Raw genomic sequence first — 56,835 nt, 5'->3', positions numbered from 1 at the left:
GCTCCTCCAGCGGTCGGGTGACCGGCGGGATCAGCGGGGTGGCCAGGGTCTGCGGGCCGACGGCCACCCGGACCACCGCGAAGTCCGGGTCGCCCGGGCGACGTTCCCAGACCCGGTGGCTGTCCACGGTCGACCACAGCCGGGTGGGGTCGGGGTGCCGGTAGTGCAGGCCGGCCCGCTGCTCGCCGGCGGTCTGCCGGACCCGGCGGCGCAGTGTGGTGAGGTGGCGCAGGTACTCCCGCCGGGCGGCCATCATCTCCGACTTCTTCGGGGTGCCGGAGGCGCTGCCCCAGGAGGTCACCAGCATGGCCACCGAGGAGAGCCCGAACATGCCGCCCACCACGTACGAGTAGGCGCCGCCCCCCCGGCCGAACATCATCGCCATGGCCACCGTGCCGCCCAGCATGGGCAGCACCATCAGCGCCTGCTGCCAGCGGCCACCGGCGACGGCGGGGATCTCCGGTGGCCCCTCGACGGGCAGCTCACCGACCGGGATCTCCGGCGCCGGTCGGCGCGGCGGCCGCTTGATGACGACAGTGGACACTGACCCTCCCCATGGCGCTCGGTAACCCGAGCCTGGCTCATGGTAGGTAAAGTCCTCTCGTTCGTCAGCCACCGCTCCCTATCGATATGGAGATCAGTCGATGACCACCGGTCTGGCCCGGGTCACGATCAGCGCGCCGCAGCGGCGGGTGGACGTGGCGCTGCCGGAGCAGGTCCCGCTGGCCGAGCTGCTGCCCGAGGTGCTCCGGCACGCCGGTGAGGGGCTCGCCGACGACGGCGAGCGGCACGGCGGTTGGGTGCTGCGGCGCACCGACGGCGCGGTGCTGGCCACCGCCCAGGCGCTGCTGCCGCAGGGGGTGCGCGACGGCGAGGTGCTGCACCTGGTGCCGGCCCACGACCAGTGGCCCGAGCTGGAGTACGACGACGTGGTCGAGGCGATCGCCGACGGCGCCCGGCGCCGGGGTGTCGCCTGGTCGGCCCGGGCCACCCGGGTGGCGGCGCTGGCCGGCGCCGCCGTACCGCTGGGGGTCGGGCTGCTCGCGGTGCTGGCCGCCGGGCCGGGCGCGGGCGGCGGCTGGCCCGTCGCGGTCGCGGTGGCGCTGCTGCTCGCGCTGGCCGGCACGGTCGCCTCCCGGGCGTACGGGGACGGCCCGGCCGGCGCCACCCTGGGCGGGTACGCCCTGCCGTACGCCTTCGCCGGCGGCGCGCTCGCGGTCAGCTCCGGCGACCCGGTCGGCCCGCTGCGGCCGCTGCCCTGGCTGGGCGCCCCCGAGCTGCTCACCGGCGCGGTGGCGCTGCTGCTGGTGGCCGTCCTCGGGCTGCTCGGCGCCGCCACCCGGGCCCGGGTCTTCGTGGCCGGGGCGACGGTCGGCGCGGTGGGCGCCGCGGCCGCGGTCGGCGGGCTGCTGCTCGATCCGGCCGGCACGGCGGCTGTACTGCTCAGCGTGTCGATCTTCGCGATCGGCGCGCTGCCGCTGCTGGCGATCCGGCTGGGCAAGGTGCCGCTGCCGCCGATCACCCTGCCCGCCGGGCCGACCGGCGGCCCGGACGGCGTCCGGGACCTGCCCGACCGGGCGCTGGTGCACGCCGCGGTGGCCCGGACCGAGGAGATGCTCACCGGCATGCTGCTCGGCCACGCGGTGCTGGCGGTCACCGCGTTCCTGGTGCTCGGGCTCACCGGCGGGGTGCCCGGGCGGCTGCTGGTGGCGGTCGGCGCGGCGGTGCTGCTGCTGCGCTCCCGGCTCTTCGTGGCCGTCCGGCACCGGGTGCCGCCGGTGACGGCCGGGCTGGCCGGGTTCGCGATCCTCGGCGGGGTGCTCGCCGGCCGGGCCGGGTCGACCGGGCTGTTCGCGCTGGCCGCGGGCGGGCTGCTGGTCGCCCTGGTCACCGTGGCGGCCGGCACCACGTACGCCCGGCGGCCGGTGTCGCCGTACCTGGGGCGGGTGGCCGACCTGACCGACACCGCGCTGGTGGTCTCGGTGGTGCCGGTGGCCTGCGCGGTGCTCGGCCTCTACGACGCCGCCCAGGGCCTGCTGGGCTGAACGGCCTACGGAAGAAGCCCGGGCCGACGTGGCCCGGGCTTCTCGACGTACGTGTCCGGGGTCAGTGCCCGGCGCCGCCCGCGGCCTCGGCGTCCCGGGCCCGCTGGTACGACGCGCGCACCTCGGCCTCGGCCTCGACCCGGCCCACCCAGGTGGCGCCCTCGACCGACTTGCCCGGCTCCAGGTCCTTGTAGACCTCGAAGAAGTGCTGGATCTCCAGCCGGTCGAACTCGCCCAGGTGGTGGATGTCGCGCAGGTGCTCCTGGCGCGGGTCCTCGTAGGGCACGCAGAGGACCTTGTCGTCGCCGCCCTTCTCGTCCGTCATCCGGAACATGCCGATCGTGCGGCAGCGGATCAGGCAGCCCGGGAAGGTCGGCTCGGGGACGAGCACCAGGGCGTCCAGCGGGTCGCCGTCCTCGCCCAGGGTGCCTTCGATGAACCCGTAGTCGGCCGGGTACTGGGTCGACGTGAAGAGGGTGCGGTCCAGCCGGATCCGGCCGGTCGCGTGGTCAACCTCGTACTTGTTCCGGTGACCCTTCGGGATCTCAACCGTGACGTCGAAATCCATCTTCCACGCTCCCTCGTCTGCCCACGCTGGCTCAACGGCACCACCGACGCCCCCGGGCCGGGTGAATGGCCACCCACCGGTTCCGGACGCCGCATAGTCTTCGGACCGAAGTAGTGTCACCCAGGCGAGTTCGGGATGCGGGAGGAGGGGGTCGTGGGGAGGGAAGATTCACACTACCGCCCACCGGGGGGCGACCGGGCCGGGTCCGGCCGATCCGCCGCCGGTGGGGTGAGCGGCCGCGTCCACGTGCCCGGGGTGCACCCGGGCAACCGCCCGTCCGGGTACGGTTCGGCGCCAGTCTCGCCCGCGTCCGGCTCCGCGCCGGTCCCGTCCGCGTCCGGCTCCGCGCCGGTCCCGCCGTACGCTCCGCCGCCGGCCGGGTCCGACCGCCCGTCGGCGCCGCGTCCGCGTCGCCGGCTGCTGCCGGTGGCCGTGCTGGCCGGCGTGCTGCTGCTGGTGCTCGCCGGGGTGGTGGTGGTCCGTCCCGGCCCGGTCGACCGCTGGCTGGGCGGCGCGGACGAGACGCCCGCCGCCGTCGCCGGCCCGCCCGAGCCCGACCCGGCCCCGGTGCTCGCCGGCCCCGACGGCAACGCGCCGGAGCCCACCCCCGCCGGGGTGCGCGCCGCGCTGGAGCCGCTGCTCGCCGCCCGGGAGCTGGGCAGCCGGGTGAACCTGTCGGTGGCCGACGTGACCACCGGCACCTCGCTCTACGCCCGGGGCGGCGGCGACGCCACGGTGCCCGCCTCGGTGACCAAGCTGGCCACCGCGGTGACCGTGCTGGAGGCCCGCGGCCCCGCGCACCGGATCCCCACCCGGGCGGTGGCCGGCCCGAACCCGGGCGAGGTGGTGCTGGTCGGCGGCGGCGACCCCACCCTGGCGGTCGACCGGAACGGCTTCTACCCCGGCGCGGCCCGCCTCGACGACCTGGCGAAGCAGGTGAAGCAGGCGCTCGGCGGCACCGCGCCCACCAGGGTGATCGTCGACTCGACGCTCTTTCCCGGCCCGGTGCACGCTGCCGGCTGGGACGACGACATCCCGACCGGCGGCTTCGGCGCGTCGATCACCGCCCTGATGACCGACGGCGCCCGGGTCGACCCGGTGGGGGCGCGCAAGAGCTTCGACGACAGCCACGGCATGGCCGAGCGGGCCGCCCAGCCGGATCTCGCGGCCGGCCGGTCGTTCGCCCGGCTGCTCGGGGTGGACGCCGAGGTGACCAGGGGCAACGCCCCGGCCGCCGGCGCCGCCGCCCCGGCACCCGGCGCCGAGCTGGGCAAGGTCGAGTCGCTTCCGGTGATCCGGCTGGTCGACATCATGATCAGCGACAGCGACAACGTGATCGCCGAGGCGCTGGCCCGGCAGGTCGCGCTGGCGAAGGGAAAACCCGCCTCGTTCGTCGGCGGGGCCGCCGCCACCGACCAGGTGATCGGCGAGCTGGGCCTGCCGGCCGGCGAGATCAGCCTGGCCGACGGCAGCGGGCTGTCCCGCTCGAACCGGATCAGCCCGACGCTGCTCACCGACCTGATCACGCTGGCCGGCAACGGCAGCCACCCGGAGCTGGGCGCGATCTTCGGCGGCCTGCCGGTGGCCGCCTGGTCGGGCACGCTGAGCGACCGCTACCTGCTCTCGGCCACCGCGGCGGGCGCCGGGGTGGTGCGCGCCAAGACCGGCACGCTCACCGGGGTGCATGCGATCGCCGGGCTGGTCACCACCGCCGACGGGCGGCTGCTCACCTTCGCCGTGCTCACCGACCAGGCTCCGGCCGGCGACCCGGACATCCCCCGCCGCGCCCTGGACCGGATCGCCGGCGCCCTGGCCGGCTGCGGCTGCCGCTGACCCCGGCCGCCCGTGGGCGGTGCCGATCGCGGACGCGAGCCCGGGCCGGGGTGTTCCGGCGCGGGTACGGTGGGGTGCATGGCGCAGTTCGTGGACTGGGATCTGGCCGCCGCCACCGCGGGGGCCTTGAGCAAGTCGGGGCCCCGGGTGTCGTACGCGGAGGCCACCGAGGTGGTCGGCGAGCTGCGGCGACTCACCGAGGAGGCGGCCGGGCACGTCGCCGAGTACACCGGGCTGCGTTCGCAGGTGACCCACCCGCCGGTGCGGGTGGTGGACCGGCGGGACTGGGCCGCCGCGAACATCGCCGGGCTGCGCGAGGTGATCACCCCGCTGGTCGACCGGCTCTCCGGCGACAAGCGTCCCGGCCCGCTCACCGAGGCGGTCGGCTCCCGGCTCACCGGGGTGCAGGCCGGCACCGTGCTGGCGTACCTCTCCGGCCGGGTGCTCGGGCAGTACGAGGTCTTCTCCGCGGACCCGGGCCAGCTGCTGCTGGTCGCGCCGAACATCGTCGAGGTGGAGCGCAAGCTGCAGGCCGACCCGCGCGACTTCCGGCTCTGGGTGTGCCTGCACGAGGTCACCCACCGCACCCAGTTCACCGCCGTGCCGTGGATGCGGGCGTACTTCCTGGGTGAGGTGCAGGCGTTCGTGGACGCCTCGCAGGGCAGCGAGCACGTGCTGGAGCGGCTGCGCCGCGGGGTGGCCACCCTGTCGGACGCGGTGAAGGACCCGGAGAGCCGCACCAGCGTGCTGGACATCGTGCAGACCCCCGCCCAGCGCGCCGTGCTGGACCGGCTCACCGCGCTGATGACCCTGCTGGAGGGGCACGCCGAGTTCGTGATGGACGGGGTCGGCCCGCAGGTGATCCCGAGCGTGGAGCGGATCCGGGCGTCGTTCAACCGGCGCCGCGAGGCGGGCAACCCGCTGGAGAAGGCGATCCGCCGGCTGCTCGGCGTGGACGTCAAGATGCGCCAGTACGCAGAGGGTCGCAAGTTCGTGCACGGCGTCGTGGAGCGGGTCGGCATGGCCGGCTTCAACAAGATCTTCGGCTCCCCGCTGACCCTGCCCCGCCTCGACGAGCTGGGCGACCCGGACGCCTGGGTGGCCCGGGTGCACGGGCCGGCCGCCGCCGCGCCGACCGCCGGCTGACCGACCCCCGGTGCGGACGAGGAACGAGCCGACCGTGCCGCCCGACCTGACCGGGCCTTCGGGGCCGGCCGGGACGGGGGGCCGTGCCGCGGCCGGTCTCGCCCCGCCGGTGGCCGCGATCCGGGTCGCGGTCCGCCGCGCGCTGGCCGGGCTGCCGCCCGGGCCGGTGCTGGTGGCCTGCTCCGGTGGTGCGGACTCACTGGCCCTCGCCGCCGCCACCGCCTTCGTGGCGCCCCGGCTGGGCCGCCCCGCCGGCCTGGTGACCGTCGACCACGGGCTGCAGCCCGGCTCGGCCGAGCGCGCCGCCGCGGTGGCCCGCTGGGCCGGCGAGGTGGGGCTGAGCCCGGCCGAGGCCGTGCCGGTGACCGTGGCCGGCCGACCGGGTGGGCCCGAGGCGGCCGCCCGGGAGGCCCGCTACCAGGCGCTGGTGGCCGCCGCCCGGCGGCACGGGGCGGCCGCGGTGCTCACCGGGCACACCCGCGACGACCAGGCCGAGACGGTGCTGCTGGCGCTGGCCCGGGGCGCCGGCCCGCGCGGGCTGGCCGGCATGCCGCAACGCCGCGAGCTGGACGGCGTGCCGCTGCTGCGCCCGCTGCTCGACGTCACCCGGGAGCAGACCCGCCGGGCGTGCGCCGCGCTCGGGCTGACCCCGTGGGAGGACCCGCACAACACCGACCCGTCGTACGCCCGCGCGCGGGTGCGCGCGGACGTGCTGCCGGTGCTGCTCCGCGCGCTCGGCGAGGGGGTACGGGACAACCTGGCCCGGACGGCCGCACTGGTCGCCGCGGACACCGCCGCCCTGGACGACCTCGCCCGCGCCGCCCTCGCCGCCCCGGCCGCCAGCGCCGGGCCCGCCGAGAACGCCGCCCCGGCCGCCAGCGCCCGGCCAGCCCAGGTTGCCGGGACCGGCGGGGTACGCGTGGAGGGCGGCTTGTCGGTCGCCGCGCTGGCCGGGATGCCCGCGGCGGTGCGTACCCGGGTGCTGCACGCCTGGGCGCGGGAGCTGGGGGCACCGCCGTCCGCCCTGTCGCACCGGCACGTCGAGGCGCTGGACGCGCTGGTCACCGGGTGGCACGGGCAGGGCCCGGCGCACCTGCCGGGGGCGATCCGGGTGGTCCGCCGGGCGGGCGAACTGCGGCCCGCCGACCCGCCGCGCTGACCGCCGCCCCGCCCCACCGCCGCGCACCGGGTCCGGTGGGTCGAGTGGGTGGGTGCGATCCGATCACGACGGTTCACCGCGAACGGCTTCTCGTCGGGAGCCGCCGGAGGCGGTAGACATGGCGGATGGCGTACCCCCGGATGCCGCTGTTCGCCCCGCACGGCGCCGTCACGACCAGCCAGCCGCTCGCGGCGGCCGCGGGCCTGGCCGTGCTGCGGCGCGGCGGCACCGCGGTCGACGCCGCGGTGGCCACCGCGGTCGCGCTGACCGTGCTGCAGCCGCCCTCGAACGACATCGGCGGCGACCTGTTCGCGATCGTCTGGGACGGTGAGCGGCTGCACGGGCTGAACGCCTCCGGTCGCTCCCCGGCCGGGCTCACCCGCGAGGTGGTGCTCGCCGCGACCGGGCGGCGGCCGGCGGCGGCGGTGGACGCGCTCGGCGGGGCGCAGGCGTGCGGCCCGGCCATGCCGGCCCGGGGTTGGCTGCCGGTGACCGTGCCGGGCGCCCCGGCCGGCTGGCGGGACCTGCACGAGCGGTTCGGCCGGCTGCCCTTCGCCGAGCTGTTCACCGACGCGATCGGGTACGCCGAGCGCGGTTACCCGGTGGCCGCCGGCACCGCCGCCGGATGGGCCCGCGCGGTGGCCGGGCACGCCGGGCTGGCCGGTGCGGAGTTCACCGAGTTCGACCGGGTCTTCACCCTCGACGGACGGGCGCCGCGGGCGGGGGAGCGGTGGCGCAACCCCGACGCGGCCCGCACCCTGCGCCGGATCGCTGCCAGCGGCGCGGCGGACTTCTACACCGGGTCGATCGCCGCCGCGCTGGACGCGCACGCCGCCCGCACCGGCGGCCTGCTCACCGGGGACGACCTGGCCCGGCACGCCTCGACCTGGGTGGACCCGGTGAGCGTGCGGTACCGCGGGCACGAGGTCTGGGAGCTGCCGCCGCCCGGGCAGGGGATCGCCGCGCTGCTCGCGCTCGGCGTCCTGGCCGGCCTCGACCCGGCCGACGCGGACGCCGGGCTGCTGCTGCACCGGCGGATCGAGGCGGTGAAGCTCGGCTTCGCCGACGCGCACGCCCACGTGGCCGACCCCGACCGGGTGCGGGTGCCCACCACCGGGCTGCTCGACCCCGGTTACCTGGCGGGCCGCCGGGCCCTGCTCACCGACCGGGCCGCCGACCCGGTGGCCGGTGACCCGGAGCGCGGCGGGACGGTCTATCTCTGCGCGGCCGACGCCGACGGCATGATGGTCAGCCTGATCCAGTCCACCTACCTGGCATTCGGCTCGCACGTGGTGCTGCCGGGGTACGGTTTCGCGCTGCAGAACCGGGGCCTCGGCTTCCGCCTCGACCCGGGGCACCCGAACGTGGTGGCGCCGGCCAAGCGGCCGTTCCACACCATCGTCCCGGGCTTCCTCACCCGCGACGGCGCGCCGGTCGGCCCGTTCGGGGTGATGGGTGGGCACATGCAGCCGCAGGGGCACCTGCAGCTGATCACCGCCGCGCTGGACGCCGGCCCGGACCCGGACGGCGGGCTCGATCCGCAGGCCGCGCTGGACGCTCCGCGCTGGTACTGGCACACCGGCCGGAGCCTGCTGGTCGAGCCGGCGCTGGCCGCGGTGCCCGGCCTGGTCGCGGGGCTGCGCGCCCGCGGGCACCGGGTGGCCGTGGCCGACGAGCCGTCGGTCTTCGGGTACGGCCAGGCGATCTGGCGGCTGCCGGCCGGTGGGTACGCGGCGGGCACCGAGACCCGGGTGGACGGGGCGGCGGTCGGCTGGTGACCGGGTCCGCCCCCGGCGGTCACTGGCCGAACGTGTGACGAGGGTAACCCGGTGGTCGCCGTCGCCGGAGTTCCCGCACCTGCTGGGGCGATTGGTGGACGGATGGTGAAAATTCTTCCGCCGGGACCGCCGCGAAAGGGGCGGCCCCGCCGACGGGGGGCATCCGGCGTACGGCAGGCTAGGAGGCATGGCTGAGGGCTCCTGGTACGACGCCGACATCGACCACGTGATCATTTCCGAGGCGCAGATCCGCGAGAAGACCGCGGAGCTGGCCAAGCAGGTCTCGGCGGACTACGCGCACGTCGAGGACGGACTGCTGCTCGTCTGCGTGCTCAAGGGCGCGGTCATGTTCATGGCCGACTTCGCCCGGGCGCTGGGCCGCAACGGCCCGCCGGCCGAGCTCGACTTCATGGCCATCTCCTCGTACGGCCAGGGCACCACCTCCTCCGGCGTGGTGCGCATCCTCAAGGACCTGGACCGGGACATCGCCGGCCGGCACGTGGTGGTGGTCGAGGACATCGTCGACTCCGGCCTGACGCTGTCCTGGCTGCTGCGCTACCTGGAGTCCCGCTCGGCGGCGAGCGTCGACGTGGTGGCCCTGTTCCGCAAGCCGGACGCGGTGAAGGTGCCGGTCCCGGTGAAGTACGTCGGCTTCGACATCCCCACCGAGTTCGTGGTCGGCTACGGCCTCGACTTCGGCGAGCGCTACCGCGAGCTGCCGTACGTCGGGGTGCTCAAGCCCGAGGTGTACGCCCGCGCCTGAGCGGCCCCGACACCGCTCGTATCGGTGGCCGTCGAGCGGACGTTCAGCGGGCTCTCAGCGAATCCGACTACGGTAGGTGTCGGTGGCGTGGAGGTTCCCTCCGCGTCCGGCCCTCGACCCGCGTGACCGGGCGGTCGGGTGGCCGGTCGGGAGCTCCCCGCCAACGCCGGCCGAGACCGCCGGTTCGCCGTCCGCGTAACAGCTGGGCTCACAAGCTCATCCCTCGCCCGCACGGTGTACCGTCGAATGACCGTGGCGCGGCAGTTCGCGCGCCCCGGGGTCGAGGTCGGCCCGCACGGCGGCCCCGGCGCCGCCGCAGGCGGTGACACCATTCAGACGGTCAGGACGTCGATCAGGAGGATGCGGGCGTCTCGGCGCTCGACAACAGCATGGAACGTACGCGTTTCTTCCGCCGACCGGTGGTCTGGATCATCCTGGTCATCCTCGGCGCCGTCGTGCTCAGTCAGCTTTTCACCGCTGGTCCCAGCTACCACCGCGTGGACACGTCCGTGGCGCTCGACCAGCTCCACACCGGCACGCCCAAAATCAACAAGGTCGTCTTCCAGGACAAGGAGCAGACGCTCCAGCTCGACCTGGCCGAGAAGGTCAAGTTCGGCGACACCACGACCGACAAGATCGAGGCGCAGTTCCCGTACGAGATCGGCGGCGAGGTCTGGAACGAGGTCCTCGCGGCCAAGGCGGCCAACCGGGTCACCGGCCCGGCCGACGCCAAGGTCTCGTCGGACAGCCTCTGGACGAGCCTGCTGATCAACCTGCTGCCGATCGTGCTGCTGGTGCTCCTGCTGCTGTTCTTCATGTCGCAGATGCAGGGTGGCGGCTCCCGGGTGCTCAACTTCGGCAAGTCCAAGGCGAAGATGATCACCAAGGACACGCCGAAGACCACCTTCGCGGACGTGGCCGGGGCGGACGAGGCCGTCGAGGAGCTGCACGAGATCAAGGACTTCCTGCAGAACCCGGCGAAGTACCAGGCCCTGGGCGCCAAGATCCCGAAGGGCGTGCTGCTCTTCGGCCCGCCCGGTACCGGTAAGACGCTGCTCGCCCGGGCGGTCGCCGGCGAGGCCGGGGTGCCGTTCTACTCGATCTCCGGCTCCGACTTCGTGGAGATGTTCGTCGGTGTCGGCGCCAGCCGGGTCCGCGACCTGTTCGAGCAGGCCAAGGCGAACGCCCCGGCGATCGTCTTCGTCGACGAGATCGACGCGGTCGGCCGACACCGTGGCGCCGGCATGGGCGGCGGCCACGACGAGCGCGAGCAGACCCTCAACCAGCTGCTGGTCGAGATGGACGGCTTCGACACCAAGGGCGGCGTCATCCTGATCGCCGCCACCAACCGGCCGGACATCCTCGACCCGGCGCTGCTGCGCCCGGGCCGGTTCGACCGGCAGATCCCGGTGGACGCTCCCGACATGGAGGGCCGCAAGGCGATCCTGCGGGTGCACGCCAAGGGCAAGCCGTTCGCCCCCGACGTCGACCTCGACGCGGTGGCCCGCCGGACGCCGGGCTTCTCCGGCGCCGACCTGGCCAACGTGATCAACGAGTCCGCGTTGCTCACCGCCCGCAAGGACCAGCGGGCGATCAGCAACGACTCGCTCGAGGAGTCGATCGACCGGGTGATCGCCGGCCCGCAGCGCCGGACCCGGGTGATGGGCGACCAGGAGAAGAAGATCACCGCGTACCACGAGGGTGGGCACGCGCTGGTCGCCTGGGCGCTCCCGCACGCCGCCCCGGTGCACAAGGTGACGATCCTGTCCCGTGGCCGCTCGCTGGGCCACACCCTGGTGCTGCCGACCGAGGACAAGTACACCCAGACCCGGGCCGAGATGATCGACACCCTGGCGTACGCGCTGGGCGGCCGGGCGGCCGAGGAGCTGGTCTTCCACGAGCCCACCACCGGTGCCGGCAACGACATCGAGAAGGCCACCCAGCTCGCCCGGGCGATGATCACCCAGTACGGCATGAGCTCCAAGCTCGGTGCGATCAAGTACGGCACCAGCGGCGACGAGCCGTTCCTCGGCCGCAACATGGGCCACGAGCGGGACTACTCCGACTCGGTGGCCGCCGAGATCGACGGCGAGATGCGCGCGCTGATCGAGCTGGCCCACGACGAGGCGTGGGAGATCCTGGTCGAGTACCGGGACGTGCTGGACAACATGGTCCTCGAGCTGATGGAGAAGGAGACCCTCTCCACCGCCGACATGGCCCGGATCGCCGCCCGGGTGGTGAAGCGCCCGCCGATGGCCCCCTACAACGGCTTCGGCAAGCGCCTGCCGTCCACCGAGCCGCCGGTGCTCACGCCGGCCGAGCAGGAGAAGCTCCGGGCTCAGGCGACGGCCGACGGCATCTCCGTCGGTGGCTCCTCGAACAACTCGGACGGTACGCACTGAACAGCGACGCCGCGGCCAGCCCCGATCCGGGGCTGGCCGCCTCGTCGACCGAGCCCGGCGACGAGCTTGACTACGTCGCCGCCCGGTTGATCAGCGGCAAGCTCACCGGCCGCCCGGTCGAGGAGGCGATCGACCTCGGCCGGATCGAGAAGGCCGTCCGGGAGATCCTGATCGCGGTGGGCGAGGACCCCGACCGGGACGGTCTCCAGCAGACCCCGGCCCGGGTGGCCCGGGCGTACGCGGAGCTCTTCGCCGGCCTCCGGGTCGACCCGGCCCAGGTGCTCCGCACCACCTTCGAGGCCAACCACGAGGAGCTGGTGCTCGTCCGGGACATCGACGTGATGAGCCTCTGCGAGCACCACCTGCTGCCGTTCCGGGGCAGCGCCCACATCGGCTACATCCCCGGGCCGGACGGCCGGATCACCGGCCTGTCCAAGCTGGCCCGGCTGGTCGAGGTGTTCGCCCGCCGGCCGCAGGTGCAGGAGCGGCTCACCTCGCAGATCGCCGACCTGCTGATGAGCACGCTCCAGCCGCGGGGCGTGATCGTGATACTCGAGTGCGAGCACATGTGCATGGCGATGCGCGGCATCCAGAAGAGCGGCGCCAAGACCATCACCTCCGCCGTCCGCGGCGGGCTGCAGCACGACGCGAAGTCCCGGGCCGAGGCGATGGCCCTGATCATGCCCCGCTGAGCAGGGCCAGCAGGATGCCGCCGGCGGTCGCCACCGCCGGCACCAGGCAGGCCAGCACGCCCAGCCGCGGCGTACGGTCCAGCCGTTGCCCGGGCGGCGCCCCGAACAGCCGACCCACCGCCACCCAGCCGGCCAGGAACGCCACCGCCGGCAACGGCAGCCCGAGCAGCAGCGCGGCCACGGTCGCCGGGCCGGTCCCGGTGAGCAGCAGCACGAGCAGCTGGATCACCGGTACGACCAGCGCCAGCGGGGCGTACACCAGGAGATTGCGGACCCGGGGCGGCCAGCCGGCCGGCCGCAGCGGGCCGCGCGCCGCGAGCACTCCGTCGGCGGCGTCCGCCCAGCCGCCCGCGGCGCGCACCGCGGCCAGCACCGCGGTCGGCCCGCCCACCATCGTCCGGGCCGCCTCGGTCAGCTCCGGCGGCGTCGGGGTCAGCGAGATCGCCGGTACGCCCAGCTCCCGCAGGCGGGCCTGCTGCGGCGCCAGCCGGGCGTGCACCCCGGTCAGCTCGCCCCGGGCCGCCTCCACCACCCGGGCCTGCTCGGCGGCGGCGGTGGTCGCGCCCCGGCGTACCCCGTCGAGCTGGCGCGCGGCGGCCAGGTAGTCGGTCCAGGCGGCGACCACTGGCGGGATCGACTCCTCGCCCGCCCGTTGCCGCACCGGCGCCACGGTGGACACCTCGTCGACGCTCACCGTCGCCTCCCCCTCCACCGGCCGACGTCTTGCCGTCGGGTGCTCATGCCGCCGCCTGGCCGGCGGCGGGTGCCGTCGCCGGGGTCTCGTCCGCGAACGGAACCAGCACGGTGCCGCGGTCGCCCGGGCCGTCCCACAGCACCGCCCGGCCGGCCCGGGGGCGCCACTGCACCGGGCGGCCGAACACCGCCGTCAGCTGGGCGCCCGGCGTGTCCACCACCGCGACCGCGGCCAGCTTGCCGACCTCGTCGTCCGGGCCCAGCAGGGCCGCGAACGGGGGCACCGTCCGCCACCAGCCCAGCAGGTGCCGACCGGCGAGCGGGCCCTCGCGCAGCAGCGCGCGCAGCCGGTCGGCCGGCAGCTGGTCTGCCGGCGGGGTGTCCACCCCGAACACCACCAGGTACGCCGGGTCGTCGCCATCCAGCGCGGTCAGCAGCCCCGGGGCGTCCACCGTCTCCACAAGTTGGCGCTCACCCAGCTCGGCGGCGAGCGCGGCGGCCAGCGGCGCGGAGCCGGCCACCAGGGGCGCCAGCACGAATCGGGCCGTACCGGGCGGGTGGTGGGCCGCCGTGCTGCGGGCGGCGGTGGCCAGCACTCCGGCCGCCTCCCCGCCCGGGCCGAGCACGGCGAGGTTGCGCCCCGCCGACGAGCCCAGCGGCACCGCCACCGTCGTCCGGGACACGTCCACCGCCCGGCCGAGCAGCGCGGCCGGGCCACCCGCCCGGCCGGCGAGCGCCGCCCGCAGCCGGGGATCGTTGCGCAGCAGCGGGCGGGCCCAGCCGGCGAACACCACCGGCGGCGCCGAGCCCTCGGGGCGCGCCTCCCAGAGCCGGTGCCGCAGCCGTTCGACCGTCTCCGGCTCGTCCAGCGGATCCGGGAAGCGGACCAACCGCTCGTGGCCTCGGGTGGCACCGCGCGGGCCGCCCAGCCCGCCGGCCGTGTTGACCACCGCGCTGCCCACCGACAGGCCGGCGGCGGCGTCGTTCGTCGACATCAGCACCGGGCCGCCGCCGGAGAGCGCCACCCGCACCGGGAACTGCCCGAGCACCGAGTCCCGCGGCGCCGAGCCGGCACCGATGCCCAGGTCACCGGCCCCGGCCAGGACCAGGTGGATGCCGTACGCCCGGCCGGCGCGGGCCAGCCCGTCCAGCCCGGCCAGCACCTCGGCGGCGGCCGGATCGCGGTCGCCCAGTAGCAGCGGGAAGTTGTCGATCACGCAGACGATCCGGGGCAGCGGCTGGTGCTCACGCAGCTCGGCGAAGCGCTGACCGCCGGCCCGGGCACCCGCCTCCTCGCGCCGGCGGGCCTCCGCCGACAACTGGTCGAACAGGTCCCGCACGTACTCCGGGTCGGCCGCCATCGCCGCGGCGCGCACCTGCGGCACCCAGGACCGGTCCCGCTCGGTCTGCAGGAACTCCACGAAGGACTCGCCGTCGCCCAGGTCCACCAGGTGCAGGACCAGCTCGTCCGGGCCGTACCGGGCGACGAGGCCGAGCAACGCGTTGGTGAGGAAGGCGGAACGGCCCGCGTCCGACCGGCCGCTGACCAGCCAGTGCGGGGTCAGCTCGGTGAAGCCGACGGTGACCGGGCGCCCGGTGGCGTCACCGACCGTGGTGGACATCCCCTCCGCCGACCTAGCCGCCCAGAGCGGTTCCCCGGCCGGCGGCAGCAGCTCGGCCAGGTCGAGCCGGGAGCCCGCCTCGACCTGCTCGGCCAGCCGGCGGCACACCCGCTCGACCAGCTCCGATCCTGGATCCTCGTCCACGAAGACGGGCGAGTTCAGCCCGCCCGGCGCCGCCGCCCCCGGCCCGCCGAACGGGCTGCCCGGCGGGTCGCCCAGCAGCGCGTACGCGGTGCGCAGCTCCACCGGGGTGGCGTGCGGCAGCGGTGGGCGGGCGGTGGCGGGCGGCCAGCCGGCCACCACCAGGTGCAGCCCGGCCGGGCGGCCGCGCTGCGCCAGCGCCTCGATCCGGTCCAGGTCGCTCGGCCCGGTCCCCTCGGGCAGGCCGGCCACCACCAGCAGCAGCGTCCGGTCGTGCCGGCGGGGTCGGCCGCTGCCCGGCGAGACCCACTGCTCGGCCTCGTCGAGCACCGCCCGCAGCCCGGCCACGTCGACCGCCGGCGGCGGCAGCAGCCCCGCGTCGGCCAGCGCCGCGAACGGCACGAACGTCTCGCCCGTGCCGTCCACCGCCCGGATCAGCAGGCAGCCGGCCGGGGTGGCGGCCAGCAACCGCAGGAGTACGGCCCGGAGCAGGCCGGCCGCCCGCGGCTCCCGGGCGTCCGCGTCGAGGGTCAGTTGCCCGGAACCGAGCAGCGGCACCAGCGCGGGGAAGCGGGCGTCGTCCAGCGGCGCCGCCGTGCCGATCCGTACGAAAGGCGGGGTGCCGCCGCCGGCCGGTGCGTCCGGCGACAAAGTGTCCAGGGCGGCGCCGGCCCAGCCGGGGGCCAGCAGGGTCGCGGTGGTACGCAGCCGCTCCGCCAACTCGTACTGCCGGCGCTGGTCGGCCGGGGCCGGGCGGGTCTCGTCCAGGATGGCCGCGGCAGCGGCGGCGGTGGCGGCAGCCCGTCGGTGCAGGGCGGCGGCGCGGCTGGTGCGAGCGTTCGGACCGGCCACCGCGTCCACCCCCTCTTTCCGAGGTTGGAAACCTCCCCGAGCCCAGACGGTATCCCAGGTCGGGCGTTCGGGCCGGGTGACGCGGCCGGACCGCCAGGTCTTTGCCGCCGCGGCCCGGCGCGTGGGCCTTGCGGATCCCCGGGCCGCTCGGCGGTTCGCCACGATCGGCGGATCCGGGGCATTGGGTACGAGCGACCCAGCCGATAGCCTCAGGGGGTGGAATCAGTGCAGCCCCCCGCCGGTTCCCAGACGTCCCGAGTACCGGCGCAGCGGACCCCGCCGGACCAGTTCGCGCCCCCTGCCGCGCCGGCGCCCGTGGCGCCGCGCAAGCGGCGCCGGCTACGCACCGTGCTGACCGTCGTCGCGGGGGTGCTGGCGGTGGTGTGCCTGGGTGGCGGCGTCGTCGGGTACGTGCTGTACGAACGGGCGGCCAGCCCCGACAGCAGCAGCCCGGATGTCACGGTGGCTGGTTACATTCAGGCGTTTCTCGGGGATCGCAACGACGTGCGGGCAAGCGAACTGACCTGCGACAGTGGGGCCGACCTCAACGATCTGCGGCTCCTCCGCGAAGACCTGGTGGCGCGCGAGAAGCGCTTCGCCACCACGATCACGACGAGCTGGGAAAGCCTCACGGTGCAAACCGGCGGTGAGCGCGCCAATGTTGAGGCCGATCTCATCATCTCCGCCCATGTGGACGGGATCTCGCAGAGTGATCGGCAGCGCTGGCGGTTCGAGACGCTGCACCAGGATGACGGCTGGCGAGTGTGTGCGGCCAAGCGCGCCTGACCGTCCTCACTCGATCCACAGTAGGTGCACCGGCACCTCGAGGGTGGTCGGCGGTTGCCCTCGCCAGGCCCAGCGGTACCACTCCAGCTCAGGGGTGACCCGGACGCAGATGTCGCCCTCCGCGCCCGAGTACGACTCGGTCACCGCCCGCAGGTCGCGGCGCTCGACGGAGTCCTCGACGTGCACCACCCGACGGCCGCTGACCGCGTCGGCCTCGAAGACCGGGGTGGGCGCCGGGTGCGCCGGTGCGTCCAGTGAGACCAGTCGGATGCCCGGTTCCCGTCCGGGTGTGCCGGCGGCGGCGCGGCCGCCGAGCGTCTCCACCCAGACCCGCTCCACCGGGATCAGCGGTGCGAACACCTCCACCTGGTCGGACTCCGCCCGGTACCACTCGTGCTCGGGGATGACCGGTACGTAGGTGCGGCTGCCCTGCACCACCCGTTCGTCGGCGCGCAGGTCGCCCCGCCAGCCCAGGCCCGGCAGCCCGACCAGCACCCGGCGGCCGCGCAGCTCGACCCGGGAGGTGGCGGGGACGATCTCGATCGGTCGCGGGGGCAGCGGCGCCCAGTCGGGCTGATTGGCGAAGGGATCCGGCAGCGGCCCGCTCATCGTCGCGGGCGCCTCACGTCGTGCCGTCCAACGGTGCTCCCCGCTGTCGCATGAACGGGACCGGGTCGGTGGCGCCGCCGAAGCTCCGGTCGCCGTCCAGGTGGGTCTCGAAGTGCAGGTGCGGGCCGGAGGAGTTGCCGCTGGTGCCGACCTTGCCGATCACCTCGCCGGCCTTGACCAGTTGGCCCGGGACGACGAAGGGTCGCACCACCATGTGGCAGTAGCGGGTGATGTAGCCGCCCGCGTGCAGGATGTCGACGAACCAGCCGCACCCGCCCTTCGTCGGGTAGCCGTCCACGTCGCAGTCGCGCCGGCCGAGCCGGTCCGGGTCGCAGCGCGCGACCAGCACCCGCCCGGTGGCGGCGGCGTGGATCTCGGTGCCCTTGGCGGCGCCGATGTCGACACCGTTGTGCCGGGGACGGCTCGCGGTGCGGAAGCCGGAGCCGACCCCGCCCGGGATCGGCGCCGTCCAGCCGGAGGCGGCGATCGTCTCGCCCGCGGCCCGATCGCAGACCGTCCGGTCCGCGATCTGGACCGTCCTGGCGGCGCCGTGGGCGAGGGCGTTGACGATCTGGGCCGCGACCTCCTCGTGCTTGGCGTAGGCGTCGGGGTAGGCGCTGATCTGCACCCGCTGTGCGGCCAGGGTCAGCGGCAGCCGCTCCCAGCCGTCGACCCGCAGCAGCTTCTCGTAGAACCTCCGGGACGCGTAGTCGGGGCTCATCCGCTGCGCGACGGTGCCCCAGCTGGCCCGCTGCTGGAACAGCCCGACCGAGTCGTGGTCCCGGCCGACGCCCTCGTTCGGGATGTCGCGGGACTGGCCGACCGAGCTGTTGGCGAGGTTGCGCAGGCCCGACTCCTGCATCGCGGTGGCCACCGCGACGACCCAGCCCCGGGGTGGCACCTTCATGTCCTGGCCGACCTTGATGATGACCGCGGCGTTCCGCAGCTGCGACTGACCGTAGTCGGCCATCCGCGGCATGGTGCCGGTGATCTCGACCCGGTGGTCGCCGAGACACTCCTGGGCCCTGGTCACCAGGCTCTCGTCGTCACCGCCGAGGTTGGTGAGGAAGAAGGCCGCCGTCCCGCCGCCGCAGCAGAGCACGGCCAGGGCGGTGGCCACCACGGCGGCGACGACACCGGCCCGCAGCCGACGCACCGGCCCGCTCACCCCCGGCAGATCGGCGCTCATTGCCGCTCCCAGTCGACCGCGTCCACCAGCCAGCGGCCGTCCGGCGCCACCAGCTCCAAGCGCAACCGCCCCGACTCCAGCGGGACGAACACCTCGGCGAAGCTCTCGGTCCGTGGCAGCAGCGTCGGCGCTCCGGTCACCTTCTCCGCCGGAACGCCGGCCGGGTCGACACCCGCCAGCTTCTCGGTGAGCCCCGGGGTGGACAGCGGGCGCAGCTTCTCCTGCCAGCGCGCCGCCGTCTCCGCCGGCCCGCCGAGCCAGGCGGTGGTGAACCGGGACGCGGCCTGCTCCGGGGTCGGCTCGCCGGGACGGGTCCGCGGCGCCTGCTGGGACGGGGTGGCGAGCACCCCGTCGTCGCCCGCCTCCGGGTCCACCGTGGTGATCGGCTCCGCCGGCCGGTTGCTCAGGCCGCCGGTCGACTCGGTCGGGCCGGCGACCAGCCGGGCGCCACCGATTACCGAGAGCACCAGCACGGCGATCCCGAGCGCTATGCCGATCCGGGACCGCAGGACCCGGGTGACCAGGAATTCGAGCGCGCGTCGCATGGTCGTCACCGCGCCTCGGAGCGCACCCGCGGGTTGGGCCGCGCCGGCGCACGTTCGGCGGAGTCGGGCCGGTAGACCACGAAGTTCGGCGCCTCCTCCGGCACGTCCGGCTCCGTCCAGCTCGCCGGCTCCCGCCGGGGTCGCGGCGCGAAGGTGGGTCGTGCGGTCTCCCGCGGCGCGGTCGTCGCCGGCGGCCGCTCGCCGGCCGGTTCGCGACCGTCCGGCCGCTCCCGGCGGTCCGGCGGGTCGACCGCGGAATGGGCCGGGTCCTCCCGGCGCGCCTCCGGGCGCAGGTTGGTCTGCTCGAGCACGCGTTCCCGCCGGCGGCCGATGGCCGGCTCGGCGGTGCCGCCGGGCTCGACCACGTCCAACCGGGCGGCGATCCGCATGTCCCGGAAGAACCGGCGGTGCCAGGAACCCGCCGAGCTGACCGCCTCGCTGCTGTCCTTGCCGCCGAGCTGGGTGATCCGCCGGTAGGGGCGCAGCAGCAGCCAGCCGACCACGCCGCAGAGCCAGACCAGCACCACCTGGAGCCAGCCCGGCAGGGTGGGGGTGCTCATGATCAGGTCCACGGCGAACAGGTAGATCGCGGCGCCGGTGCCGAAGATGGCGATGTTGAAGACGGCGGCGACGACCGCGTTGGCCAGCCGGCGCAGGCCCGCGCTGGCCGGCCGCAGCAGGCCGACCGTGCCCAGGATGGGGGCGGCGATCACCGCCCACCGGAAGATCATGAAGCCGAGCAGCACCAGGATCGACGCGGTCAGGTCGAACATCGCGAACAGCAGGGAGGCGAGCACCGCGATGAACCCGGAGCCGATCCGGTCCATGTCCCGGGTCCCGGTGAGGTACTCGTACGCCTCCGGATCCTCCGTCTTGATCTGGTCGGCCACCGTCATCCACTGCCGCTGCTTGGCCTTGATGACCACGTCACGGGTCGCGGGATTGGCGCGGATCGACTCCGCTTCGCCCCACGACAGCGCCTTGGCGTCGTAGAGCGCCGGGCCGTACTTCTTCGCGGTCTCGCTGTCGGCCGAGCCCAGCACCCCGCGTACCCAGTTGCGGTAGAGCATCGCCTCGGTGGCGGTGTCGCTTGCCCGGACCGCCGGCGGCCGCTTGTCGACGCAGGCGTCCGGGTTCGGCAGGACGCACCGGCCGGGCGGGACGTCCCTGGAGGCCGGGCCGATGGCGTCGTGCACCACGCCGAGCGAGGTGATCAGCGTGCCGTCGGCGATGTTCGCGGACTTCACCGGCCAGGCCGCCAGCGCGGTCACCGCCACCATCACCAGCAGCGCCCAGCCGGCCGTGGTCATCGCGTTGCTCATGTCGGACTGGCGGGAGCGCCAGAGCAGGTACAGCCCGACCACGCAGAGGGTGATGATGCCGAAGACGCTGAACACCTTCTGGTAGACGGCCTTCGTGGCCTTCTCGACCAGCGGGTCGGCCCAGCTCCACATCGACCGGGGATCCCAGGCCCGCTCGCGCAGGGCGTTCGAGGCGCCCATGATCGCGGTGGCCATCATGAGCTCGCCGTTGGCCACCGTGGTGGTGAACTTGTAGTCCGGATGCAGCACCGTGGAGGCGCAGCCGCCCTCCACGTCGTACGTGTTGAAGCTGTAGCCGCCGTAGCCGTAGTCGCTGTAATACCCCTTCGGTCCGGGCAGCTTGGACGAGTCGGGTCGCGAGGCGAACCAGCCGGCGAGGCCGGAATCCGGCGCGGACGGGACGGGCGGCTTGCGGCAGTCGACCTCGGTCTCGCTGACCTGCTTCAGCTTGCTCACGCAGCTGCGGAAGTCGGCCTGCCACTCCTTGGTGGTGCAGAGGTCGGCCGCGGCCCGGGCCGTCGCCGGGGCGGCCGACGCGGCGGCGGCCGACGCCGGTGTCGCGGCACCGAGCACCGGCCAGCCGATCGTGGCACCGGCGAGCACGCCGAGCGCGAGCAGGAGCGCCGTGATCCTTGCCCGGGCCCTCGCCATGTCACGCCTCCAGATCAGCCGGTACGGCGGGCAGCAGCTGTGCGGCCGCCTGAGCGACGGCGGGCGTGGTGTCCAGGTGCTCCAGCAGCCCCTCGACGTACGACACGTCGACCCGGACCTTCTGCACCCGGCCGTCCACGTCGCGCATCACGAACTCGCGGAACCCGAGCCGGGCGGCCGAGGTGGTGTCCACGGCGGAGAGCGAGGCGAGGGTCGCCTCGTAGCCGTCGTTGACCGGCACCCGCAGCAGCCGCAGCGCCTCGGAGGCGATCTCGGTGTCCTCGGCGATCCGGCCGACGAAGACGGTGGAGACGAGGTTCTGGACGTCGAGGCCGAGGATGTCCTTCGGGTTCTGCGAGGCGACCAGCGCGGCGAGGTTCCACTTGCGGGAGTCGCGGGCCAGCCGGACCAGGAACGAGCGGCCGGAGCGCCAGCCCTCCATGAAGTGCGCCTCGTCCAGGCCGACCAGCTTGCGCGAGGACATCGACCCGCCGTAGCAGCGGCGGACCGCCAACCGGTGCGCGGTGTGCAGCATCGGCAGGGCCAGAGCCTCCTCGGCCGACCAGTACTCGCGCTCGATCTTCAGGTCGGGCAGCCGCAGCCCGGCCATGGTGATCACGGTGAGCGCCGCGTCGGCGCCGAGCAGCCCCTCCGGGGGCCGGCCGAAGAAGAGCATGGCCAGCGGCATCTCGGCGGTGTCGAGCAGCAGGTTGGCCAGCTCCCGGCCGGCGTCGTCGTCCAACCCCTGCAGGCAGGCGACCACGTCGTCCAGGGTGGACGCCTCCTCGGCCGGCACCTGGCGTACGGCGTGCCGGAACAGCGTCGCGGTGGACGACTCGCGGGCCACCTGCGGCGGCACCAGCATCATGCAGATGTCCTGCACCAGCATCCGGCGCTCGGCGCGGGCGTTGGAGATGGCGATCTCGTACTCCCGGTCGCCGGCCGCCCCCACCCCGAACTCGCTGCGCAGCGGCGTCGGGATGAGCGAGTAGGGCGCCAGCGTCCCCGGCTCGGAGCCGGTCAGGTTGAGCACCCGGGCGTACGGCTTCAGCTCGGGCATCGCGCAGAGCCGGGCGAGCGGGCCGGACGGGTCGAGCAGGGTCACCTGCACCCCGCGCCGGGCGGCCAGGTAGCCCAGGGCGCCGAGCAGGGTCGACTTGCCACCGCCCGGCTCGGCGACGAAGACCGCCAGGCCGGAGCGCTCGCGCACCTCCATCGGGAAGTGCAGGTCGAGGAAGACCGGCCGGCGGCAGGTGCCGGCGGTACGACCGATCAGGTCACCGCGGCGGTCGCCGACCGTGGAGGCGGCCTGCGGCAGCGCGGCGGCCAGCAGCGGCACCGGCATCCGTCGGACGTACCCGGTGTTGGCGATCGGCTCGCCGGGGATGAACTCGCGGGCCAGCCAGTCCTGGTTCTTCGGGTGCTGCAGGGAGATGCGTAGCTCCCGGCTGTAGAGCTGGATGAGCCGGCGGGCGCGTTCCAGGCACTCCTCGCGGGTCCGGCCGCCGACGGCGATCCGGTGCCAGCCGTGCGCCCGGGCGGAGTCCACCGGCAGGCCGGTGGTCATCTCGTCGCCGATCACCAGCGCACGCTTGGCCAGTCGTTCCAGCTCGGGCGGCGCGTCGATGCCGTGCTCGGCGTAGTCGAGCTGCTGGGAACGGATCATCCGCAGCCGGTGCTCGAGGTTACGGAAGGAGTCGCCGGAGCCGAGGATGTCGACCCGGGTGGAGATCTCCATCGGCCAGGGCAGCCGCTCGTGGAAGTGCAGCCACGGCTCGTGCTTCTCGGGGATCTCCAACGGTTCCATCCGGCCGACGGCCAGCACGGCGACGTGCCGCTCCTCGCCGGTCATCCGGTTGACCAGCTTGACCGTCGAGCCGTACGGGGTGCGGTAGCGCTCGACCTGCTCGGTGAGGGCGAGCAGGTCGCCGCGCTCCCACTTGCCGTTGGTGACCGGGGACAGCGTGCCGGGCGGGGCCATGCAGAGTGCCACGGAGCGGTAGAGCAGCCACTCCAGCTCCTGCGAGGTGACCCGCCGGCCGCGCATGCCGAAGGCGCCGAGCACCTCGTCGAACTGCTCGACGGTGCGCCCGAGCTTGCGACGCTCGCCGTCGGCGGTGCCCCGGCCGAAGGCGCGCAGCAGCCGCTCGGTCAGCGAGTCGCCGAGGGAGCGCCGGGCGAAGGTGACGCCCAGGTAGGTCTGTCCCTCGGCGTGGTTGACCGCCATCAGGTGCCGCTGGGCGGCGACCAGATGGTCGGCCCAGCCCGTGGTGCCCGGTACGTCGGGCAGCGGCGACGCGGTGTGCGCGTCGATGGTGCGGGCCCACTCGTCAGCGGGGAACGGGCGGGTGGTGCGGCGCAGGTGCAGCCGGAACCCGGCCAGGCCGGCGTACTGCTCGGAGATCGCCGAGAGCAGCGCCTCGCGCTCGGCGTCCGGGCGGAACGCCCAGCGCACCTCGGGCAGCCAGTACCAGGCGGTGACGGTGTTCGGGGTGAAGGTCAGGTGCCCGGCGATCTCGGTGACGGCCAGGTCGATCGACGGGTCCCGGTCACCGAACTTGATCTTCGGGGGGCGCACCCGGGCCGGCTTCGCCGCCTCCCGGCGCCGGTCGGCCGCCCGCTGCCGGGGTGGGGTGAGCTCCCGGGACGGCGCCTCCGCGAGGTCGTGCCCGGCCAGCTCGTGTCCGCCGCGCGGCGCCGGGCCGGTGGGCCGGTCGGCGAGCGCGGCTGGCCCGGCGTCCTCCACCGCGGGCAGGGCCGGCCCGACCGGGGCCGACGGCGGAAGCTCGACCGGGGTCGGGGGCGCGCCGGCCGCCCGGTGGCGCTGGCCCGGCGCCGGCCGGGACGGCTCCGGCGTCGTCCACCGGGCCCGCTCCGCCGCGTCGTGCCGGCCGCGCTCCGTAGCCGCGCGCGCGGCTGCCGACCCGGCCGCCTGCTCGGCGACCCGGTGCCGTTCGCGGGCGGGGCGCGCCAGCGGGGCGTCGTCCACCCGCGCGCCGTCCATCGGCTCGTCATCCAGCAGCTCGTCGTCGACCAGTTCGGCGTCGGCCGGCGGCCGGAGGGCGGGCAGGGTGCTGCCGTTCTGGTGCGGCACCCGGGTGCGGCCACCGCCGGGCGTCGCGGGGTGGCGCGCCTCCACGGCGGGCGTCGGGCGGGCCTCGACGGCCGGGGTCCAGAGCGGCTCCACCGCGGGCGCCCTGCCCGGCTCGCCGGCCGGCACCGCGGGTGCCCCGACGGAGGGCGTCCGGCGCGCCTCCACGGCGGGCGTCCGGCGCGGCTCATCGTTCGGGCGCCGACCCGGCTCGACGGCCGGCGTGCGGGGCGCTTCGGCCGGCGTCCACCGTGGTTCGGCCACGGACGTGCGAGCCGTCTCGTCGGCGGGCGTCCACCGTGGCTCGGGAGCGCGGGGCGGGTCGGCCGCCGGCGTCCACCGTGGCTCCGCGGCGCGGGGCGGGTCGGTGGCCGGCGCCCGACGTGGTTCGGCGGACGGCGGCGGGGTGGCGGGCGCGGACTGGTGCGGGATCGGCGCGGGGTCGCGGCCGGGCCGCGGCGGGGCCGGCGGTGGCGCCGGGGCGGCCGGCGGTGGACCGCCGAACAGGTCGAGAAACGGGGAGTCGATGTCGGTGCCGTCGCCGACCAGCATGGGCGGGGCGGAGGTCGGCTCGACCGGCGCGCCGCGGCCGGCCGGCGGCCGGGGGGCCTGGAAGACCCCGACGCCGCCGTGCCCGGGGCTGGTGACCAGGGCGGGGTCGAGGGCTTCCTCGCCCCGCGTCTCATCCGCCGGGTAGTCGAACGACCGCGCACGGTTACCGTGCGTGCCGCCGTTGCGTCCGGCCGGATGCCCCGGCGTGGAAGAGCGACTCATTCGACCGCCTCACCCGCGTGCCGCTGCGACTGCCGGTACGAAGTCCGCCCGGTCATGCCAGTTCCTCCCGGATCCTGATCCGGCTGCCGACCAGGCGGGGGTCCCGCAGCTCGGTGGCCGGCTCCCGGGTGCGCCGCCAGTCGGTGAGCGCGGTACGGATGACCATCCGCGCCGGCCGGTCCGGGTCGACGTACCGGAAGATGAACGAGGTGGTCACGATCGCGAGAGCGATCTCCCAAGCGGGGAAGAGCTCGACTCGCAGCGTGAACAGCCAGTGGATGAACACGTAGAGGGGGACGAGCAGCATGAACAGGCCGTACTGGGCGTACGGCAGGTGGACGGGAAGGGTGTAGCCGGGCGGCCCGAGGTAGACCAGGCGAGCCCGGTAGATGTCGTCGTCGGTGCGCAGCCGCATCTGATGTCCGCGCCTATTCGAAGATCAGCTTAATCAGGTAGTCACCGACGAAGAAGAGTGTGGCCGCGCCGGCGATGAAGGCCAGGCCGACGATGGCGATGGCCGAGCTGGTCAGCACCTTGGAGATCTCGCCGCGGCTGGCCCGGCCGATGAAGATGACGCCGAGCACGGCGAGCAGGATGGGCGCGATCTTGCTGGCGAAGAACGTGACGACGCCGTTGGTGTCGATGCCCTTCGGTGCGGGCTCGGCGAGCGGAGCGGACGCGAGGGTGTGCAGCGCCTGCGTGACGCTGGACGACGCCGTCGCCATGAGCTCGAAGGCGATCACTGGAAACCTCCCCATAACGCGGCCGGCGGGTGCCGCGGCGGTGCAGTAGGCAAGCCTGACGGGAATGTGCTCAAGTGGTTCAGCGTCGGCGACGCTGGGTCCGTCACCCACCACGCAAAGTGGCGAGTTTTGGGCGTATTTCTCCCGCTTCGGCCCTCCCTCCAGGCTTCGCCATCTAAGATGCTGGGCAATTCCACAGCGTACGGGCCGCCCCCCTTTGCGACAACCCGCGAAGAGTCGGCCCGATTCGACCCGGACGACCGATCGTACACCTGTTCCAATGCGCACGTCAGCCCCGCTGGACGGGCGCTCCGAGCCGGGCCCGCGGCGACCGGTACGGTCTAGTCGTGACCGATCTGGTACGGGCCCCGGCCCCGGTGGTGATGGGCGTCCTCAACGTCACCCCCGACTCCTTCTCCGACGGCGGACGGTACGCGGACCTGGACGCCGCGGTCGCACACGGCGTGCGGCTGCACGCCGACGGGGCCCAGCTGGTCGACGTGGGCGGCGAGTCCACCCGCCCCGGCGCCGACCGGGTCGACGCCGGCACCGAGTCGGCGCGGGTGGTGCCGGTGGTGCGCGCGCTCGCCGCGGCCGGGGTGCCGGTCAGCATCGACACCACCCGCGCCGCGGTGGCCGCCGCCGCCCTGGACGCGGGCGCGGCGGTGGTCAACGACGTCTCCGGTGGGCTGGCGGACGCCGACATGGCCCGGGTGGTCCGGGACGCCGGCTGCCCCTGGGTGCTGATGCACTGGCGGGGCCACTCCCGGGGGATGCGCGAGCTGGCCGGCTACGGCGACGTGGTCGCCGACGTGCGGACCGAGCTCGCCCGACGGATCGACGCGGCGCTCGCCGCCGGCGTCGCGCTCGACCGGATCGTGATCGACCCCGGGCTCGGCTTCGCCAAGACCGCGGCACACAACTGGGAACTCAGCACCCGCCTGCCGGAGCTGCTGGAGCTCGGCCGTCCGCTGCTCTTCGGCGCCAGCCGCAAGTCGTACCTCGGCCGGCTGCTCGCCGGGCCGGACGGGACCCCGCGGCCGACCGACGGCCGGGAGGTCGCCACCGCCGCCACCAGCCTGCTCGCCGTCGCCGCCGGCGCCTGGGGGGTACGCGTGCACGACGTGCGCGGCACCGCGGACGCGCTGGCCGTCTGGGCGGCGACCGGCCGTCCCCGGCTGACCGGGCCGGTCGCCGGCCTCCGGGAGCGGGCGCGATGACCGACCGGATCACGCTGACCGGCCTGCGGGCGCGCGGCCGGCACGGCGTCTACGACTTCGAACGCGCCCAGGGGCAGGACTTCGTCGTCGACGTGGTGCTGGAGCTCGACCTCGCCCCGGCCGCCCGCTCGGACGAGGTGACCGACACCGTCCACTACGGCGAGCTGGCCGAACGACTGGTCGCGGTGGTCACCGGCGAGCCGGTGAACCTGATCGAGACGCTCGCCGACCGGCTGCTCGCGGTCTGCCTGGCCGCGCCGTCGGTGGCCGCGGCCACCGTCACCGTGCACAAGCCCGAGGCGCCGATCCCGCACACCTTCGCCGACGTGGCCGTGACCCTGCGGCGGGCCCGGTGACCCGGGCCGTGCTGTCCCTGGGCAGCAACCTCGGCGACCGCTTGGCCAACCTGCGTACCGCGCTGGGCGTCCTCGACGACACGCTGCTGGTGGTCTCCGGCGTCTACGAGACCCCACCGTGGGGGGACGTCGACCAGCCGGCGTACCTGAACGCCGCGGTGCTGGTCGCGGACCCGGCGGCCGGCCCCGGCGACTGGCTGGACCGGGCCCGGGCCGCCGAGGCGGCGGCCGGCCGGGTCCGCGACCCGGGCCGCCGGTTCGGCCCGCGCACCCTGGACGTCGACGTGATCGCCGTCTGGGACGATGCCGGCCAACCGGTACGCCGGGACGACCCCGAGCTGACCCTGCCGCATCCCCGCGCCCACCTGCGCGCCTTCGTGCTCCGGCCGTGGATCGACATCGAGCCGCACGGCCGGCTGCCCGGGCACGGCTGGCTCACCGACCTGCTCAACGCCGAGCCGCTGGCCGGCGACGCCCTGGAACTGCGTCCCCGTCCAGATCTGGCGTTAGAGTCGACCCCATGACCCACTGGAGCCGGTCGGCATGACGCAGGCGAACTCCCGACCGCCCGGCGGCCCCGACCGCGAGCGGATGGGCCCGACGCGGATCTCCACCCTGGCCGTCGCCGCGCTCGCCGCGGCCGCCCTGGCCTGGTTGCTGATCAGCAGCCTCTACTACGACGTGGCGCAGGGCCTGCCGTGGCTGCCGGTGATCACGCTGGTCGGGCTGGCGGTGATCGAGGGGTACGCCGCGGTCAGCACCCGGGCCCGGATCGACCGCAAGCCGGGCCGGGAACCGGTGAACCCGCTGCTGGTGGCCCGCCTCGTGGTGCTGGCCAAGGCCTCCGCGCTGGCCGGTGCGATCTTCACCGGCTGCTACGCCGGCCTGACCGCCTGGCTCTTCGTCGAACGGACCAACGCCGCCTTCGACGACCGGCCGGCCGCGGGCGCCGGGCTGCTGGCCTCGCTCGCCCTGGTCGCCGCCGCCCTCTGGCTGGAACGCTCCTGCCGGGTGCCCGAGCGGGACGACGACTCCGACCGTGAGGACGCCGACCGCCAGCCCCGGCCCGGGGGCCGCTGATCAGGGGGTTACGCCCCGCCCCCGCGCGCAGGTACCGTCCCAGGCGACCGGTACGAGCCGGCCGCCGACGCTGACGGCCGGCCACGGGGGAGGCGTCGCATGGGGTACGACGAACCGGGCCGCGGCGGCGCGGTGGCACCCTCCTCCGGCGTGCCCGCGACCATGCTGCAGAACGTCTTCGACGACCCGGAGCACGGCGAGCCGGGGCAGGACCGGGTCGGCGTCCACCTGCTCTGGGAGACCCTGCTGCTGGCGGCGCTGGTCGCCCTGGGGTACCTGCTCTGGCGGCAGGACGCCGACGCGCTGCGCGGCGACCGGCTGCGCGACCTGCTGGTCAACGCGGTCGCGCTCGGCCTGCTCGCCCTCGCGGCCGGGCTCAGCCTGCGCACCGCGGCGGTGAACCTGGCGGTCGGCCCGGTCGCGGTGGCCGCCGCGCTGCACTTCGCCGAGCAGGGCGACCGGGGCATGGCCGCCGCGCTCACCCCGGCGCTGATCGCCGCCGCGCTCGGTGGACTGGCGCTGGCCTGGGCGGTGGTGGTGCTGCACGTGCCCGGCTGGGCGGCCAGCCTGGCCGCCGCGTCGGGGGTGGTCGTCTGGATCGAGCGGCGGGACGCGCCGGTCACGGTTCAGGGCGACTACGACCCGCACCGCGCCGCCTTCTATCTCTTCGCCGGGTTCGCCGCGGTGGCCGTGCTGGGCGGGATCTTCGGCGCGCTCCGGGCCGTCCGGCGGCTGGTCGGCCGGTTCCGGCCGGTGGCCGATCCGGCCCGCCGGCGGGGGGTGGCCGCCGCCGTGGTGACCGCCGCCGCGCTCACCGGCTCGACGGTGCTGGCCATGCTGGGCGGCCTGCTGCTGGCGGCGAACTCGACCGGCCCGGTCGTCCCGGACCCGGGGCTGGACTGGACGGTGCTGGCGGTCGGCGTGGCGCTGCTCGCCGGCACCAGCGCGTACGGCCGGCGCGGTGGTCTCTTCGGCACGCTGATCGCGGTCTGCCTGGTGGTCGTCTTCCAGGCCTGGGTGGCCGCCCGGGGCTGGACGGTCAACCGGTGGACCGTCGGCGCCGCCGCGCTCGCCCTCGGGCTGGTGGCGACCCGGCTGGTGGAGTCGTTCGGCCGGCCACGGGCGGCCACCGTCGACCGGGTCGAGTACGTCCCGGCCGGCGACGGGACGATCAGCGCCGGCTGGTCGCTGCCCGGGCCGAGCCACAACGGCGACTGGCCGCCGGTGCCGCCGCAGTCGACCGCCACCCCGCCCGACCCGTGGCAGGCGCCGCGCTGGGACACCGGCGGCGACCGCTGGGACACCGGCGGCCGCTGACCCGGCCGGTCGGCCCGGCCGCCCGGCGCGGGGCCCGCGCGGGGCGGTGGCGGCGCCGCGCCGCGTCCGGCGGGCCGCCGGTGATCTCGCCGGTTAGGCTCGCGGGCATGACCGAGACTCCTTCCGCCGGCACCGGCCGTACCTTCGACGAACTCGACGCGCTGCCCACCGAGGAGCTGCGGGAGCGGGCCTTCGCGCTGGCCCGGGAGCGGCACGACGTGCGCTTCTTCTGGTCGGTGCTGCGGCACCTGCCGAACGCGGACGAGGCCGCCGCGCTCGACGGCGCGCCGAACTCGGTCGGCCCGACCCTCGACGAGGCGTCGGCGCTGTGGCGGGAGTTGACCGGCCACGGGTACGAGGAGTCGGCGCCGTTGCTGCGCGCCGCGTTCATCGACTACCTGATGAAGCACTGACCGGTCGCACCGCCGGGCGGGCGAGGTTTGTCCGCGGCGCCGGCTCGGGAACCTCCCGCCGCATGGCCGTCACCAACCGCCCGCGCACCGTCCGCGGCCCCGGCACCGCGGCGGGCACCGGCACCGCCGCCGCGCTCCTGCTGATCGCGGTCTGCGGCAGCCCCTGGTACGTGGGGTGGGCCGCGCACACCGACCCGAACTCGGCCGGCGGCTGGTTCCTGCGGCTGCTGGCCTGGCCGGCCTGGCGGCTGGAACCGGCCGGCCCGGGGCAGGGCGTGCTCGCCGCCGACCTGCGGGCCATCCTGCTGGCCGTGCTCGCCGCGACCTTCCTCTACCTGCTGCCCGCCGCGCAGGTGGCCCGGGTGCCGGGCTCGGCCAGCCAGTTCCTCTCCGGGTGGGCGGCGTACACCCTGGCCGGTGGGCTGGCCACCCTGCTGGCGGCGTTGCTGACCGGCGGCGGGTCGCTGCTGGCCGCCTTCGAGACCACCGGGACGGGCGCCACCTACGGCCTCTTCGCGGGTTGGATCATCGGCCTGGCCAGCCTCGGCGGGCGCGCCTGAGCACGCCGCCGGAGACGAACGCGTCCGCCGACCGGTGCGCCGGTCGGCGGACGCGGGGGCTCAGGCGCCGGTCCGGCCCAGCTCCAGCACCCGGGAGCGGCTGAGCGTGCCGGCCGGCCGGTCGTCGTCGGTCACCACCACCGCGTCGACGCCGGCGGTGAGCATGGCGGCCAGCGCGTCGTACGCCGAACCGCCGAGCGGCACCGCCGGCAGGTCCCGCCCGGTCGGGGCGGCCGGCTCCAGCACCTCGCGGGTGACCGGGGTGACCGCCAGCCGGCGGATCCCCCGGTCGGCGCCGACGAACTCCCGGACGAACGGCGAGGCCGGCGACCCGAGCAGGGCCGCCGGGGTGTCGTACTGCTCCAGCCGGCCGCCCTCGGAGAGCACCGCGATCCGGTCGCCGAGCCGGACCGCCTCATCCAGGTCGTGGGTCACCAGCACGATGGTCTTGCGCACCTCGGCCTGCAGCCGGAGGAACTCCTCCTGCAGCCGGGTCCGCACGATCGGGTCGACGGCGGAGAACGGCTCGTCCATCAGCAGCACCACCGGGTCGGCGGCGAGCGCCCGGGCCACCCCGACCCGCTGCCGCTGGCCGCCGGAGAGCTCGTGCGGGTAGCGCCGGCCGAACTGCGCCGGGTCCAGCCCGACCAGCTCCATCAGCTCGCCGGTACGCTGCCGGATCCGCTCCTTCGACCAGCCCAGCAGCCGCGGCACGGTGCCCACGTTGGCGGCCACCGTCTGGTGTGGAAAGAGCCCGACGTTCTGGATGACGTAGCCGATCCGGCGGCGCAGCCGCACCGGGTCGACCCGGGTGATGTCCTCGTCACCGAGCATGATCCGGCCGCCGGTCGGCTCGATCAGCCGGTTGACCATCCGCAGCACGGTGGACTTGCCACAGCCGGAGGGCCCGATCAGCACCACCAGCTCGCCGGCCTTGATGTCGAGGCTCAGCTCGCGCACCGCCTCGGTGCCGTCCGGATAGCGCTTCCGGATGCCGTCCAGGGTGATCGACGCGGCGCCGTGCCCGGCGTCGTCCGGGGTTCCCGGGGTAACGTCCACGTGTGTCCTTCCACCTGAGTTACCGGGCCGATCCGGGTAACCCCTGGTTCTCCTGGCAGTACGTGCGGGACAACTCTGACACGATCCTCGCCGCGCTGCGGGAGCACGCCTCGCTGACCGCCCGGGCGGTGCTGATCGCCGCCCTGGTCGCCCTGCCGTTGGCGGTGGCCGCGTACTGGTTCCGTGGCCTCGCCGGCCCGATTCTCGCACTCACCGGCGTGCTCTACACGATTCCGTCGCTGGCGCTGTTCGCCTTCATCGCGCCGTACCTGGGCATCGGGGCGATCACGGTGCTCACCGTGGTGGTGCTGTACGCGCTGCTGGTGATCGTGCGCAACGCGGTCGCCGGGCTGAACCAGGTGCCCCCCGAGGTGCGCGACGCCGCCGAGGGGATGGGGTACGGCCGCTGGGCCCGGCTGTTCCGGATCGACCTGCCGCTGGCGCTGCCCGGCATCCTCACCGGCCTGCGGCTGGCCACCGTCTCCACGGTTGCGCTGGTCACCGTCGGGGTGGTGGTCGGCCGCGGCGGCCTGGGTCAGTTGATCTTCGCGGGCTTCCAGAACAACTTCTACAAGGCGCAGATCATGACCGGCACGCTGCTCTGCGTGGTGCTGGCCCTGGTGCTGGACCTGATCCTGGCGGGGCTGGGCCGGCTGCTCACCCCCTGGCTGCGGCGGGCCCGATGACGACCCCTGACCTTTCCTGGAGGGCCCGGTGAACCCGCTCGAGCAGGCGGTGCGGTGGATCAACGACCCGCTGAACTGGACCAACCCGGGTGGCATCCTGGACCGGCTCGGCGAGCACCTGAGCATGTCCGCCGCGGCGGTGCTGCTTGGCTGCCTGGTGGCCTGGCCGATCGGCCTCTGGCTCGGGCACACCGGCCGCGGCGGCGGGCTGGTGGTGCTGATCTCCAACCTGACGCTCTCCATCCCCACCCTGGCCCTGCTGACCATCCTGCCGCTGACCTTCCTCGGCTTCGGCCGGCCCGCGGTGGTGGTGGCGCTGGCCGTGTTCGCCGTACCGCCGCTGCTGGCCAACGCGTACACCGGGGTGCGGCAGGCCGACGCCGAGGCGCGCGACGCGGCCCGCGGCATGGGCCTGTCCGGCCTGCAGGTGCTGCGCCGGGTGGAGCTGCCGCTCGCGGTGCCCTACCTGGCCGCCGGCTTCCGGACGGCCGCGGTGCAGGTGATCGCGACCGCGGCGCTCGCCTCGTTCGTCAACGGCGGCGGGCTGGGCGAGATCATCCGGGCCGGATTCGGGCTGGACATCGCGGCCGGTGGCGGCCAGATCGTGGCCGGCGGGGTGCTGGTGGCCGGCCTCGCGCTGCTGGCCGAGGGGCTGCTCGCGGTGCTGGAACGCCTGGTCACCCCGCGTCCGCTGCGACGTGACCGGCGGGCCGCCGACCGGCGGGCGGCGGGTGCCACCGCCGGAAGTTGAGTTCCGGTGACGATCCTGTGACGAATCCGACCCCCAGTTTGTCGGTCGGAGCCGGAGGATATTGGGTGGAACTCGCGGGCGGCCCGATCGGATCGTCCGTCGGACACGCGGCCGGTTCCCCGTTCGGGGCCGCGCCGGGACACGGAAGGCGGGCAACACATGCGCGTACGGACACGGCTGACGGTCGGCGCCCTCGGCGCCGTCACCGCGGCGGGTCTGCTCACCGGGTGCGGGGGCGCCGGGTCCTCCGGCACCGACGCGCCTCAGCAGGGCGCCAGCGGCGCGGGCTGCGCCCCGGTCGCCGGTGACCAGCTCGTCGTCCTGCAGGACGACAAGAAGCTCCAGAACACCGACAACATCATCCCGGCGGTCAACGCGAAGGCGGCGAACCCGCAGCTGCTGGCCGCCCTCGACAAGGTCTCCGCGGCGCTCGACACGCCGAAGTTGATCGCGCTGAACAAGTCCGTCGACGTCGACCGCAAGACGCCCGAGGCGGCCGCCGACGAGTTCGCCTCGGCGAACAACGTCACCGCGGGCATCGCCAAGGGCCCGGGCGGGCAGATCGTGGTCGGCGCGGGCAACTTCTCCGAGAGCCAGATCATCGCCAACCTCTACAAGATCGCGCTGACCGCCGCCGGTTACCAGGTCAAGGTGCAGCAGATCGGCAACCGGGAGCTGTACGAGCCGGCGCTGGAGAAGGGCCAGATCCAGGTCGTCCCGGAGTACGCGGCGACGATGGCCGAGTTCTTCAACACCAAGGCCAACGGCAAGGACGCCAAGCCGGTCTCCTCGCCCGAGCTGAACACGACGGTCAGCGCGCTGAAGGCGTCCGGCGAGAAGGTGGGCATCACCTTCGGCACCCCGTCCCCGGCACAGGACCAGAACGCGTTCGCGGTCACCAAGGCCTTCGCCGACAAGTACTCGCTGACCACCCTCTCCGACCTGGCCGGCAAGTGCTCCGGTCAGGCGACCGTGCTGGCCGGGCCGCCGGAGTGCCCGCAGCGGCCGAAGTGCCAGGCCGGCCTGGTGCAGGTGTACGACTTCAAGGCCGGCTCGTTCAGCTCGCTGGACGCCGGGGGCCCGCAGACCAAGACCGCGCTGAAGACCGGCAAGGCCAGCGTGGGCCTGGTCTTCTCCTCCGACGGCGCGCTCGCCAACGGCTGATCCCGCACCCGGTCGCGGTCGGTGCACTCCGACCGCGACCGGGTTCCGGTCCACGCCGGGAGCAGCCGGGCGGCCCACCCGGGAACGGGCTCAGGGCCGGCCCGGCCACCCGCTAACGGTCTCTGGGCCGGGCCAGCCACCCGCGAACGGCTCGGGGCCGGCCCGGCCACCGGGGGGTGGACGCCCCTTCTGACGGGCGAAGGGGTGGTGAACGTCGCTTCCGCCCGGTTTCTCGGTCGGGCAACTCTCGGTAGGCTGCACACCCATGTCCGCCCCGGTCCTGACCGACAAGCGCCGTCCACAGCTGCTGACCGTCCTGTTCTGGATCGGTGTGGGGCTGGCCCCGATCGCCGCGCTGATCCTGCTGGTCGCCGACGGCAACGGCCCGCTGCGCTTCGCCGCGGTGCTGGCCATCACCGCGGTGGTGCTGATCGGCCTGTCCATCGCGCTGCGCGCCGACGGCGGCGCAGCCGCGGAGGACGTGTCGGTCGAGCTGGAGCAGTTGCGCCGTGAACTGCGTAGCGAGATCGTGGCCGCCGCCCAGCGTGGCAACCAGGCGCTCGACCGGGCGCAGCGGGCCGAGGACCAGGTCGTCGGGCTGCGTCACCGGTTGGCGGCCGGCGCCGGCATCGCCGCGGCGGCCGGCGACGGCGCTCCCACCGGCAGTGCCACCGCCGCCGGGAACGAGCGGCCCGGCACCGTGAACGAGCGAGCGAGCGCCGTGGACGAGCGGGCCGGCGCGGGGCGCGCTCGGGTGCCCGCCCCGGACCGGCAGGACGACGCCCCGGCCGGTCGGCGCCGGGCCGCCGAGGAGACGCCCGCACCGCGCGGTCGCGCCACGCTCGACCGCGAGGACGACGAGCCGGCCGGTGGCCGGAACGGCGGTGAGCGACCGGCGAGCGGCCAGGCCGGCGTGTACGGCGGGCCGGGCCGCGAGCCGCGGGGGTTCGCGCGCGCACCGGAGCCGGCCCCGCGCCCGCTCGGCGTGGTGCGGCACACCGAGACGGTCCATCACGTCACCACCCGGCACACCGTGATGGACGGCCCCCAGTCGCCGACCGGCAACACCCACGGCGGCGGATACCCCGACCGTTCCTGGCCGGACGAGCACCGGGGAGACCGGTCCTGGCCGGAGGGCCCTCACGACGACGACCGTCCCTGGCCGGACGAGCGCCGGGGAGACCGGTCCTGGCCGGACGAGCACCGTGCCGACCGGTCCGACGACGTCCCCGACGACCGCTCCTGGCCGGGTCCGCTGCGGGACGGTCGGTCCTGGCCGGGGGCGCCCGGCGGCGTCGGCCCGGACGGTCAGCGGGACGACCGGTGGGACGACCTCCGCGACGACCGGCCGTCCGCCGGCCGTACCGATCGGGGCCGGGCCACCGGCTCGTACGCCGTCGGGGACGCGGATTGGTCGACCGCCCGGTCGGGGGACCGGTGGGCCGAGGTACGCGACGATGGGCACGCCCGCGAGGTGCGGGTCGGGGAGCGCCGGGCGGAGGTGCGCGCCGACGGCTTCCGGTACGCCGACCGGTGGGCCGCCCTGCGGCAGGAGGGCTCCGAGTCGCCCCGGGTGGACGAGCGGCGCGCGAACGGTTCGTTCCCCACCGGCGATGCGGCCCGGGGCGCCGACAGTTGGGACGGCCCGGCGCGTGAGTACGACGACGAGGAGCCACGCGGCGGTTGGCCGGGGCAGGGGCAGAGCGCGGGCTGGCCGGGGCCGGTGGAGCGTCCGGCGTTGCCCGCCGGCGGGGTACCCGTCCCGCGGGAGTGGCGCCCGGCGCGGGGCCAGCGGCCGGTGGACGGCCGGCAGCCGGCCGACCAGCCATGGCCCCAGCAGCCGGGCGACCAGGCATGGCCCGAGCAGCCGGGCGACCAGCGGTGGGGCGAGCAGCCGGGCGACCAGCGGTGGGGCGAGCAGCCGGGCGACCAGCGGTGGGGCGAGGAGCCCGTCGAGGAGCGCCGGGGCCGGCGGTCGGCCGACGATCGCGAGCCGGCCGACCGTTGGCGCCCGCCGGCACAGCGGGACCGGGCGTCGGCCGAGCCGCAGTGGGACCGGGCGTCGGCGGAGCCGCACCGGGGCCGCGCGTCGGCCCAGCCGCCCCGGGACCGGGAGCCGGCCGAGCCGCCCCGGGGCCGGGCGTCGGCCGAGGCGTGGCGGGACCCGCGGGGGCAGCAGCAGTGGGGTGGCGCGGACCGGTACGGTCACCCGCAGCGCGACGAGGCCCCGCGCTGGAGCTGACCGGTCACTTGTCGATGTCGCCGACCACGAAGAACATCGAGCCGAGGATCGCGATCAGGTCCGGCACCAGGCAGCCCGGCAGCAGCGTGGCCAGCGCCTGCACGTTGGCGTACGAGGCGGTGCGCAGCTTGAGCCGCCACGGGGTCTTCTCGCCGCGGGACACCAGGTAGTAGCCGTTGATGCCGAGCGGGTTCTCGGTCCACGCGTAGGTGTGCCCCTCGGGCGCCTTGAGCACCTTCGGCAGCCGGGTGTTGATCGGGCCGGTGAGCCGGTCCACCCGGTCCAGGCACTGCTCGGCGAGGTCGAGCGAGGCGTACACCTGGTCGAGCAGCACCTCGAAGCGGGCGTGGCAGTCCCCGGCGGTCTTGGTCACCACCGGCACGTCGAGCTGGTCGTACGCCAGGTAGGGGTCGTCGCGGCGCAGGTCCAGGTCGAGCCCCGAGGCCCGGGCGACCGGGCCGGAGGCGCCGAACGCGGCGGCGTCGGTGGCCGAGAGCACCCCCACCCCGACGGTACGGGCCAGGAAGATCTCGTTGCGCCGGATGAGGTTGTCCAGGTCGGGCATCCGCCCGCGTACCTCGCCGATGGCGGCCCGGGCCCGGCCGGTCCAGCCGGCGGGCACCTCCTCCTTGAGGCCGCCGACCCGGTTGAACATGTAGTGGATCCGGCCGCCGGAGACCTCCTCCATGACCGCCTGGATGGTCTCCCGCTCGCGGAAGGCGTAGAAGACCGGGGTGATCGCGCCGATCTCCAGCGGGTACGAGCCGAGGAACATCAGGTGGTTGAGCACCCGGTTCAGCTCGGCCAGGGCCATCCGCAGCCAGGTGGCCCGCTCGGGCACCTCCATGCCCATCAGCCGTTCGACGGCGAGCACCACGCCCAGCTCGTTGGAGAACGCCGACAGCCAGTCGTGCCGGTTGGCCAGCACGATGATCTGCCGGTAGTCGCGCACCTCGAACAGCTTCTCCGCGCCCCGGTGCATGTAGCCGACGATCGGCTCGGCGGTGACCACCCGCTCGCCGTCGAGCACCAGCTTCAGCCGCAGCACCCCGTGCGTGGAGGGGTGCTGGGGGCCGATGTTGAGCACCATGTCGGTGCCCAGCTGCTCACCGCCCGCGCCGGTGCCGACGGTCAGCTCACGGAGGTCGCCGGTGGTCATGCCCGTCATCGTGTCACGAACTCAACCGCCGACGCCGACAGCGTCGATGCCGACCGGTTGCAGCAGCCACCAGTGCCCGCCCAGGCCGGCCGGGTCGGTCAGCTCGGCCACCGCCGACGCGGCGGCCAGCGCCCGCACGTACCCGGCCGGGTCACGACCGGCCAGGCTCAGCGGGGGTCGGCCGCCGTCGGCCCCGAGCGCCCGCAGCGCCTCTCGCTGCGACACCAGGGTGTACGCACACCGGGCGACCCGCTCACCGGCGGAGGCGACCGAGTCGATGGCGACGTGCGCGGTGACGTCACACGCCCCGTCCGGCACCGGCGGCACCTGCCGCCCGCCCCGATATCCGGTCAGCGTCCCGTCCACCGGCCGCCTGTCCCGCAGGTGCCCGTAGTCGACGGCCACCGCCAACCCCCGCTCGACCCGCCCCACCGCCCCCGCCCACGCCTCGTCCCGCCCCCGCCCCACCTCCATCCGCCCCGGTGGCCCGCCGTCCCCGTTGTCGATCAAGAAGTTTCGATCCGGATCCGGGTCTTCCGGGGACGCAAACCTCTTGATCGACTCATCGAGGGCCGGTGACGCGAGGTGGGGCCACCAGGTGGTCAGCCAGGTTTGGTCGGCGGGGTCGAGTGGGGGGCCGGGGGATTCGGTGCCGGTGGCCGGGTCGACCAGGAGGTGGCGCCAGCCGTCCGGGGTGGGTACGGCGACGTCCAGCGGGACGTTGTCCAGCCACTCGGTGGCGATCAGCAGGCCGACGATCCGGTCCGGGATCTCGGTCGACCACTCGATCTCCGCCGGCAGGTCGGCCGGGCGGGCGGCCCGCTCGACGGCGGTGAGGCGTACCCGGTCGGCGAGGGGCACCGCGGTCGGCGGGATCGTGGCGGGTGGGTCAGCTGCCGGCGGGGCGGCGGCGGGTGGGGCCGTGGCGGGTGGGGGCGCGGCGGTGGGTGCCGGGCGGCCGGATTCGGCGGCCCGGGACGACAGGGCCCGCAGCAGCTCGCCGCGGCCCGCCCCGACGTCCACCACCTGCAGGTCGGTTGGGTGGCCGAGGAGCGCGTCGACCCGCTCCACCAGGCGCCAGACGGCCTCGGCGAGCACCGGGGAGGCGTGCACGCTGGTGCGGAAGTGCGCGGCCGGGCCGGCGCCGGCGACGAAGAAGCCGTCCGGGCCGTAGAGCGCCCGGTCCATCGCGTCCCGCCACCGGATCGACATCAGCTCATTCCTCGTTCAGGGGACGGCACTGTGCCGACCCTAGCGCCGCGGTGGACCCCCGGCCGGGCCGTCGGCGACACCGCCGGCGGCCCGGTCGACCGTGGTGAAGGTTTTCACACATCCTTGTTCGGCATCTGTCACCCCGGCGCATACTTGCGGTCGACCGGTACCCCCTTCGAGGACTGGATCGTTGCCATGAGCGCACCGTTGCGCCCGCGTCCGGCCGCCCCGCGTGCGGCGGCCGTACCGTCGGGCGGCGCCGAGTCCGGCGCCCCGCGCCTCCAGCTGGTCTTCCCGCGCACCCTGACCGTCGGCGTCGTCGGCGCCGGCCGGGTCGGCGCCGTGCTGGGTGCCGCGTTCGTCGCGGCCGGCCACCGGGTGGTCGCCGCCGCCGGCGTGTCGGGCGCCTCCAAGGCCAGGATCGCCCTGCTGCTGCCCGGCGTCCCCGACCGCTCGGCCACCTCGGTGGCCCGGGCCGCCACCGACCTGCTGCTGCTGGCGGTGCCGGACGACGCCCTGGCCGGGGTGGTCGCCGGGCTGGCCGAGACCGGCGCGCTGCGCCCCGGCCAGGTGGTCGCGCACACCTCCGGCGCGCACGGGCTGGCCGTGCTGGCCCCGGCCGCCGCGGTGGGCGCCCACCCGCTCGCCCTGCACCCGGCGATGACCTTCACCGGTACGCCGGACGACCTTGGCCGGCTCGCCGGCATCTCGTACGGGGTGACCGCTCCGGCCGCGCTGCGCCCGCTGGCCGCCCGGCTCGTCGCCGACCTGGGCGGGGTGCCCGAGTGGGTCGGCGAGACGGACCGCCCGCTCTACCACGCGGCGCTGGCGCACGGCGCGAACCACCTGGTGACCCTGGTCAACGAGGCGGCCGACCGGCTGCGCGACGCCGGGGTGGGCAATCCGGAGAAGGTCCTCGCCCCGCTGCTGCGGGCCGCGCTGGAGAACGCGCTGCGGCTCGGCGACGACGCGCTGACCGGCCCGGTCTCCCGGGGCGACGCGGGCACCGTACGCCGGCACCTGGCCCGGCTGGCGCAGGTCGCGCCGGAATCCGTACCCCCCTATCTGGCGTTGGCCCGACGGACCGCCGACCGGGCGATCGCCGCCGGCCGGCTCCGGCCGACGGACGCCGAGTCGCTGCTCGACGTGCTGGCGGGCATTCACCAGGAGGTCGGTACCCGATGACGGAGTTGGTGCACACCCGCAAGGAGCTGGCCGCCGCGCGGGACGGGCTGACCGGCACGGTCGGCGTGGTGATGACCATGGGCGCGCTGCACTCCGGCCACGAGACGCTGCTGCGGGCGGCCCGGGAGCGGGCCGATCACGTCATCGTGACGATCTTCGTGAACCCGCTGCAGTTCGGCCCGAACGAGGACTTCGACCGGTACCCGCGCACCCTCGACGCGGACCTGGAGATCTGCCGCCGGGCCGGCGCGGACGTGGTGTTCGCCCCGGCGGTGGCCGACATGTACCCGGACGGGCAGCCGGCGGTCCGGGTCAACCCGGGCCCGCTCGGCGAGGACCTGGAGGGGCTGAGTCGCCCCGGCTTCTTCCACGGGGTGTTGACCGTGGTGCTGAAGCTGCTCCACCTGACCCGCCCCGAACTGGCGTTCTTCGGCGAGAAGGACTACCAGCAGCTGACCCTGGTCCGGCGGATGTGCCGCGACCTGGACCTGCCGGTCGAGGTGGTCGGCGTGCCGACCGTCCGGGAGCCGGACGGGTTGGCGCTGTCCAGCCGCAACCGCTACCTGTCGGCGCCGGAGCGCCGGGCCGCGCTGAGCCTCTCCGCCGCGCTGCGGGCCGGGGTCGCCGCCGCCGACTCCGGCCACGCGGCCGGCGAGGTGCTGGCCGCCGCGCACCGCGCGTTCGCCGCCGCCGACGGCGTACGCCTGGACTACCTGGTGCTCACCGACCCGGAGCTGGAACCCGGCCCGGTCACTGGCCCGGCCCGGCTGCTGGTCGCGGCCTGGGTGGGCAGCACCCGGCTGATCGACAACGCGGCGCTCCGGCTCGCCCCCCGCTCCTGACCCACCCACCACCACACCCGCTGAAAGGCGCCCGATGTTCCGGACCATGCTGAAGTCGAAGATCCACCGCGCCACGGTGACCCAGGCCGACCTGCACTACGTCGGCTCGGTGACCGTGGACCAGGATCTGCTCGACGCCGCCGACCTGCTCCCCGGTGAGCAGGTGGCGATCGTGGACGTCACCAACGGGGCCCGGCTGGAGACGTACGTCATCCCGGGCGAGCGGGGCAGCGGCGTGATCGGCATCAACGGCGCGGCCGCCCACCTGGTGCACCCCGGTGACCTGGTCATCCTCATCTCGTACGGGCAGTTCGACGACGCCGAGGCGCGGGCGTACCGGCCGCGGGTGGTGCACGTCGACGCCGACAACCGGATCGTCGACCTGGGCGCCGACCCGGCCGTCGCCGCCGCCGGCACCGCCGGTGACCCGGTGCCGAACCCGCTGGCCGCCAGCCTGAACTGACCGGTTCCGCCCGATCGGGCGGGAAAGGTGGGCGACCTTCGGTCTGTCATCGGAAGGTCATTGTTGGTTACCCTGGGCGGACCGTCGGGTTGACGGTCGTCGGCTGGGGGAGGCCGCGATGCGCCGTACGATGACGACCCCGGCCGCCGCGCTGGTCGTGGCCGTGCTGCTGGGCGGCTGCGCCGCCGCCGGCGGGCTGGACGGCGACCTCACCGACGACTGGGCGGCGCTGCCCGCGCCCGCCCCGTTCACCCCGGCCGCCGGGGTCTGCCAGGTCGCCGACTTCACCGACACGGTCGGCCTGGCGGCGTACGCGCCGGTCGACTGCGCGGTCGCGCACAAGGTGGAGACCGTGCACGTGGGCACGTTCCCGGCCGGCCGGGCCACCCGGCCGGCCACCGGCTCGGCCGAGCTGCGCGGCGCCTTCGCCGAGTGCGACACGAAGACCGCCGGGTACGTCGGTGACGACTGGCGGGCCGGTCGGCTGCGGCTGGCCGTGGCGCTGCCCACCGCGCCCGGCTGGACGGCCGGCGCGCGCTGGTACCGGTGCGACGTCAGCGAGCTGACCACCGTCGAGGCGGCGGCCACCGTGGTCGCCCGCACCGGCAGTCTGCGGGACGCGCTGAAGGGCCAGTCCGCGCTGCGGCTGGGCTGCCAGCGGTCGTCGTCGTCCGGCGCGGTGCGCGGGTCGCGGGCGCTGACCCCGGTCGACTGCGGCACCCGGCACGACGCCGAGTTCGTCGGGGTGTGGCAGGTGCCGGACCGCCCGTACCCGATCCGGGACGTGGACTGGCTCCCGCTCTACGCCGGCTGCCGCGCCGCGCTGGGCCGGTTCGCGGCGGTGCCCGACGACGCCCAGCTGCGCTACCGCGCCGACGTGGTGGTCCGCCCGCCCGGCGCGGGCCGCTGGCGGGTCGGTGACCGGGGGGTCCGCTGCTACCTGTGGCTGAGCGAGCGGGCGGTGACCGGGTCGCTGAAGGGCGCCGGCCCGGCCGCCCTGCCGGTCCGCACCCGGTGAGCCGCCGGTCGGCCCGGCGGTAACCCGACGCCGTAGCGCATACCACTCGTCCGGCCCCCGCCGCCCGTGGTGAGGGTCGTTCGGGTTGACTGTGGGAATGGACCTTCCCACCGTCGACCTGCCGGCCCTGCCCAGCCTGCTGGCCGCGCCCGCGCCCGGTTGGGTGGAGACCACCGACGTGATCGTGGTCGGTTCCGGGGTCGCCGGCCTGACCGCCGCGCTGCACCTGCGCGAGGCGGGCCTGCACGTCACGGTGGTCACCAAGGTCAACATCGACGACGGCTCGACCCGGTGGGCGCAGGGCGGCATCGCCGCGGTGCTCGACCCGTCGGACAGCCCCGCCGCGCACGCGTACGACACCGAGGTGGCCGGCGTGGGCCTGTGCGACCCGGCGGCGGTGCGGGCGCTGGTCGAGGAGGGCCCGACCCGGCTGCGCGAGCTGATCCGGATCGGCGCCGAGTTCGACCGGAACCCGGACGGCTCGCTGATGCTCACCCGGGAGGGCGGCCATCGGGCCGACCGGATCGTGCACGCCGGCGGCGACGCCACCGGGGCGGAGGTGCAGCGGGCGCTGCACGCGGCGGTCCGCCGGGACCCGTGGATCCGGCTGGTCGAGCACGCCCTGGTGCTGGACCTGCTGCGCGCCCCCGGCGACGGCCCGGACGGGCTCGGCCCGGCCTGCGGCATCACCCTGCACGTGCTCGGCGAGGGCAGCGAGGACGGCGTGGGCGCGCTGCTGGCCCGGGCGGTGGTGCTGGCCACCGGCGGGATGGGGCAGGTCTTCTCGGCCACCACCAATCCGGCGGTCTCCACCGGCGACGGGGTGGCGCTGGCGCTGCGGGCCGGTGCGGCGGTCACCGACGTGGAGTTCGTCCAGTTCCACCCGACCGCGCTGATCGTGCCGGAGCACGCCCGGGTGCCCGGCGCCGGGCTGGCCCAGCAGCCGCTGGTGTCCGAGGCGCTGCGCGGCGAGGGCGCGCACCTGGTCGACGCGGACGGCAAGCGGTTCATGGTCGGGCAGCACGAGCTGGCCGAGCTGGCGCCGCGGGACGTGGTGGCCAAGGGCATCCACCGGGTGCTGCTGGCCACCGGCGCGGACCACGTCTTCCTGGACGCCCGGCACCTCGGCGGCGACTTCCTGGCCGGCCGGTTCCCGACCATCGTGGCGTCCTGCCTGGCGATCGGGGTGGACCCGGCGGTCGACCTGATCCCGGTCGCCCCGGCCGCCCACTACGCCTCCGGCGGTGTCCGCACCGACCTGCGCGGCCGCACCTCGATCTCCGGCCTGTACGCCTGCGGCGAGGTGGCCTGCACCGGCGTGCACGGCGCGAACCGGCTGGCCAGCAACTCGCTGCTGGAGGGGCTGGTCTTCTCCCGCCGGATCGCCGAGGACATCGCCGCCGGGCTGCCCGAGCAGGCGAAGCCGGCGCAGATCGGCGCCTGGTTGGGCGGCGCCGGCTGGGTGGTGCCGGCGGACGGCACCCCGGCGCTGCAGCGGGCGATGACCATGGGCGCCGGGGTGCTCCGCTCGGCGGAGACCCTCGCCGCGACCGCCGCCACGCTGACCGGGATCGGCCAGCGGCGGGGCACCCCGCGGACCGCCGACTGGGAGGCGACGAACCTGCTCACCGTGGCGTCCACCCTGGTCACCGCCGGGTACGCCCGGCAGGAGACCCGCGGCTGCCACTGGCGGGAGGACTTCCCGACGGCCGACGAGCGGTGGCGCGGCCACCTGGTCGAGTCGATCGGGGCCGGACAGCGGGTGACCCAGCGGTGGGAGGAACTCCTATGACCGAGTCGACTGAGCGGGCGTTGCGGGCGGCCGGCCTGGACCCGGAGCGGGTCCGCCGGGTGATCGTGGACGCGTTCGCCGAGGACCTGGGCCCGGACTTCCTCGACGTGACCAGCGTGGCCACCATCCCGGCGGAGCAGACCGACACCGCCGACCTGGTGGCTCGCGCCGACGGGGTGGTGGCCGGGCTGGCCGTGGCCGCGGCGGCGTTCGAGCTGGTGGGCGAGGTGACCGGGTCGGACCGTACCGTCGAGGTGTCGGTGGTGGCGCGCGACGGCGCGCGGGTGGCGCGCGGCGAGGTGCTGGCCACGGTGACCGGCCCGACCCGGCTGCTGCTGACCGCCGAGCGGACCGCGCTGAACCTGCTCTGCCGGATGTCCGGGGTGGCCACCCACACCCGGGCCTGGGCGGACGCGCTGGCCGGCAGCAAGGCGATGGTGCTGGACACCCGCAAGACCACCCCCGGCCTGCGGGCGCTGGAGAAGTACGCGGTCCGGGCCGGCGGCGGCACCAACAAGCGGATGGGCCTGCACGACGTCGCCATGATCAAGGACAACCACAAGCTGGCGGCGGGCGGCGTGGCGGCGGCGTACCGGCGGGTCCGGGCGGCGTTCCCGGACGTGCCGGTGCAGGTGGAGGTGGACACCCCCGCCGAGGCGGTGGAGGCGGTGGAGGCCGGCGCGGACTTCCTGCTGCTGGACAACATGTCACCCGCCACCCTGCGCGCGGTGGTGGCGGAGGTCGGCGACCGGGCCGAGCTGGAGGCCACCGGCGGGCTCACCCTCGAGGTGGCCGCCGAGTACGGCGCGACCGGCGTGGACTTCATCTCGGTGGGCGCGCTGACCCACTCCTCGCCGATCCTGGACATCGCCCTGGACCTGCGGGAAGGCTGAGCCGGGCGGGTTCACTCCTCGCGCTCGGCCGCCGTGGGCGGCGTCTAGGCTGCGAGCGTGCTGCTCTGCATCGACATCGGGAACACCAACACCGTGCTGGCGACCTTCGACGGCGACAAGCTGGTGCACTCCTGGCGGATCAAGACCGACGCGCGGTCCACGGCGGACGAGCTGGGCCTGATGTTCCGCGGGCTGCTAGCCGGGGACAACGTGGAGATCACCGGGGTGGCCGCCTGCTCGACGGTGCCGGCGGCGCTGCGCTCGCTGCGCGCCATGCTGGCCCGGTACTACGCCGACCTGCCGCACGTGATCGTCGAGCCGGGCGTGCGCACCGGGGTGCAGTTGGCCATCGACAACCCGAAGGAGGTCGGCTCCGACCGGGTGGTGAACACGCTCGCGGCGTACACCCTCTACGGCGGCCCGTCGATCGTGGTCGACTTCGGCACCACCACCAACTTCGACGTGATCTCCGGCCGGGGCGAGTTCCTCGGCGGGGCCTTCGCGCCGGGCATCGAGATCTCCTTCGACGCGCTCGCCGCCCGGGCCGCGCAGCTGCGCAAGGTGGAGGCCACCAAGCCGCGCTCGGTGATCGGCAAGAACACCGTGGAGTGCCTGCAGTCCGGCCTCTACTTCGGCTTCGCCGGGCAGGTGGACCGGATCGTCGAGCGGATGACCGAGGAGCTGGGCGAGGTGAAGGCGGTGATCGCCACCGGCGGCCTGGCCTCGGTGGTGATCGGCGAGTGCGCCACCATCACCCACCACGAGCCGATGATCACCCTGATCGGCCTGCGGATGGTGTACGAGCGGAACGTCTGACCGGTTTCTGCGGCGGGGGTTTCCGGGCAGCCCGGCCGGCTCCGGGCGGTCAGGCTTGATCCCTGCGCCGGCCGGGCTGCCCGGAAACCCGTCGGTGGTTCAGGTCCGTCGGGATCTGAAGACCAGCGTGCGGTACGGCAGGTCGAACGTCTCTCGCCCGGTCAGGTCTTGGTGGGTGGCGAGTAGGTCGCGCAGCTCGCGGTCGACCCGCTCCCGATCGTCGGTCGCTGCGGTCAGGTAGTACGAGCGGGTGCGGACGAGTCCGACGACCTCGTCCGCTGTCAGGGTGGTGTGGTGGTCGAACTCGGCCCGCTCGACCGGGCCGAACTCTGGTCCGAAGTCGGTGATCCGCTCGGTGAGGTCGGCGGCGTTGTCGCCCAGGTGGGCGATCCGGCCCAGCTCGGTGACCCACTCGACGCTGTCGTCACGGATGTTCCAGATCGGGGCGAAGGTCCCGTTCCGTCGCAGCACCCGGGCGATCTCGGCGTGCGCCCGGTCCCGGTCGAACCAGTGGTACGCCTGCCCCACCAGCACCGCGTCCGCCACGCCGTCGCCCAGCGGCACCGACTCGGCCGTACCGGCCAGTGCCGTGACGCCTGAGGTGGCCTCGTCCAGTTGGGCGCGCATCCCCGGGTCGGGCTCCACCGGCAGCACCTCGTGGCCGAGGCCGAGCAGCTCACGGCTCAGGATTCCGGTGCCGGCGCCGAGGTCGACCACCCGGGCCGGCGGTTCGAGGTCGGCCAGCGCCCAGGCCACCGCCGCGCGCGGATAGCGGGGGCGGAACCGGTTGTACTCCGCGGCTGCGGCACCGAAGGAGAGCGCCTGAGTGGGGTCGGTCATGGCGGGCAGGTTATCCCGTAACGGCCACCTGGGCCGGTGAGTACGCTCGGGGACTGACCCCGCCGATATCTCCCTTCTGAGGAAGCGTGCCGTGAGCGAGCAGAACGCCGTGCCAGTCGACCCCGCCGACGACCTTCCGGAGCAGATGAAGGTCCGCCGGGAGAAGCGGGACCGGATGCTCGCCGACGGCGTGGCGCCGTACCCGGTCGGCTTCCCGCGCACCAGCACGCTGGCGGAGGTCCGGGTCCGGTACGCGGAGCTGCCCACCGACACGGCGACCGGCGACGAGGTCTCGGTGACCGGCCGGGTGATCTTTGTCCGGAACACCGGCAAGCTCTGCTTCGCCACCCTGCGCGACGGCGACGGCACCGAGCTGCAGGCGATGCTCTCCCTGGACCGGGTGGGCGCCGAGCGGCTGGAGGACTGGAAGCGCCTGGTCGACCTGGGTGACCTGGTCGGCGTCACCGGTGAGGTGATCACCAGCCGCCGGGGCGAGCTGTCGGTGCTGGCCCGGGAGTGGGCGGTCACCGCCAAGGCGCTGCGCCCGCTGCCGGTGGCGCACAAGCCGCTCAGCGAGGAGGCCCGGGTCCGCCAGCGCTACGTGGACCTGATCGTCCGCCCGCAGGCGCGGCAGATGGTCCGCACCCGGGCGGCGGCCGTGCGCAGCCTGCGGGACTCGTTGCACGGGCAGGGATTCATCGAGGTCGAGACCCCGATGCTCCAGTTGCTGCACGGCGGCGCGGCGGCCCGCCCATTCGTGACCCACAGCAATGCGCTCGACACCGATCTGTTCCTGCGAATCGCGCCGGAACTGTTTCTCAAGCGGGCGGTGGTGGGTGGCGTCGACCGGGTCTTCGAGATCAACCGCAACTTCCGTAATGAGGGCATCGACTCCTCCCACTCGCCCGAGTTCGCCATGCTCGAGGCGTACCAGGCGTACGGCGACTACGACAGCATGGCCGCGTTGACCCGTGATCTGGTGCAGCGGGCGGCGGTCGCGGTCAGCGGCTCGACGGTGGTCACCCACGCCGACGGTCGGGAGTTCGACCTGGGCGGCGAGTGGCGCTCGGTGACCCTGTTCGGGGTGCTTTCGGAGGCGCTCGGCGAAGAGGTCACCGTGCACACCGACCGGGCCCGGCTGACCGAGTACGCCGACAAGGTGGGCCTCTCGGTCGACCCGAAGTGGGGTGCGGGCAAGCTCGCCGAGGAACTGTTCGAGGAACTGGTCGTCCCGGGCCTGCAGGCACCCACCTTCGTACGCGACTACCCGGAGGAGACCAGCCCGCTTACCCGGGCGCACCGCACCGAGCCGGGACTGGCCGAGAAGTGGGACCTCTACGTGCTCGGCTTCGAGCTGGGTACCGCGTACTCCGAGCTGGTGGACCCGGTGGTGCAGCGCGAGCGGCTGGTCACCCAGGCGCAGCTGGCCGCCCGCGGCGACGACGAGGCCATGCGGCTGGACGAGGACTTTCTCCGGGCGATGGAGTACGGAATGCCCCCGGCCGGGGGCATGGGAATGGGAATCGACCGGCTCCTGATGGCCCTCACGGGTCTGGGAATTCGGGAAACGATCCTCTTCCCGTTGGTCCGGCCGGAGTGACCCGGCAAGTTCTTCTCCGGCTCGTTACCGCATCCTATTGACGGAACAAGCATCGGGGGGGTTATCGTGCTCCCATTGCAGGAGCACCCTGCTCGAAAGGAATGTGGGACGTGGCCAAGCAGATCATTCACAAGCTGGTCGATGACCTGGACGGTGGGGACGCGGACGAGACCGTCAAGTTCGCCCTCGACGGCGTTCAGTACGAGATCGACCTGTCGAGTTCCAACGCCAAGAAATTGCGCGAAGCATTTGCGCAGTACACGGCGCACGGGAACAAGGTGGGTCGGGGCGGCGTGGTCGTGGGCGGCCGGGCGGCCCGCGGCCGGGGCGGTGCCACCGCCGACCGGGAGCAGAACAAGGCGATCCGGGAGTGGGCCAAGGGCAAGGGCAAGGACATCTCCGACCGGGGCCGGATCCCGCAGGAGATCGTGGACGAGTACCACGCCACCCGCTGACCCCTCGGCGGCGACACGACGCCGGACCGGAGCGCGACTCCGGGCCGGCGTCGCCGCGTATCGGCCACCCCTTTCCGTCGCCTTTCCGGTCGGCTTTACCGCCGGCGGCGCACTCCGGGCGGGGGGCGGGAAGAATCCCGCCCCTCGGAAGGTTGTCCACAGCTGGTGGAAGAGTCGTCCACAGCCTGTGGACGGGCCACCGTGCCGCCGGACCCCGCCGGGCGACCGCACGAATTTCGCTCTGCGCGTACAGCCAGGGGTCCCGGAACACCTCCTGAGCGCGGATGGTTGGTCAAAACGACGTCCGAACCGCTCAGCACGGGGAGACACGACCTCAGCGGAGACGGTCGGCGGCGATAGAGTAAGGAGGCACGGACGCCCGTCCCGGGCGTTCGAGCACCGGCCCCGCCAAGATCTTGTCAAGGCGCACGGCACGTGAGGAGCACGAGGGCATGTTCGAGCGGTTCACCGACCGAGCGCGACGGGTTGTCGTCCTGGCCCAAGAAGAGGCCCGGATGCTCAACCACAACTACATCGGTACGGAGCACATCCTGCTGGGCCTCATCCACGAGGGTGAGGGCGTAGCGGCCAAGGCCCTGGAGAGTCTCGGCATCTCCCTCGAGGGCGTCCGCCAGCAGGTCGAGGAGATCATCGGCCAGGGTCAGCAGGCGCCGAGCGGGCACATCCCGTTCACGCCGCGGGCCAAGAAGGTGCTGGAGCTGTCGCTGCGCGAGGCGCTGCAGCTCGGCCACAACTACATCGGCACCGAGCACATCCTGCTCGGCCTGATCCGCGAGGGTGAGGGCGTCGCCGCCCAGGTGCTGGTCAAGCTCGGCGCCGACCTGAACCGGGTCCGCCAGCAGGTGATCCAGCTCCTCTCCGGCTACCAGGGCAAGGAGCCGGCCGCGGCCGGCGCCACCCCGGGGGAGGCCGCGCCGTCCACCAGCCTGGTGCTGGACCAGTTCGGCCGCAATCTCACCCAGGCCGCCCGCGAGGGCAAGCTCGACCCGGTGATCGGGCGCGAGAAGGAAATCGAGCGGGTCATGCAGGTGCTCTCCCGCCGTACCAAGAACAACCCCGTCCTGATCGGTGAGCCCGGCGTCGGCAAGACCGCCGTGGTGGAGGGCCTGTCCCAGAAGATCATCAAGGGCGAGGTGCCCGAGACGCTGAAGGACAAGCAGCTTTACACCCTCGACCTCGGTGCCCTGGTCGCCGGCTCGCGCTACCGCGGTGACTTCGAGGAGCGCCTGAAGAAGGTGCTCAAGGAGATCCGCACCCGCGGCGACATCATCCTGTTCATCGACGAGATCCACACCCTGGTGGGTGCGGGCGCCGCCGAGGGCGCGATCGACGCGGCGAGCATCCTCAAGCCGATGCTGGCCCGGGGTGAGCTGCAGACCATCGGCGCCACCACGCTCGACGAGTACCGCAAGCACCTGGAGAAGGACGCCGCGCTCGAGCGCCGCTTCCAGCCGATCCAGGTGGGTGAGCCGTCGCTGGCGCACACCATCGAGATCCTCAAGGGCCTGCGGGACCGCTACGAGGCGCACCACCGGGTGAGCATCACCGACGCCGCCCTGGTGGCCGCCGCGACGCTCGCCGACCGGTACATCTCCGACCGCTTCCTGCCGGACAAGGCGATCGACCTGATCGACGAGGCCGGCGCCCGGATGCGGATCCGCCGGATGACCGCGCCGCCGGACCTGCGCGACTTCGACGAGCGCATCGCCCAGGTGCGTCGCGACAAGGAGTCCGCGATCGACGCGCAGGACTTCGAGCGCGCCGCCCAGCTGCGCGACAAGGAGAAGCAGCTGCTCGGCCAGAAGGCCCAGCGGGAGAAGGAGTGGAAGGCCGGTGACCTGGACGTCGTCAGCGAGGTCGACGACGAGCAGATCGCCGAGGTGCTCGGCAACTGGACGGGCATCCCGGTCTACAAGCTGACCGAGGAGGAGACCTCGCGCCTGCTGCGCATGGAGGACGAGCTGCACAAGCGCGTCATCGGCCAGGAGGACGCGGTCAAGGCGGTCTCGAAGGCGATCCGGCGGACCCGGGCCGGCCTGAAGGACCCGAAGCGCCCGTCCGGCTCGTTCATCTTCGCCGGCCCGTCCGGTGTCGGTAAGACCGAGCTGTCCAAGGCGCTCGCCGAGTTCCTCTTCGGCTCCGAGGACGCGCTGATCCAGCTGGACATGTCCGAGTTCCACGACCGCTACACGGTCTCCCGGCTGGTGGGCGCGCCTCCCGGCTACGTCGGCTACGACGAGGGCGGCCAGCTGACCGAGAAGGTGCGGCGTCGGCCGTTCTCGGTGGTCCTCTTCGACGAGATCGAGAAGGCCCACCCGGACGTGTTCAACACGCTGCTGCAGATCCTGGAGGACGGTCGGCTCACCGACGGCCAGGGCCGGATCGTGGACTTCAAGAACACGGTCATCATCCTGACCACCAACCTGGGCACCCGTGACGTCGCCAAGGCGGTGTCGCTGGGCTTCCAGCAGTCGGAGGACTCCGAGTCCACCTACGACCGGATGAAGCAGAAGGTCAACGACGAGCTCAAGCAGCACTTCCGGCCCGAGTTCCTGAACCGGATCGACGACACCATCGTCTTCCACCAGCTGCGCCAGAACGAGATCCTCCAGATCGTGGACATCATGATCCAGCGGATCGAGGGCCAGCTGCGCAACAAGGACATGGGCCTGGAGCTGACCGACAACGCCAAGAAGTACCTGTCCAAGAAGGGCTTCGACCCGGTGCTGGGCGCGCGGCCGCTGCGTCGCACGATCCAGCGCGACATCGAGGACAACCTCTCCGAGCGGATCCTCTTCAACGAGCTGACCCCGGGTCAGATCGTTGTGGTGGACTGCGAGGGCGACCCGGAGGACATCGACAAGTCGAAGCTGGTCTTCCGCGGCTCGGACCGCCCGGCCGAGGTGCCGGACGCCGTCCCGGCCGACCTCGGTGGCGCCGCCACCACGGGAGCGGACGACGCGGCGGCGTAACGTCGACAGCTGTAGTCAGGGCGACGGCCCCGGTTGGCGAGAGCCACCGGGGCCGTCGCCTTTCCCGCCCCCCACCCCTCCCGCCCCCGCCGCGCCGCCCCCGCGCCTCGCCCTTGCCTCGTCGATCTAGGGGTAGTTGTCGTTGGAGGAGATCAACTGACAGCGACTATCCCTAGATCGGCGAGGTGGGGGTGGGGGTGGGGGTGTCGCCGGTGAGGCGGTATGAGGTGTCGGTTACCGGCTCGACCAGGCCGTCCTTGACCAGGCCGGCCAGGGCGCGGGCGCGTTGCACGTCGTCGTGCCAGACCTGGTCGAGGCGCTGGTGCGGGACCGGGCCGGTGGCGTCCCGCAGCACCCCGAGCAGCAGCCCGCGTACCTGCCGGTCGGTGCCGGCGTACCGCTGGGGGCGGCGGGTGGGGCCGGTCGGGGCGGCCTGACCGGAGGCGCGCCAAGCGCACACCGACTCCACCGGGCAGTCCGGGCAGCGCGGGGAACGGGCGGTGCAGATCATCGCGCCGAGCTCCATGAACGCGGCGCTGGCCAGCGCGGCGGCCGCCGGCTCCACGGGCAGCAGCTCCTCACAGGCGACCAGGTCAGCCGGGCGGGTCGTCGGCCCGGCGTCCGGTTCACCGGCGATCGCCCTCGACACCACCCGCCGGACGTTGGTGTCCACCACCGGATGCCGCTGCCCGTACGCGAACGCGGCGACCGCCCGAGCCGTGTAGGTCCCGATGCCGGGCAGCGCCAGCAGCTGGTCGAGCTGCTCCGGCACCGCCCCGCCGTGCCGTTCCGCGATCGCCACCGCGCAGTCCCGCAGCCGCACCGCCCGGCGCGGGTAGCCCAGCCGGCCCCACATCCGGATCGCCTCGGCCGGCGTGTCGGTGGCCAGCGCGGCCGGGTCGGGCCAGCGGGCCAGCCAGGCCCGCCAGGCGGGCAGCACCCGCACCACCGGGGTCTGCTGGAGCATGACCTCACTGACCAGGATGGGCCACGCCCCGATCCCGGGCTCGCGCCATGGCAGGTCGCGGGCGTGCTGCTCGTACCACCGGCTGACGAGGGTGGCGAAGGTCGGCTCAGTCATCGCGTCGCCGATGATGTCACGGGCCGGTGTCCCGCAGGTTGGGCGGGCGGGGCGGGGCGCCGCCGGACCGTCCGCAGGATGGGACAGAATGCCCGGATGAACGAGCTCGCGATCACCGTCATCGGCCCGGACCGTCCCGGCATCGTGGCCGACGTCGCCGAGGTGCTCGCCCGGGTCGGCGCGAACCTCACCGACTCCACCATGACCCGGCTGCGCGGCCACTTCGCGATGACGCTGATCTGCGTCGGCCCGGCCGCCGCCGAGGTGGAGGCCGCGCTGGCCCCGCTCGCCGCCGAGGGCCAGCTGCTGGCCACCGTACGGGCGGTCACACCGGACGGTGAGGCGGCGCCCCCCGGCGAGCCGTACGTGATGGCGGTGCACGGTGCCGACCGGCTGGGCATCGTGGCGGCGGTGACCCGGGTGCTCGCCGAGGCGGGCGGCAACGTGACCGACCTGAGCACCCGCCTGGCCGGCTCGCTGTACGTGGTGGTGGCCGAGGTCGACCTGCCGCCCGGCCGAGCCGACGAGCTGGCCGGACGGCTCACCCGCGTCGCCGCCGACCTGGGTGTCGAGGTGTCCCTGCGCCCCGCCGACCCGGATCTCCTGTGAGCGCGAGGAGTGAGCCGGGTTTGCGAGCCCCGCAGTCGCGAACGAAGGCGGCCCTGTGAGCGCGAGGAGTGAGCCGGGTTTGCGAGCCCCGCAGTCGCGAACGAAGGCGGCCCTGTGAGCGCGAGCAACGAGCCGGAGTACACCGGCCTCGGCGGTTGGACCCCGGATGCGCTGGGCCTGCCGGGCGAGGTGCGCCCGGTGGTCTCCGCTCCCGCGCCGGTGCTGAGCCGGCCCGGCCCGGAGGTCGACCCGACCTCCGACGAGACGGTACGTCTCGCCGCCGACCTGGTCGCCACGATGCGGGTGTCGCCGGGTTGCGTGGGCCTGGCCGCGCCGCAGATCGGGGTGAGCGCCCAGGTGTTCGCCGTCGACGTCACCGGGCACCCCAAGGCGGTGACCGTGCACGGCGTCTTCGTGCTGTGCAACGCACACGTGGTCGAGGCGACCCGGTGGAAGGCCGGCCGGGAGGGCTGCATGTCGGTGGCCGACCTCACCGGTGACGTCAAGCGGGCCAGCCGGCTCGTGGTCGAGGGTGTCGTGCCGGGGTCCGGCAAGGCCGTCCGGTTGGTCACCGACGGGTTCGAGGCGCGGGCGTTGCAGCACGAGATCGACCACTGCGCCGGCCTGCTCTTCCTCGACCGGGTGGCCGGCGCACACGCCGTCTACCAGCGCCAGGTCTACCTGTGACCACCACCTCGACCGTCGTGAGTGGAGGATGGCCGCGGTGATCCCGCGGGCTTCCGGCGCGTCGCGGCGGACCGTGCGGCGGGGCCCGGCTACGGTGGGGGCATCATGCGTCTGACGGTCGGTCCCCTGCCATCCGCCGTGTACTGGCGGCGTCGCGCCGTCGTACTCGGAGCGGGGCTTCTGTTCCTGATTGTCCTGCTCTACTCCTGCAACCAGCCGGGTGGCACCACGACCACACCGGGGGCGCAGTCCACCCCGTCGTCGCCCGCGGCGCAGCCGACGGCCACGGCGCCCGGTGCCGCCGACCCGCCGACCGGGACCGCGACACCGGGTGGCTCGACGGCGCCGGCCACCGGTGCGGGTACGACGCCGACCGCCGACCCGACCACAGTGCCGCCGGTCGACGCGCCCTCCGCCCCGCCCGCCACGGACGACGGCACCTGCACGGACGCCGAGATCGCGGTGACCCCGGTCGCCACGCCGTCCCGCGTCCAGCGCGGCGCACCGGTCGACCTCGGGCTGAAGATCCGGAACACCTCGCAGCGGACCTGTAGCCGGGACGTCGGCGCCGACCTGCAGGAGCTGTTCGTCAAGTCGGGCGCGGAGCGGGTCTGGTCGTCGGACACCTGCGGCACGGGCAAGGGCCACGACGTGCAGTCGTTCACCCCCGGGTTCGAGCGGTCCTACCAGCTCACCTGGAACGGGATGGACACCAGCCGCTGCTCCCTGGGGGTGGCCGCGGGGCCCAACCCGGCCGCCGGGACGTACCAGGTCTTCGCCCGGGTCGGTTCCAAGCTCAGCGACCCGGTCAGCCTCGTCATCACCGGCTGACCCCGCCGGCCGGGCCGGAGCCGGCCAGCCCGGAGCCCGTCCGGGCAGAGCCAGGAGCCGTTCGGCGCCCGGCTCGTCGGCTCAGACGTAGCGCTCCAGGATGGATGCCTCGGCGAGCCGGGACAGCCCCTCCCGTACGCCCCGGGCCCGGGCGTCGCCGACCCCCTCGACGGCCTGTAGGTCCTCGACGGTGGCGCCGAGCAGCCGCTGCAGGCTGCCGAAGTGGACGACCAGCCGGTCGACGATGGACGCCGGCAGCCGTGGCACCTTGGCCAGCAGTCGGAAGCCGCGCGGGCTGACCGCCGCGTCCAGCGCGTCCGAGGCGGCCGGGTAGCCGATCGCCTTGGCGACCGCGACCAGGTCGATCAGCTCGGTGGCGCCGAGCAGGTCCAGCTCGACCAGCGCCTCGTCCAGGGTGCGTGGCTTGCGACCGGCGGGGAGGTAGTCCCGGATGACCAGGGTGCGGTCGGCGTCCACGCCGGCCATCAGCTCGTCGAGCTGGAGGGCGAGCAGCCGACCGTCGGTGCCCAGCTCGACCACGTAACCGGCGATCTCGTCGGCGATCCGGCGGACCATCTCCAGTCGCTGCACCACGGCGACCGCGTCCCGGACGGTGACCAGGTCCTCGATCTCCAGGGCGGAGAGCGTGCCGGAGACCTCGTCCAGCCGCAGCTTGTAGCGCTCCAGGGTGGCCAGCGCCTGGTTGGCCCGGGACAGGATCGCCGCGGAGTCGTCCAGCACGTGCCGCTGACCGTTGACGTAGAGGCTGATGATCCGCATCGACTGGCTGACCGAGATGACCGGGTAGCCGGTCTGCCGGGCCACCCGCTCGGCGGTGCGGTGCCGGGTGCCCGACTCCTCGGTGGGGATGGACGGGTCGGGCATCAGGTGCACGCCGGCCTGGACGATCCGGGTGCCGTCGCTGGAGAGCACCACGGCGCCGTCCATCTTGCACAGCTCGCGCACCCGGGTGGCGGAGAACTCGACGTCCATCGGGAAGCCGCCGGTGCAGATCTGGTCGACCACCTTGTCGTAGCCGAGCACGATCAGCGCGCCGGTGCGACCGCGCAGGATCCGCTCCAGCCCGTCCCGCAGGGCGGTGCCGGGCGCCATCAGCGCCAGGTTGGCCCTTAGCGGGTCAGCGGCGCCACCGGCGCCGGCGGACACGCTCACGCTGATCGGGCGGGCGGGCGAACCCACGCCGCCGGTGCGGGCGTGGGGCGTCGCGCCGGCGGGCTTGGTGGTCTCGCGGTCGATCGGCACGCGCACAGTCTACGGACTGCCGTGCGGTGGGTGCTGTCGTGGTTACTGTGATGTGTCACGGCGTCGGATTCTGCCGCCCCGCCGGAGGTGGGGGGCGGTGTCCGATATGCGGTGGGTGGCGCCGGCCGGGGATGCACGGTCGGTCACTCGGCGGAAGCACGGGCGACACACTGGAGCGCCGCGCGCACGTCAGTGACCTCCATCACCCGCATGTTCTCCGGCGTGACGCCGGTGCTGCCGGGGCCGCAACCGGGCGGGACCAGGGCCACCCGGAAGCCGAGCCGGGCCGCCTCGGCGAGCCGCCGGGGCACCGCGCCCACCCGGCGCACCTCGCCGGTGAGCCCGACCTCGCCGATCGCCACCAGGTTCGGCGCGATCGCGAGGTTGAGCCCGCCGGAGGCGACGGCCAGCGCCACCGCCAGATCGGCCGCCGGCTCGACCACCCGGATGCCGCCGACGGTGGCGGCGAAGACCTCCCGGTCGTGCAGCGTCAGCCGCTCTGTGCGGCGCTGCAGCACGGCGAGCACCATCGCCAGCCGGGCCCCGTCGAGCCCGGAGACCGTCCGCCGGGGCGAGCCGGCCACGGTCGCGCCGATCAGCGCCTGCACCTCGGTGACCAGCGCCCGCCGGCCCTCCATGGCGACGGTCACGCAGGTGCCCGGCACCGGCTCGGAGTAGCGGGTCAGGAAGAGCCCGGACGGGTCGGCGAGGCTGCTGATCCCGCCCTCGTGCATCTCGAAGCAGCCCACCTCGTCGGCGGCGCCGAACCGGTTCTTGACGCCGCGGACCATCCGCAGCGACGAGTGCTTGTCGCCCTCGAAGTGCAGCACCACGTCGACCAGGT

The 56,835-nt window shown here is 74.5% G+C and carries 51 protein-coding genes (2 of these 51 only partly in view); 33 read left to right on the top strand and 18 right to left on the bottom strand.

The window, feature by feature from the left end; all coding sequences use genetic code 11:
• Window positions 1-544: the beginning of a type VII secretion protein EccCa gene (eccCa, locus tag ACFY3U_RS15840; RefSeq protein WP_387201264.1), read on the bottom strand. It extends 3,419 nt beyond the left edge of the window; only the first 544 of its 3,963 coding nucleotides appear in the window; the start codon lies at window positions 542-544; the stop codon falls past the left edge of the window.
• Window positions 545-644: 100 nt separating this feature from the next.
• Here eccCa and eccD point away from each other — a divergent pair, with 100 nt between their 5' ends.
• Window positions 645-2,045, top strand: coding sequence for a type VII secretion integral membrane protein EccD (gene eccD / locus ACFY3U_RS15835; RefSeq protein WP_387201261.1), 1,401 nt, complete (start codon window positions 645-647; stop codon window positions 2,043-2,045).
• A gap of 61 nt (window positions 2,046-2,106) precedes the next feature.
• Here eccD and ACFY3U_RS15830 read toward each other — a convergent pair whose 3' ends face one another.
• A complete protein-coding gene (locus ACFY3U_RS15830) occupies window positions 2,107-2,613 on the bottom strand; it encodes an inorganic diphosphatase (RefSeq protein WP_334484128.1) in 507 nt (168 codons plus the stop codon).
• A 153-nt stretch (window positions 2,614-2,766) separates the two neighbouring features.
• Between ACFY3U_RS15830 and dacB the strand changes: the two genes are divergently transcribed.
• From dacB to folE, 7 genes are all read left to right on the top strand, one after another.
• Window positions 2,767-4,446 (top strand): D-alanyl-D-alanine carboxypeptidase/D-alanyl-D-alanine-endopeptidase, encoded by a 1,680-nt coding sequence (gene dacB / locus ACFY3U_RS15825; protein ID WP_387201258.1) that lies wholly within the window; start codon window positions 2,767-2,769, stop codon window positions 4,444-4,446.
• Between the two features lie 78 nt (window positions 4,447-4,524).
• Complete coding sequence (locus ACFY3U_RS15820) at window positions 4,525-5,592, top strand: zinc-dependent metalloprotease (RefSeq protein WP_387201255.1); 1,068 nt, start codon at window positions 4,525-4,527, stop codon at window positions 5,590-5,592.
• Window positions 5,593-5,638: 46 nt separating this feature from the next.
• A complete protein-coding gene (tilS, locus tag ACFY3U_RS15815; RefSeq protein WP_387201533.1) occupies window positions 5,639-6,751 on the top strand; it encodes a tRNA lysidine(34) synthetase TilS in 1,113 nt (370 codons plus the stop codon).
• A 125-nt stretch (window positions 6,752-6,876) separates the two neighbouring features.
• Complete coding sequence (locus tag ACFY3U_RS15810) at window positions 6,877-8,529, top strand: gamma-glutamyltransferase family protein (RefSeq protein WP_387201252.1); 1,653 nt, start codon at window positions 6,877-6,879, stop codon at window positions 8,527-8,529.
• Between the two features lie 187 nt (window positions 8,530-8,716).
• Complete coding sequence (hpt, locus tag ACFY3U_RS15805) at window positions 8,717-9,292, top strand: hypoxanthine phosphoribosyltransferase (protein ID WP_387201249.1); 576 nt, start codon at window positions 8,717-8,719, stop codon at window positions 9,290-9,292.
• 389 nt (window positions 9,293-9,681) lie between these two features.
• Complete coding sequence (gene ftsH / locus ACFY3U_RS15800) at window positions 9,682-11,694, top strand: ATP-dependent zinc metalloprotease FtsH (protein WP_387201246.1); 2,013 nt, start codon at window positions 9,682-9,684, stop codon at window positions 11,692-11,694.
• Between the two features lie 32 nt (window positions 11,695-11,726).
• Entirely contained in the window at window positions 11,727-12,386 is a 660-nt protein-coding gene (gene folE, locus ACFY3U_RS15795) for a GTP cyclohydrolase I FolE (RefSeq protein WP_387201530.1), read from the top strand.
• On the opposite strand, the gene ACFY3U_RS15790 is transcribed toward folE, so the two are convergent.
• A complete protein-coding gene (locus ACFY3U_RS15790) occupies window positions 12,373-13,080 on the bottom strand; it encodes a hypothetical protein (RefSeq protein ID WP_387201244.1) in 708 nt (235 codons plus the stop codon). The two genes, folE and ACFY3U_RS15790, sit on opposite strands and share 14 nt — an antisense overlap.
• Before the next feature lie 43 nt (window positions 13,081-13,123).
• Entirely contained in the window at window positions 13,124-15,703 is a 2,580-nt protein-coding gene (locus tag ACFY3U_RS15785; protein WP_387201241.1) for an FtsK/SpoIIIE domain-containing protein, read from the bottom strand.
• A 207-nt stretch (window positions 15,704-15,910) separates the two neighbouring features.
• On the opposite strand from ACFY3U_RS15785, the gene ACFY3U_RS15780 reads away from it, so the two are divergent.
• Complete coding sequence (locus ACFY3U_RS15780; protein ID WP_387201239.1) at window positions 15,911-16,480, top strand: hypothetical protein; 570 nt, start codon at window positions 15,911-15,913, stop codon at window positions 16,478-16,480.
• A 6-nt stretch (window positions 16,481-16,486) separates the two neighbouring features.
• On the opposite strand, the gene ACFY3U_RS15775 is transcribed toward ACFY3U_RS15780, so the two are convergent.
• The 7 genes from ACFY3U_RS15775 to ACFY3U_RS15745 are packed head-to-tail and all read right to left on the bottom strand — an operon-like array spanning window position 16,487 to window position 25,404.
• Window positions 16,487-17,089, bottom strand: coding sequence for a hypothetical protein (locus ACFY3U_RS15775; protein ID WP_387201236.1), 603 nt, complete (start codon window positions 17,087-17,089; stop codon window positions 16,487-16,489).
• 13 nt (window positions 17,090-17,102) lie between these two features.
• A complete protein-coding gene (locus ACFY3U_RS15770; RefSeq protein WP_387201233.1) occupies window positions 17,103-18,278 on the bottom strand; it encodes a M23 family metallopeptidase in 1,176 nt (391 codons plus the stop codon).
• Window positions 18,275-18,832, bottom strand: a complete 558-nt coding sequence (locus tag ACFY3U_RS15765; protein ID WP_387201230.1) for a hypothetical protein — start codon at window positions 18,830-18,832, stop codon at window positions 18,275-18,277. Before ACFY3U_RS15765 ends, ACFY3U_RS15770 begins: the two co-directional genes overlap by 4 nt.
• On the bottom strand, window positions 18,829-20,796 hold the full coding sequence (locus ACFY3U_RS15760) for an MFS transporter (protein WP_387201227.1): 1,968 nt from the start codon (window positions 20,794-20,796) through the stop codon (window positions 18,829-18,831). Before ACFY3U_RS15760 ends, ACFY3U_RS15765 begins: the two co-directional genes overlap by 4 nt.
• A 1-nt stretch (window position 20,797) precedes the next feature.
• Window positions 20,798-24,661: an ATP-binding protein gene (locus ACFY3U_RS15755; protein WP_387201224.1), complete on the bottom strand. Its 3,864-nt coding sequence runs from the start codon at window positions 24,659-24,661 to the stop codon at window positions 20,798-20,800.
• 52 nt (window positions 24,662-24,713) lie between these two features.
• Window positions 24,714-25,076: a hypothetical protein gene (locus tag ACFY3U_RS15750; RefSeq protein WP_387201221.1), complete on the bottom strand. Its 363-nt coding sequence runs from the start codon at window positions 25,074-25,076 to the stop codon at window positions 24,714-24,716.
• A gap of 13 nt (window positions 25,077-25,089) precedes the next feature.
• Entirely contained in the window at window positions 25,090-25,404 is a 315-nt protein-coding gene (locus ACFY3U_RS15745; protein ID WP_387201218.1) for a hypothetical protein, read from the bottom strand.
• Between the two features lie 347 nt (window positions 25,405-25,751).
• Here ACFY3U_RS15745 and folP point away from each other — a divergent pair, with 347 nt between their 5' ends.
• The 7 genes from folP (at window position 25,752) to ACFY3U_RS15710 (ending at window position 30,350) form a co-directional block, all read left to right on the top strand.
• Window positions 25,752-26,624, top strand: coding sequence for a dihydropteroate synthase (folP, locus tag ACFY3U_RS15740; protein ID WP_387201215.1), 873 nt, complete (start codon window positions 25,752-25,754; stop codon window positions 26,622-26,624).
• Window positions 26,621-26,980 carry a dihydroneopterin aldolase gene (gene folB, locus ACFY3U_RS15735; protein WP_387201212.1) on the top strand — a complete coding sequence of 120 codons (360 nt, stop codon included), beginning with the start codon at window positions 26,621-26,623 and terminating at the stop codon, window positions 26,978-26,980. Before folP ends, folB begins: the two co-directional genes overlap by 4 nt.
• On the top strand, window positions 26,977-27,504 hold the full coding sequence (gene folK, locus ACFY3U_RS15730; RefSeq protein WP_387201209.1) for a 2-amino-4-hydroxy-6-hydroxymethyldihydropteridine diphosphokinase: 528 nt from the start codon (window positions 26,977-26,979) through the stop codon (window positions 27,502-27,504). Before folB ends, folK begins: the two co-directional genes overlap by 4 nt.
• Window positions 27,505-27,523: 19 nt before the next feature.
• Window positions 27,524-28,060 carry a DUF3180 domain-containing protein gene (locus ACFY3U_RS15725; protein ID WP_387201205.1) on the top strand — a complete coding sequence of 179 codons (537 nt, stop codon included), beginning with the start codon at window positions 27,524-27,526 and terminating at the stop codon, window positions 28,058-28,060.
• A 99-nt stretch (window positions 28,061-28,159) separates the two neighbouring features.
• Window positions 28,160-29,377 (top strand): ABC transporter permease, encoded by a 1,218-nt coding sequence (locus ACFY3U_RS15720; protein ID WP_387201203.1) that lies wholly within the window; start codon window positions 28,160-28,162, stop codon window positions 29,375-29,377.
• A gap of 107 nt (window positions 29,378-29,484) precedes the next feature.
• On the top strand, window positions 29,485-29,790 hold the full coding sequence (locus tag ACFY3U_RS15715; protein WP_387201200.1) for a hypothetical protein: 306 nt from the start codon (window positions 29,485-29,487) through the stop codon (window positions 29,788-29,790).
• Window positions 29,791-29,852: 62 nt separating this feature from the next.
• Window positions 29,853-30,350, top strand: coding sequence for a hypothetical protein (locus tag ACFY3U_RS15710; protein ID WP_387201197.1), 498 nt, complete (start codon window positions 29,853-29,855; stop codon window positions 30,348-30,350).
• A 60-nt stretch (window positions 30,351-30,410) separates the two neighbouring features.
• On the opposite strand, the gene ACFY3U_RS15705 is transcribed toward ACFY3U_RS15710, so the two are convergent.
• Complete coding sequence (locus ACFY3U_RS15705) at window positions 30,411-31,409, bottom strand: ABC transporter ATP-binding protein (RefSeq protein WP_387201194.1); 999 nt, start codon at window positions 31,407-31,409, stop codon at window positions 30,411-30,413.
• A gap of 2 nt (window positions 31,410-31,411) precedes the next feature.
• Here ACFY3U_RS15705 and ACFY3U_RS15700 point away from each other — a divergent pair, with 2 nt between their 5' ends.
• The 4 genes from ACFY3U_RS15700 (at window position 31,412) to ACFY3U_RS15685 (ending at window position 36,252) form a co-directional block, all read left to right on the top strand.
• Window positions 31,412-32,095, top strand: a complete 684-nt coding sequence (locus ACFY3U_RS15700; RefSeq protein WP_387201191.1) for an ABC transporter permease — start codon at window positions 31,412-31,414, stop codon at window positions 32,093-32,095.
• Window positions 32,096-32,123: 28 nt separating this feature from the next.
• Window positions 32,124-32,846 (top strand): ABC transporter permease, encoded by a 723-nt coding sequence (locus tag ACFY3U_RS15695; RefSeq protein WP_387201188.1) that lies wholly within the window; start codon window positions 32,124-32,126, stop codon window positions 32,844-32,846.
• Between the two features lie 159 nt (window positions 32,847-33,005).
• A complete protein-coding gene (locus ACFY3U_RS15690; RefSeq protein WP_387201185.1) occupies window positions 33,006-34,010 on the top strand; it encodes a glycine betaine ABC transporter substrate-binding protein in 1,005 nt (334 codons plus the stop codon).
• A gap of 265 nt (window positions 34,011-34,275) precedes the next feature.
• Complete coding sequence (locus tag ACFY3U_RS15685) at window positions 34,276-36,252, top strand: hypothetical protein (protein ID WP_387201182.1); 1,977 nt, start codon at window positions 34,276-34,278, stop codon at window positions 36,250-36,252.
• 4 nt (window positions 36,253-36,256) lie between these two features.
• On the opposite strand, the gene ACFY3U_RS15680 is transcribed toward ACFY3U_RS15685, so the two are convergent.
• Both ACFY3U_RS15680 and ACFY3U_RS15675 read right to left on the bottom strand, forming a co-directional pair.
• The gene (locus ACFY3U_RS15680) at window positions 36,257-37,420 is read right to left on the bottom strand and encodes an NADH-quinone oxidoreductase subunit D (protein ID WP_387201179.1); all 1,164 of its coding nucleotides are present in this window, start codon (window positions 37,418-37,420) and stop codon (window positions 36,257-36,259) included.
• Between the two features lie 12 nt (window positions 37,421-37,432).
• The gene (locus tag ACFY3U_RS15675; RefSeq protein ID WP_387201176.1) at window positions 37,433-38,623 is read right to left on the bottom strand and encodes an SAM-dependent methyltransferase; all 1,191 of its coding nucleotides are present in this window, start codon (window positions 38,621-38,623) and stop codon (window positions 37,433-37,435) included.
• Window positions 38,624-38,818: 195 nt separating this feature from the next.
• Between ACFY3U_RS15675 and ACFY3U_RS15670 the strand changes: the two genes are divergently transcribed.
• The 7 genes from ACFY3U_RS15670 (at window position 38,819) to ACFY3U_RS15640 (ending at window position 45,632) form a co-directional block, all read left to right on the top strand.
• On the top strand, window positions 38,819-39,808 hold the full coding sequence (locus ACFY3U_RS15670) for a Rossmann-like and DUF2520 domain-containing protein (protein ID WP_387201173.1): 990 nt from the start codon (window positions 38,819-38,821) through the stop codon (window positions 39,806-39,808).
• On the top strand, window positions 39,805-40,650 hold the full coding sequence (gene panC, locus ACFY3U_RS15665; protein ID WP_387201170.1) for a pantoate--beta-alanine ligase: 846 nt from the start codon (window positions 39,805-39,807) through the stop codon (window positions 40,648-40,650). The genes ACFY3U_RS15670 and panC overlap by 4 nt, the downstream gene beginning before the upstream one ends.
• 34 nt (window positions 40,651-40,684) lie before the next feature.
• Window positions 40,685-41,113: an aspartate 1-decarboxylase gene (panD, locus tag ACFY3U_RS15660; protein WP_387201168.1), complete on the top strand. Its 429-nt coding sequence runs from the start codon at window positions 40,685-40,687 to the stop codon at window positions 41,111-41,113.
• A 118-nt stretch (window positions 41,114-41,231) separates the two neighbouring features.
• The gene (locus ACFY3U_RS15655; RefSeq protein WP_387201165.1) at window positions 41,232-42,131 is read left to right on the top strand and encodes a septum formation family protein; all 900 of its coding nucleotides are present in this window, start codon (window positions 41,232-41,234) and stop codon (window positions 42,129-42,131) included.
• Between the two features lie 97 nt (window positions 42,132-42,228).
• Window positions 42,229-43,923 carry an L-aspartate oxidase gene (locus ACFY3U_RS15650; protein ID WP_387201162.1) on the top strand — a complete coding sequence of 565 codons (1,695 nt, stop codon included), beginning with the start codon at window positions 42,229-42,231 and terminating at the stop codon, window positions 43,921-43,923.
• On the top strand, window positions 43,920-44,816 hold the full coding sequence (gene nadC, locus ACFY3U_RS15645) for a carboxylating nicotinate-nucleotide diphosphorylase (protein WP_387201159.1): 897 nt from the start codon (window positions 43,920-43,922) through the stop codon (window positions 44,814-44,816). The genes ACFY3U_RS15650 and nadC overlap by 4 nt, the downstream gene beginning before the upstream one ends.
• A 57-nt stretch (window positions 44,817-44,873) precedes the next feature.
• On the top strand, window positions 44,874-45,632 hold the full coding sequence (locus tag ACFY3U_RS15640; protein WP_387201156.1) for a type III pantothenate kinase: 759 nt from the start codon (window positions 44,874-44,876) through the stop codon (window positions 45,630-45,632).
• A 99-nt stretch (window positions 45,633-45,731) separates the two neighbouring features.
• On the opposite strand, the gene ACFY3U_RS15635 is transcribed toward ACFY3U_RS15640, so the two are convergent.
• Entirely contained in the window at window positions 45,732-46,472 is a 741-nt protein-coding gene (locus ACFY3U_RS15635) for a class I SAM-dependent methyltransferase (protein ID WP_387201153.1), read from the bottom strand.
• A gap of 91 nt (window positions 46,473-46,563) precedes the next feature.
• Between ACFY3U_RS15635 and lysS the strand changes: the two genes are divergently transcribed.
• The 3 genes from lysS (at window position 46,564) to ACFY3U_RS15620 (ending at window position 51,520) form a co-directional block, all read left to right on the top strand.
• Complete coding sequence (lysS, locus tag ACFY3U_RS15630; protein ID WP_387201150.1) at window positions 46,564-48,072, top strand: lysine--tRNA ligase; 1,509 nt, start codon at window positions 46,564-46,566, stop codon at window positions 48,070-48,072.
• 110 nt (window positions 48,073-48,182) lie between these two features.
• A complete protein-coding gene (locus ACFY3U_RS15625) occupies window positions 48,183-48,527 on the top strand; it encodes an Lsr2 family protein (protein ID WP_387201148.1) in 345 nt (114 codons plus the stop codon).
• Window positions 48,528-48,979: 452 nt separating this feature from the next.
• On the top strand, window positions 48,980-51,520 hold the full coding sequence (locus ACFY3U_RS15620) for an ATP-dependent Clp protease ATP-binding subunit (protein WP_387201145.1): 2,541 nt from the start codon (window positions 48,980-48,982) through the stop codon (window positions 51,518-51,520).
• 172 nt (window positions 51,521-51,692) lie between these two features.
• On the opposite strand, the gene ACFY3U_RS15615 is transcribed toward ACFY3U_RS15620, so the two are convergent.
• Window positions 51,693-52,601: an A/G-specific adenine glycosylase gene (locus ACFY3U_RS15615; RefSeq protein WP_387201142.1), complete on the bottom strand. Its 909-nt coding sequence runs from the start codon at window positions 52,599-52,601 to the stop codon at window positions 51,693-51,695.
• 96 nt (window positions 52,602-52,697) lie between these two features.
• Here ACFY3U_RS15615 and ACFY3U_RS15610 point away from each other — a divergent pair, with 96 nt between their 5' ends.
• The 3 genes from ACFY3U_RS15610 (at window position 52,698) to ACFY3U_RS15600 (ending at window position 54,728) form a co-directional block, all read left to right on the top strand.
• Complete coding sequence (locus ACFY3U_RS15610; RefSeq protein WP_387201139.1) at window positions 52,698-53,210, top strand: glycine cleavage system protein R; 513 nt, start codon at window positions 52,698-52,700, stop codon at window positions 53,208-53,210.
• A 114-nt stretch (window positions 53,211-53,324) separates the two neighbouring features.
• Window positions 53,325-53,897 (top strand): peptide deformylase, encoded by a 573-nt coding sequence (locus ACFY3U_RS15605; RefSeq protein WP_387201137.1) that lies wholly within the window; start codon window positions 53,325-53,327, stop codon window positions 53,895-53,897.
• A 105-nt stretch (window positions 53,898-54,002) separates the two neighbouring features.
• Window positions 54,003-54,728, top strand: a complete 726-nt coding sequence (locus ACFY3U_RS15600; RefSeq protein ID WP_387201134.1) for a hypothetical protein — start codon at window positions 54,003-54,005, stop codon at window positions 54,726-54,728.
• An 81-nt stretch (window positions 54,729-54,809) separates the two neighbouring features.
• Here the strand turns inward: ACFY3U_RS15600 and disA are convergent, their stop codons facing one another.
• Window positions 54,810-55,991 carry a DNA integrity scanning diadenylate cyclase DisA gene (disA, locus tag ACFY3U_RS15595; RefSeq protein ID WP_387201132.1) on the bottom strand — a complete coding sequence of 394 codons (1,182 nt, stop codon included), beginning with the start codon at window positions 55,989-55,991 and terminating at the stop codon, window positions 54,810-54,812.
• A 143-nt stretch (window positions 55,992-56,134) separates the two neighbouring features.
• Window positions 56,135-56,835 carry the 3' portion of a DNA repair protein RadA gene (gene radA, locus ACFY3U_RS15590; RefSeq protein WP_387201130.1) on the bottom strand. Its footprint extends 748 nt past the window's final position, so only the last 701 of its 1,449 coding nucleotides appear in the window; its start codon lies beyond the right edge, outside the window — the gene reads right to left on this strand; the stop codon is at window positions 56,135-56,137.

It is taken from the genome of Micromonospora sp. NPDC000089 (genome assembly GCF_042899365.1).
In the GTDB taxonomy this organism is placed as follows: Bacteria; Actinomycetota; Actinomycetes; order Mycobacteriales; family Micromonosporaceae; genus Micromonospora.
This window is presented reverse-complemented; position numbering and strand designations above follow the sequence as displayed.

What these genes read in the sequence shown, in the direction of transcription:
- ACFY3U_RS15750 (WP_387201221.1), bottom strand. Translation starts at nt 25,076, where the DNA reads ATGCGGCTGCGCACCGACGACGACATCTACCGGGCTCGCCTGGTCTAC.
- ACFY3U_RS15650 (WP_387201162.1), top strand. Translation starts at nt 42,229, where the DNA reads ATGGACCTTCCCACCGTCGACCTGCCGGCCCTGCCCAGCCTGCTGGCC.
- ACFY3U_RS15775 (WP_387201236.1), bottom strand. Translation starts at nt 17,089, where the DNA reads ATGAGCGGGCCGCTGCCGGATCCCTTCGCCAATCAGCCCGACTGGGCG.
- ftsH (WP_387201246.1), top strand. Translation starts at nt 9,682, where the DNA reads ATGGAACGTACGCGTTTCTTCCGCCGACCGGTGGTCTGGATCATCCTG.
- ACFY3U_RS15635 (WP_387201153.1), bottom strand. Translation starts at nt 46,472, where the DNA reads ATGACCGACCCCACTCAGGCGCTCTCCTTCGGTGCCGCAGCCGCGGAG.
- ACFY3U_RS15615 (WP_387201142.1), bottom strand. Translation starts at nt 52,601, where the DNA reads ATGACTGAGCCGACCTTCGCCACCCTCGTCAGCCGGTGGTACGAGCAG.
- ACFY3U_RS15675 (WP_387201176.1), bottom strand. Translation starts at nt 38,623, where the DNA reads ATGTCGATCCGGTGGCGGGACGCGATGGACCGGGCGCTCTACGGCCCG.
- ACFY3U_RS15755 (WP_387201224.1), bottom strand. Translation starts at nt 24,661, where the DNA reads ATGAGTCGCTCTTCCACGCCGGGGCATCCGGCCGGACGCAACGGCGGC.
- ACFY3U_RS15820 (WP_387201255.1), top strand. Translation starts at nt 4,525, where the DNA reads ATGGCGCAGTTCGTGGACTGGGATCTGGCCGCCGCCACCGCGGGGGCC.
- ACFY3U_RS15690 (WP_387201185.1), top strand. Translation starts at nt 33,006, where the DNA reads ATGCGCGTACGGACACGGCTGACGGTCGGCGCCCTCGGCGCCGTCACC.
- folB (WP_387201212.1), top strand. Translation starts at nt 26,621, where the DNA reads ATGACCGACCGGATCACGCTGACCGGCCTGCGGGCGCGCGGCCGGCAC.
- ACFY3U_RS15670 (WP_387201173.1), top strand. Translation starts at nt 38,819, where the DNA reads ATGAGCGCACCGTTGCGCCCGCGTCCGGCCGCCCCGCGTGCGGCGGCC.
- ACFY3U_RS15655 (WP_387201165.1), top strand. Translation starts at nt 41,232, where the DNA reads ATGCGCCGTACGATGACGACCCCGGCCGCCGCGCTGGTCGTGGCCGTG.
- panC (WP_387201170.1), top strand. Translation starts at nt 39,805, where the DNA reads ATGACGGAGTTGGTGCACACCCGCAAGGAGCTGGCCGCCGCGCGGGAC.
- ACFY3U_RS15715 (WP_387201200.1), top strand. Translation starts at nt 29,485, where the DNA reads ATGACCGAGACTCCTTCCGCCGGCACCGGCCGTACCTTCGACGAACTC.
- ACFY3U_RS15620 (WP_387201145.1), top strand. Translation starts at nt 48,980, where the DNA reads ATGTTCGAGCGGTTCACCGACCGAGCGCGACGGGTTGTCGTCCTGGCC.
- ACFY3U_RS15810 (WP_387201252.1), top strand. Translation starts at nt 6,877, where the DNA reads ATGGCGTACCCCCGGATGCCGCTGTTCGCCCCGCACGGCGCCGTCACG.
- ACFY3U_RS15685 (WP_387201182.1), top strand. Translation starts at nt 34,276, where the DNA reads ATGTCCGCCCCGGTCCTGACCGACAAGCGCCGTCCACAGCTGCTGACC.
- eccD (WP_387201261.1), top strand. Translation starts at nt 645, where the DNA reads ATGACCACCGGTCTGGCCCGGGTCACGATCAGCGCGCCGCAGCGGCGG.
- ACFY3U_RS15760 (WP_387201227.1), bottom strand. Translation starts at nt 20,796, where the DNA reads ATGGCGAGGGCCCGGGCAAGGATCACGGCGCTCCTGCTCGCGCTCGGC.
- ACFY3U_RS15680 (WP_387201179.1), bottom strand. Translation starts at nt 37,420, where the DNA reads ATGACGGGCATGACCACCGGCGACCTCCGTGAGCTGACCGTCGGCACC.
- ACFY3U_RS15710 (WP_387201197.1), top strand. Translation starts at nt 29,853, where the DNA reads ATGGCCGTCACCAACCGCCCGCGCACCGTCCGCGGCCCCGGCACCGCG.
- ACFY3U_RS15830 (WP_334484128.1), bottom strand. Translation starts at nt 2,613, where the DNA reads ATGGATTTCGACGTCACGGTTGAGATCCCGAAGGGTCACCGGAACAAG.
- hpt (WP_387201249.1), top strand. Translation starts at nt 8,717, where the DNA reads ATGGCTGAGGGCTCCTGGTACGACGCCGACATCGACCACGTGATCATT.
- ACFY3U_RS15610 (WP_387201139.1), top strand. Translation starts at nt 52,698, where the DNA reads ATGAACGAGCTCGCGATCACCGTCATCGGCCCGGACCGTCCCGGCATC.
- panD (WP_387201168.1), top strand. Translation starts at nt 40,685, where the DNA reads ATGTTCCGGACCATGCTGAAGTCGAAGATCCACCGCGCCACGGTGACC.
- ACFY3U_RS15720 (WP_387201203.1), top strand. Translation starts at nt 28,160, where the DNA reads ATGGGGTACGACGAACCGGGCCGCGGCGGCGCGGTGGCACCCTCCTCC.
- ACFY3U_RS15770 (WP_387201233.1), bottom strand. Translation starts at nt 18,278, where the DNA reads ATGAGCGCCGATCTGCCGGGGGTGAGCGGGCCGGTGCGTCGGCTGCGG.
- ACFY3U_RS15600 (WP_387201134.1), top strand. Translation starts at nt 54,003, where the DNA reads ATGCGTCTGACGGTCGGTCCCCTGCCATCCGCCGTGTACTGGCGGCGT.
- ACFY3U_RS15725 (WP_387201205.1), top strand. Translation starts at nt 27,524, where the DNA reads ATGACGCAGGCGAACTCCCGACCGCCCGGCGGCCCCGACCGCGAGCGG.
- nadC (WP_387201159.1), top strand. Translation starts at nt 43,920, where the DNA reads ATGACCGAGTCGACTGAGCGGGCGTTGCGGGCGGCCGGCCTGGACCCG.